The organism is Enterobacter sp. FB (assembly GCF_000805795.1).
GTDB lineage: Bacteria > Pseudomonadota > Gammaproteobacteria > Enterobacterales > Enterobacteriaceae > Enterobacter > Enterobacter roggenkampii.
The window spans coordinates 516300-573970 of record NZ_JSZC01000013.1 but is presented as its reverse complement, the minus strand read 5'-3'; the positions used below and the strand labels follow the sequence as shown (position 1 = coordinate 573970).

The following is a 57671-nucleotide window of genomic DNA, read 5'->3' as shown; positions in this document are numbered from 1 at the left end:
TACACCCGCAAATCCATCGAGATTGAGTACGTGGTAGACACCATGCTGGAGGAGAACGTCCACGATATTCTCTGCTCGGCGCTGGTGGACGACTGCATCGAGCGCGCGAAAAGCATCAAGCAGGGCGGCGCGAAGTATGACTGGGTGTCCGGCCTGCAGGTGGGCATCGCCAACCTCGGCAACAGCCTGGCGGCGGTGAAGAAGCTGGTGTTCGAACAGGGCGTCATCGGCCAGCAGCAGCTGGCGGCGGCGCTGGCCGATGATTTCGACGGACTGACCCACGAGCAGCTGCGCCAGCGCCTGATCAACGGCGCGCCGAAGTACGGCAACGACGACGACAGCGTGGATATGCTGCTGACCCGCGCCTATCAGACCTATATTGAGGAGCTGAAGCAGTACCATAACCCGCGCTACGGCCGCGGCCCGATTGGCGGTAACTATTACGCGGGCACCTCTTCCATCTCCGCGAACGTGCCGTTTGGCGCGGCGACGATGGCGACACCGGACGGACGTAAGGCGCATACCCCGCTGGCGGAAGGGGCCAGCCCGGCTTCGGGTACGGACCACCTCGGCCCGACGGCGGTAATTGGCTCGGTGGGCAAACTGCCGACGGAAGCGATTCTCGGCGGCGTGCTGCTGAACCAGAAGCTGAACCCGTCGACGCTGGAAAACGACAGCGATCGCCAGAAGCTGATGGTGCTGCTGCGCACCTTCTTCGAGGTGCATAAGGGCTGGCATATTCAGTACAACATCGTCTCGCGCGAAACGCTGCTGGAGGCGAAGAAACACCCGGACCAGTACCGCGACCTGGTAGTGCGCGTCGCGGGTTACTCGGCGTTCTTCACCGCCCTGTCGCCGGATGCGCAGGACGATATTATCGCCCGTACTGAGCATACGCTGTAAGAAAACGCTCGGTGGCGCTGCGCTTACCGGGCCTACAGAGTCTCCCCGTAGGCCGGGTAAGGCGAAGCCGCCACCCGGCTTTCTGACTTTCATTCGAAATTAAATTTGTGCTCCCCGTCACCTTGTTATTAGAATGTTTCAAAACGCAGTGACCCAGGAGCACAGTATGACCGTTAAAGTTATCGTCACCGATATGGACGGAACTTTCCTTGATGATGCCAAGCAGTACGATCGTGACCGCTTCCAGGCACAGTTTGAACAGCTTAAAGCCCGCGACATTGAATTTGTCGTCGCCAGCGGCAACCAGTATTACCAGCTCATCTCCTTCTTTCCGGAGCTTAAAGATCGGATCTCCTTCGTGGCGGAAAACGGCGCGCTGGTGTTCGATCGCGGCGAGCAGATTTTTCACGGCGAGCTGACCCGCCATGAATCGCAGATCGTGATTGGCGAACTGCTGAAAGACAAAGGGCTGAACTTCGTGGCCTGCGGGCTGGAGAGCGCCTACGTCAGCGATAAAGCGCCGGACGCGTTCGTGGCGCTAATGTCAAAGCACTACCACCGCTTAAAGCGCATCAGCGATTACCGCGACATTGACGACGTGCTGTTTAAGTTCTCCCTGAACCTGCCGGACAGCGATATTCCTAATCTGGTGGATAAGCTGCACGTCTCGCTGGACGGCATCATGAAGCCGGTCACCAGCGGCTTTGGCTTTGTCGATTTGATTATCCCCGGCCTGCACAAAGCGAACGGCATCAGCCGTCTGCTGAAGCGCTGGAAAATTTCTCCGCAAGAGTGCGTGGCGATTGGCGACAGCGGAAACGATGCCGAGATGCTGAAGCTGGTGAAATATTCCTTTGCGATGGGCAACGCGGCAGAGAGCATCAAAGAAATCAGCCGCTACAGCACCGATGACAACAACCATCACGGCGCGCTGAACGTCATTCAGGCCGTGCTCGACAACCATTCCCCGTTCGACGCCTGATCCTCTTCTCGCCGGAGCCCTGCTCCGGCACCCTCACTCATTTTCCCGTCCTGTGGCGCAGGTCAAGTTTTTAAACTTGCATTAACTTATTTTTAACTTAAAGTATCACTTGTAGACACTTTTACTTTCGAATGAAAGATGCGAGGCAGTTATGACCTTTACCAGTGAAACCTTGCCAGCGGATCACAAAGCGGCAATCCGTCAGTTGAAACGTGAGTTACGCGCGCAGATCGGCGACGTGCAGGCGGTGTTCAACAAGCTCAGCGACAGCATTGCCACCCGCGTGGCGGAAATTAACGCGCTTAAAAATAAAGGTGAATCCGTCTGGCCGGTGATTCCGTTTAACGATGTGAAAAACGGCACGATTACCGACGCACAGCGCGAGGCCGTTAAGCGCCGCGGCTGCGCGGTGATTAAAGGTCACTTCCCGCGCGAGCAGGCGCTGGCGTGGGATCAGTCGATGCTCGACTACCTCGATCTGAACAAGTTTGACGAGGTGTACAAAGGGCCAGGCGATAACTTCTTCGGCACCCTGAGCGCTTCCCGTCCGGAGATTTACCCGATCTACTGGTCGCAGGCGCAAATGCAGGCGCGTCAGAGTGAAGAGATGGCGCAGGTGCAGTCGTTCCTGAACCGCTTATGGACGTTCGAGAGCAACGGCAAGCAGTGGTTCGACCCGGACGTGAGCGTGATTTACCCGGATCGTATCCGCCGCCGTCCGCCGGGAACCACCTCGAAAGGACTCGGCGCGCATACCGACTCCGGCGCGCTGGAGCGCTGGCTGCTGCCGGCATACCAGCAGGTTTTCGCCCGCGTGTTTGACGGCAACGTCGACAAGTACGACCCGTGGAACGCCGCGCACCGTACCGAAGTGGAAGAGTATACCGTCGATAACACCACCAAATGCTCGGTGTTCCGCACCTTCCAGGGCTGGACGGCGCTGTCGGACATGATCCCCGGCCAGGGGCTGCTGCACGTGGTGCCGATCCCGGAAGCAATGGCGTATATTCTGCTGCGTCCGCTGCTGGACGACGTGCCGGAAGACGAGCTGTGCGGCGTGGCGCCGGGGCGCGTGCTGCCGGTTTCCGAGAAGTGGCACCCGCTGCTTATCGAGGCGCTGACCAGCATTCCTGCGCTGGAGGCGGGTGATTCGGTGTGGTGGCACTGCGATGTGATCCACTCCGTCGCGCCGGTGGAAGATCAGCAGGGCTGGGGCAACGTGATGTACATCCCCGCCGCACCGATGTGCGAGAAAAACCTCGCCTACGCGAAGAAGGTCAAGGAAGCGCTGGAAACCGGCGCGTCGCCGGGAGACTTCCCGCGCGAGGATTATGAAAAAACCTGGCAGGACCGCTTTACCGTGAACGATCTCAACATCCACGGCAAACGCGCGCTGGGCATGGTCTAGCTGTCGTACAGCCCTTCCCGCTCCACGGCGGTGCGTCGTTTCCCCTGACGTATCCGCCGTACCGATTCCCGCACGGCCAGCGTGCCGTTCAGCAGCAATGTGCCTACCGGCGCGTCCAGTCGCATGAGCCGCTGCTGGAGCATGTGTACCGCTTCCGTTCCCAGCTCATCGCGGGGAACATGCACGGCCGTTAATGGAACATCCTGAATCGCCGCCAGGTTAAAGCCGTCGATGCTCATCACCGAGACGTCCTGCGGCACGCGCAGGCCGTGGTTTTGTAAGGCGCTGATGGTGCCCGCCGCCATAAAGTCGCCGCCAACCAGGAACGCCGTCGGCAGGTCTTTTCCCTGCTGATGATTTAGCCAATCGCTCACCAGCTGCTCCGTCTCTCTGGCGCTGAAGCTCGGCACCACCAGCAGATCGCGCTTGTCGTTGAACGCCAGGTTGTGGGACTGCCACGCGTCGCGGATCCCCGACAGGCGCAGCTCCATCGTGTAGCGACGCAGGCACAGCACGTTCATCACCTCGCGGTGTCCCATCTCGAACAGGTACTCCGCCGCCCGCTCGCCGATGGCGCGGTGATCCGGCGCAACGGCAGGCAGACGCATGTGCCGGTCGCGGCAGTTAATCAGCATGCAGGGTTTGCCCACGTCTACCGCCAGATCGTGGATATGCGGATCGTCAATACCGAGAAGAATGGCCGCCTGGGTGTCCGGCTCGTTCATCCGCGTCAGAAACAGCTGGGCGTCGCTGTCGTTCTCCTCCAGCGCGCAGTAGCGCAACCGGACCTCGTGGGAGGCAAGGGCTTTGCTCACGCTCTGGATCACGCGGTAGTAAAAGATGTCTGACCGCTCGTCGAAGGCGCGCTGCGGGGCAAAAACCACCAGGCTGTTAAGCAGCAGACGCCCGGCCGCCATGCCGTCCATTACCCCCAACTCGCGCGCGCACGCCAGCACCTTTGCACGCGCTTTTTCGCTGGTATTCGCTTTCCCCGCCAGCACCCGCGACACGGTGCTGATGGAGAGCTGCGTGCGGGCCGCGATTTCGGTGATTTTTAGCCTTTTGTCCATTTTGTGATCTGGCTCCATTTGCGAAATGAAAAAATTTTCATAGCGTGTTTATCAGGCAATAACTGACATGAATGCCATCATGCCAGAGTGTTTTCGTCGGTTATGAGAAATTTTGCACAAAATCCACTTTTGCCCACTCATTTTCTTCCTTAAGGTGAACTTGTCACACAGCTTCCATACTAGTTGTATAGCAACTTAAGCATTATAAGCGGATAGAAATCAAAGGCATAACAATCTGTGTGACACCTGAACCTCCGTCCCCTTACCGTCCGTCTTGTGGAGAGTAAAATGAGTCAGGACATCAATAACACCATTGCGACAAGCAAAACCCGTCGCGTCATCAAGAACCTGCGCTGGTACGTGCTGGTGCTGTTCTTACTTGGCGTCACCGTTAACTACATCACCCGTAACTCGCTCGGGATCCTCGCCCCGGAACTGAAAGAGAGCCTGGGAATCACCACCGAGCAGTACTCCTGGATCGTCGGCGCGTTCCAGATCGCCTATACCATTTTCCAGCCCCTGTGCGGCTGGCTGATTGACGTCATTGGCCTGAAGATTGGCTTTATGGTCTGCGCCGGGATCTGGGCGCTGATGTGTATTTTCCACGCGGGCGCCGGAAGCTGGCTGCACCTGGCCATACTGCGCTTCTTTATGGGGGCTTCAGAGGCCGCCGCCACCCCGGCGAACGCCAAAACCATCGGCGAATGGTTCCCGAAATCAGAGCGTCCCGTTGCCGCTGGCTGGGCGGGCGTGGGCTTCTCCATCGGCGCGATGCTGGCTCCGCCTATCATCTACTTTGCTCACGCCTCGTTCGGCTGGCAGGGGGCGTTTATGTTTACCGGCGTGCTGGCGCTGCTGTGGGTGATCCTCTGGTGGGCGTTCTACCACAACCCGGAGCAGCACCCGAACCTGAGCAAGGACGAGCTGGCGTTTATCAAGCAGGATAACGAACCGGCGCCGGTCAAACTCCCTTTCCTGACCGCGCTGAAAACCGTTTCAAAAAACAAACGTTTCTACGGTATCGCCATTCCGGCCTTTATGGCAGAACCCGCCTGGGCGGTGCTGAGCTTCTGGGTGCCGCTGTACCTTGCCAAAGAGCACGGTATGGACCTGAAGCAGATTGCGATGTTTGCCTGGCTGCCGTTCCTCGCCGCCGACCTCGGCAGCGTGGCAAGCGGCTACCTGACGCGTCTGTACACCCGCCTGTTCGGCTGCTCCCGCGTGAACTCGGTCGTCGCCAGCTCCGTGACCGGCGCGTTCCTGATGATCTCGCTGGCCATCGTGGCCATTACCCGCGACCCGTATATCACCATTGTGCTGATCTCCATCGGCGGCTTCGGGCACCAGATCATCTCCTGCATGCTCAGCGCCCTGGTCGTGGAGTCGTTCGATAAAGGCCAGATGGCGACCGTCAACGGCATGCGCGGCTCGGCGGCGTGGATCGCCAGCTTCCTGTTCTCGCTGTTAATTGGTGTAACCGCCGACAAAATCGGCTTTAACCCGCTCTTTATCGCCATGGGCTTCTTTGACCTGATTGGCGCTCTCTTCCTGGTAGCATTTATTGCTGAACGTCGCGCGAAGCGCGCCTGATAGTGGATGTATTGCATATGAAAACCCTGAAAAACTGGACCCTTGATACGCAGTCGGCAAACCATCTGGAACTGCTGGTCGATAGCCGGCACCGCCTGTGCCTGTATGTGCTGGAAGAGAACCTGTTCCGCGTGCTGATCAAACGCAAGGGCGAGCTGGCGCTGGACCGCACCTGGAGCATCGCACCGGAAAAAGACGTGCCGTGGGAAGGTCGCCGTCGCGACGATATCAGCGGCTTCTCCTGCCCCGCCTGGACGCTGACGCAGCAGGACGACACGTTAACCGTGGCAACCGAACAGCTGCGCGTCACCGTGCACCAGCCGCTGTGGCTGGAGTGGCACTACCGCAATGACGCGGGCGAGTGGCAGCCGCTGGTCAACGACCGCCCCACCAGCGCCTACCTGCTGAACGCCCACGGCGACGGCGTGGCGCACTACCTGAGCCGCCGCAAGGACGAGCGTTTCTACGGCCTGGGTGAGAAAGCGGGCGATCTGCAGCGCAACGGTAAACGCTACGAGATGCGCAACCTCGACGCGATGGGATACAACGCCGCCAGCACCGATCCGCTGTACAAGCACATTCCGTTCACCCTCACCCGCCGCGACGACGTGAGCTACGGCCTGTTCTACGACAACCTGAGCAGCTGCTGGCTGGATCTGGGTAACGAGATCGACAACTACCACACCGCCTATCGCCGCTGGCAGGCGGAAGCGGGCGATATCGACTACTACCTCTTTACCGGCAGACGCGTGCTGGACGTCACTAAAGCCTTTGTTCGCCTGACCGGAAAAACGCTGTTCGGACCGAAATGGAGCCTGGGCTACAGCGGCTCAACCATGCACTACACCGACGCGCCGGACGCGCAGAATCAGCTGATGAACTTTATTCGCCTGTGCGAAGAGCACGCCATTCCGTGCGACTCGTTCCAGCTTTCGTCTGGCTATACCTCCATCAACGACAAGCGCTACGTTTTCAACTGGAACTATGACAAGGTGCCGCAGCCGAAGGTGATGAGCCAGGCCTTCCACGACGCGGGAATGAAGCTTGCGGCGAACATCAAGCCGTGCCTGCTGCAGGACCATCCGCGCTACAGCGAAGTGGCGGAACGCGGGCTGTTCATTCGCGATTCAGAAACCGATGCACCCGAACGCTCCAGCTTCTGGGATGACGAAGGCTCACACCTCGACTTTACCAACCCGCAAACGGTGCAGTGGTGGCAGAACGGCGTCACCACGCAGCTGCTGGAGATGGGCATCGACTCCACCTGGAACGACAATAACGAATATGAAGTGTGGGACGGGGAAGCCCGCTGCTTTGGCTTCGGCCAGGAGATTGCCATCAAGCATATTCGCCCGGTGATGCCGCTGCTGATGATGCGCGCCTCGCTGGAAGCGCAGCAGCGCTTTGCGCCGGAAAAACGCCCGTATCTGATCTCCCGCTCCGGCTGCGCCGGGATGCAGCGCTACGTCCAGACCTGGAGCGGCGACAACCGCACCAACTGGGACACCCTGCGCTATAACATCCGCATGGGGCTGGGCATGAGCCTGTCCGGGCTGTTCAACGTCGGCCATGACGTAGGCGGTTTCTCCGGCGACAAGCCGGACGCCGAGCTGTTCGTGCGCTGGGTGCAGAACGGCGTGATGCACCCGCGCTTTACCATTCACTCGTGGAACGATGACCACACGGTGAACGAGCCGTGGATGTATCCGGGCGTCACGCCTGCCATTCGCGGCGCGATTGAGCTGCGCTACCGCCTGCTGCCGTATCTCTACACCCTGCTCTGGCAGGCGCACGCCGACGACGAGCCGATGCTGCGCCCGACCTTCCTCGACCACGAGCACGACGCGCAAACCTTCAAAGAGTGCGACGACTTCCTGCTGGGCCGCGACCTGCTGGTCGCCAGCGTCGTCGAAGCCGGGCAGCGCGAGCGCCGCGTCTGGCTACCGGATAACGAAACGGGCTGGTACGATTTTTACACTCACGCGTGGTATGCGGGCGGGCAATCCATCGTCCTGGATGCGCCGCTGGAAAAACTGCCGCTGCTGGTGCGCGCCGGGGCCGGTCTGCCGCTCAGCGAGCGCATCACGCATGTGAGTGCCGAAAAAGATACGACCCGCGAGCTGAAGCTGTTCCCGGTGAAAGGCGTGGGCACAACCACGGGGCTGCTGTTTGAAGACGACGGTGAAAGCTGGGGCTACCTGAACGGCAATGCGCTGTGGGTGGAATGGGAGATGGTGTGCGACGGCGCAACCATAAACCTGAAGGTGAACGCGCGCGGCGACTATCGTCCGGCGTGGAAGGCGCTGAAGGTATCATTACCGGCGGGGGAAAAACGTACGCTACGGGTGAACGGGGTTGAAAGGAGTGAGTGGGTGCTCTGAACATTGCCGGGTGGCGGCTTCGCCTTACCCGGCCTACAAAGTCACCCGTAGGCCCGGTAAGCGAAGCGCCACCGGGCTTTTTTTTAGCCGTCGATACCTTTGCTGCGCAGGTAATCTTCGTAGTTACCGGTGAAGTCCACCACGCGCTCTGGCGTAATCTCGATCACGCGGGTTGCCAGCGAGCTGACGAACTCACGGTCGTGAGAGACGAAGATCAGGGTGCCCTGATACATCTCCAGCGCCATGTTCAGCGATTCGATCGATTCCATGTCCAGGTGGTTAGTCGGTTCGTCCATCACCAGAATGTTCGGTTTTTCCATCATCAGCTTGCCGAACAGCATGCGGCCTTTCTCGCCACCGGAGAGCACTTTAGCCGGCTTTTTGATGTCGTCCTGGCTGAACAGCAGACGGCCCAGGATGCTGCGCACCGCCTGCTCGTCGTCGCCTTCCTGCTTCCACTGGCTCATCCAGTCGAAGACGGTCAGGTCATTTTCGAATTCGTACTCATGATCCTGCGCGTAGTAGCCAATCTGCGCGTTCTCGGACCATTTCACGGTGCCGTTGTCCGGCTGCAGTTCGCCGACCAGGGTTTTCAGCATGGTGGATTTACCCACGCCGTTGGCGCCCAGAATGGCAATCTTCTCGCCCACTTCCAGCAGCAGGTTGAAGTTTTTAAACAGCGGGCCTTCATCGAAGCCTTTGGTAAGGGCTTCCACTTCCAGCGCGTTACGGAACAGCTTCTTGTCCTGCTCGAAGCGGATGAACGGGTTCTGACGGCTGGAGGCTTTAACCTCTTCGAGCTTGATTTTGTCGATCTGACGCGCACGCGAGGTCGCCTGACGCGACTTAGAGGCGTTAGCGCTGAAGCGGCTAACGAAGGACTGCAGGTCCGCAATCTGCGCTTTCTTCTTGGCGTTGTCCGCCAGCAGACGCTCGCGCGCCTGGGTGGCGGCGGTCATGTACTCGTCATAGTTGCCCGGATAGACGCGCAGCTCGCCGTAGTCCAGATCCGCCATGTGCGTACAGACCATGTTCAGGAAGTGACGGTCGTGCGAGATGATGATCATGGTGCTGTCGCGGTCGTTGAGCGTCTGCTCCAGCCAGCGGATGGTGTCGATGTCCAGGTTGTTCGTGGGTTCGTCGAGCAGCAGGATGTCCGGGTTAGAGAACAGCGCCTGAGCCAGCAGCACACGCAGCTTCCAGCCTGGCGCAACTTCGCTCATCGGGCCGTAATGCTGTTCAACCGGAATGCCGACGCCCAGCAGCAGCTCGCCCGCACGCGCTTCCGCAGAGTAACCGTCCATCTCGCCGTACTGCGTTTCCAGATCGGCCACCTTATAGCCATCTTCTTCGCTCATTTCGGCCAGCGCGTAGATGCGATCGCGCTCCTGCTTCACTTCCCACAGCTCCGCGTGCCCCATGATCACGGTGTCCAGCACGGTGAACTCTTCGAAGGCGAACTGATCCTGACGCAGCTTACCGATACGCTCGTTCGGATCGAGCGACACGTTGCCGAGGGTCGGCTCCAGATCGCCGCCGAGGATCTTCATGAAGGTGGATTTTCCGCTACCGTTGGCGCCAATCAGGCCGTAACGGTTGCCGCCGCCAAATTTGACGGAAATGTTTTCGAACAGCGGCTTACTGCCAAACTGCATAGTGACGTTGCTGGTAACTAACACGGGGAGATTCCTGCGAAAAGTGTGATAAACACGGCATTATGCCACAATTCCGAATTGAGATCCCGTGTTGCGGCAATCCACTAAACTTTAACAAAATCGAAAAAAATGTGATTTCGTACACATCTGAATTCCCTGTTAGCGGGAATGCACATATAATGCGCTCCCATCACAGATTCAGACTTATCAACTCATCGCCAGAATGGCTTAGATACCTCGCACAACATGAACATGAAATTAACAACGCTTTTTGCGGCGGCGTTAGCCGTAGTAGGTTTTTGTAAGACCGCGTCTGCGGTGACGTATCCCCTGCCGACCGACGGAAGCCGTCTGGTGGGTCAAAACCAGGTGGTGACGGTGCCTGAGGGTAACTCTCAGCCGCTGGAGTATTTCGCCGCGCAGTACCAGCTGGGCCTGTCTAACATGCTGGAAGCGAACCCGGGCGTTGACCCGTATCTGCCAAAAGCAGGTACCGTGCTGAATATTCCTCAGCAGCTGATCCTGCCGGATACCGTTCATGAAGGTATCGTGATCAACAGCGCCGAAATGCGTCTGTATTACTACCCGAAAGGCACCAACACCGTTATCGTGCTGCCAATCGGTATCGGCCAGCTGGGCAAAGACACCCCGCTGAACTGGACCACCAAAGTTGAACGTAAGAAAGCGGGCCCAACCTGGACCCCTACCGCCAAAATGCACGCGGAATACATCGCTGCGGGCGAACCGCTGCCAGCCGTTGTGCCAGCCGGCCCGGATAACCCGATGGGTCTGTATGCCCTGTACATTGGTCGTCTGTATGCGATTCACGGCACCAACGCCAACTTCGGTATCGGTCTGCGCGTAAGCCACGGCTGCGTGCGTCTGCGTAACGACGACATCAAGTTCCTGTTCGAAAACGTGCCGGTCGGTACGCGCGTGCAGTTCATCAACGAACCGGTGAAAGCGACGTCTGAGCCAGACGGCAGCCGCTACATCGAAGTGCACAACCCGCTGTCCACCAGCGAAGACCAGATCAACAACAACGAGATCGTGCCGATTACGCTGAACAGCGCGGTGCAGTCCGTGACCTCTCAGCCTGACGTGGAAACCACCATCGTCGACCAGGCGATTCAGAACCGTTCCGGTATGCCGGTGCGTCTGAATTAATCACGCGCATTAAAAAAGCGGGCTTCAAGGCCCGCTTTTTTTTATCCGTTATTCACGATAACAATCCCGCCGTGGTCGTACCGATAGTGGCAGTGGGCATACTCCAGCGCGGTGCCGTCCTCCAGATAAATCACCTGCTCCACCTCCAGCACCGGATCGGTTTCCTCACAGACCAGATGCTCTCTGTCCAGCGCGTTGGGCTTTAGCGCCCTCACCACCCGGTACGATCCCATAATTTTCAGCCCCAGGGTCTCCTGAACGTACTGGAACACCGAACCTTCAAGATGGCTTTTCGTCAGGCCCGGCACCAGATTCATCGGCATCACCGTGGAATCCAGCGACATGGGTTCACCGTTTAATAAGCGCAGACGAATAAAGTCATAGACGGGCGCATCGGCGTTAATCATCAGCGACGCCTGCTCTTTTTCGTTCGGGAAGCGCAGTTCAAAATGCACCACCTGGCTCGTGACCGTGCCCAGATGTTCCCAGGTTTTGGTGGCACCGAAATAGTCGCTGCCGGAGAGATCCCACTGCGAGAGCTGGAGGAAGTTTTTGCGGATGAACGTCCCTTGCCCCTGACGGGTGTAGACCAGCCCTTCGACGATCAGCTGACGCATCGCCTGCTGGATGGTCATCCGGCTGGTGCTGAACTCCGCCGCCAGCGCAAACTGGTCCGGGAGCGGTTCATTGGCGGCGTACTGCTGGCTGATAATGCGTTTCTTGATTTCCCGCGCTATGGTGATGTACTTCGCCGCCATCGTCCTTCCTTTCTGTTAGTTTTCTATCCCGCTGTTTTTCAACGCCACTCGCTCGGCAATCTTGAGGAAAGGCAGGTAGAAGAATACACCAAATATAATGATTGCCAACTGCACCACCACCGCCCGCCAGTCCCCTGCCGTCGCCAGCCAGGCGCTGAGAATCGGCGGCGTGGTCCACGGGATCATCACCACGCAGCGCGACATGAATCCCAGCGTGGTACAAAGCCAGGCGAAGTAAATGCCGATGGCGGGCAACAGCACAAACGGGATCATCAGCGGCAGGTTAAACACAATCGGCAGGCCGAAGATCACCGGCTCGTTGATGTTGAACAGGCCGGGCGCCAGCGACAGACGCGCCACCTGCTTCGCCGACTGCTGTCGGGAGAAGATAAAGATGGCGATCAGCAGCGAGATCGTGCTGCCGGTTCCGCCCACCATGCCAAACGTCGGCACGAAGATGTTGTTGATGATGTGCGGAATGGGCTGGCCGTTGGCGAAGGCCAGCATGTTCTCGTTGGTGTTGATCAGCAGAAACGGCTCCAGCACCACGCTGTTGACCACCGACTGATGGATACCGAGCGTGAACAGAAAGTTGCCGAAACTGTAGATGAAAATCGTCCCCGGCAGGCTGGTGTTGATCAGCCGCAGCGGCTGCTGGATAAAGGTGGTAATGAGATGGATCAGATCCGTGTGCAGCACGTTTGCCAGTATGGCCGCCAGCACCGCGAACAGGGAGAGCGTGAGGATCGTCGGGATCAGCGCGGTAAAGGATTTGCTGACCGCTGGGGGCACATTTTCCCCGAGCGATATGTGCAGCGCCTTCAGGCGCGAAATCGCGATAAACACTTCCGTTGAGAGCAGCCCAATCAGCACCCCGGCGAAAATCCCGGTGGAGCCGATATTGGCGAAGGTCAGCACCTGCGTGACGTTCACCGCAGCGTCGCTGCCAACGGGCGTAACCTGTAAGCGCATCGGCATCATGATGATAAAACTGCTGACGGCGATAACCACTGCCGAAACCGGGTTGTCGAAATCTTTGTTGCGCGCCAGTGACCAGGCGATCATCGGGGCCAGCAGCAGCGCGGCGATGTTAAGCGTGCCGTTGATAATCGCCTCGCCCCACACTTTGAAGTGTGCCAGCGTATCGCCGTGAAAAATCCACGGAAACACCACGTTGTTCACCAGCACCGCCAGGCCGGCAAGGATGAAAATCGGCATCACCGTGGCGAAGGCGTCGCGCAGGGAGCGCAGGTGCACCTGGTTTGCCAGGCGCGCCGAGAACTCAACAAACTTATCGACAAAGGACTGCATATGCGGTGTGATTTTTGTTTCAGACATAGCGGAGTGTTCCCATCAATCAGTCACAAAAACGGCCCGGCAGCGTACGGCTTACATCTCGCGTCCGTTGGTATGGATAACCTGTTTTAACCACGCGTAGCTCTTCTTCGGCACGCGCCTGAGGTCTTTCAGGTCGTGGTTTTCCCGGTTGACGTAGACCACGCCATAGCGCTTACGCATGTCGCCCTGGGAGCTGAGAATGTCGATTAACCCCCAGCCGAGGTAGCCCATGACCTCTGCCCCATCCTCGAATATCGCCGCTTTCATCGCCTCGATGTGCGCCCGGTGGTAGTCGATGCGGTAGGTATCCTCGATGGGGTTGACGCCATCCCAGGACTCAATTACGCCAATGCCGTTTTCAATCGGGAAGACCGGCATGCGCCAGTCGTTGGCGTAGCGGGTAATGATGGTGCGAAAACCGAGCGGGTCGATCTGCCAGTTCCACTCGGTGGCTTTCAGGTAGGGGTTATTTTTCTCGCCGTGCAGCAGGTAATAGTTGACCGGCGTGCCTTCCGGGATCGCATCGCTGTCCAGCGTTTTGCTGGCGTAGTAGCTGAAGGCCATATAGTCGTTTCTGGTGCGCGCCAGTAGCGCTAAATCTTCGGCACGGTAGATATCACCAAAGCCTTCCTGCTCCACCACCGCCATCACCGCCGGGCTGTAGCCCTGCCCGGCAAAGACGCGCAGCAGGTTCTGGTTGAGGAACTCGTCATACTGCTGGGCGCAGAAGATATCGCGCGGTTTGCAGGTGGCCGGGTAAACCAGCTGGTGCGCCAGCATGCCGCCCATCAGCTGGCCCGGTTTTGTCTGGTGCAGGTATTCGGTCAACGCCATGTGCGCCACCATGGTGTGATGCTGCAGCTCGTACAGCTCGCGCAGGGTTTGATCGCCTTTCATGTAGCCAGAAATGCGAAACGCTTCCGGCATATGGAAGATGTTCTGCTCGTTGAAGGTCAGCCAGTACTTCACGCGGTCGCCAAAGCAGTCGATCATCTTTTTACCGTAGCGGATAAAGGCGTCCATTACCCGGCGGTCATTGAAGCCGTTGTACTCCTGCGCCAGCGCCAGCGGCATATCGAAGTGGTAGAGGCAGATCATCGGCTCAATACCGCGGGCGATGAGATCGTCAATAAAGCGGTCGTAAAACGCGATGCCCTCGTCGTTGAACGCGCCGTCACCCTGCGGACAGACGCGGCTCCAGGAGATCTGGAAGCGGTAGCAGTTCATGCCCAGATCCTGCATCAGGTCGAAATCTTCCCGGTAGCGATGGTAGGAGTCGGTCGCCACTTTCCAGTCGGAGATGTTCTCCCCGGCCTCACGAATGTCGTACACCGACATCCCCTTCCCGCCCTCGTTCCAGGCCCCTTCCGTCTGCATGCTCGATACCGAGTTGCCCCATAAAAAGTTGGCCGGCAGCTGATTGCTCATGTTTCCTCCCTATATGACTAGTCATTTAAAATTTCATGACTAGTCATATAGGCGAAGATGGCATGTCGATCAAAGCGGAGGATCGTTTTTTGTGAGGTAGGTTGGAAAGAAGACGCCGGGCAGGAAAAATGATTCGCGCAAACCCTGTTATTGAGGCCGGTGCGTTAGCCTATGCAAAATCACATTTCCCGATCGTGCCGCTGGCTGGCCTCATAAAATCACTATTAACTTAATGAGCACGAACCACGGCCCAGGCCGAAAAATAAAAATCTCAACCCTATCAAATGGAAAATGACGCTCATGAAGATATTTACTAGCCGTATCGCATTCGCTCTCAGCTTAGCGTTGCCATGCTCAATGACTCACGCGGCAACGGTGTATACGGGTGATAAGGTGCAGGGAGTGCCGGTTATCTCGACTCTGGATGTATCAGACCTGACAGCAGGACAGCATCGCTTCATGTTCGAGGGGGTTGAGACAGGAACAGGACAGCGCTGGTATGTCCCCATCATGGTGGCAAAAGGCAAAACGGACGGGAAGAACGTTCTGCTGCAGGCGGGCGTCCACGGGGATGAGCTAAACGGCGTGCGCATCGTACAAAAAGTGATGGAACAACTGGACCCCGCAAAAATGAACGGCAGCGTTATTGGCATTATCGGTCCAAACCGTTCTGGACTTGAAAGGGTCTCCCGGACATGGTCCGTTTCAACCGATGGGGGTGAGACGATCGACTACAACCGCGTGCATCCAGGAAAAGAAACGGGTAACCCTGCCGAGCGTCAGGCATGGATGATGTGGAATAAGGTTTACAAAGGAAATGTCGACCTGGCGATTGACTATCACACCCAGTCTACCGGAACGGCTTATCCGCTGTTCATTTATGCCGACTACCGCAATGCGGATGCCCGGACGATTGCAGAACTTTTTCCGGCCGATCAAATTAAGAAAGATCCCGGCGAAGCCGGCTCAATGGAGACAACCTTTATTCAAAATGGTATCCCGGCGATAACGGCCGAGACGGGAGAGCCGAGGATTTACCAGCAGGATATGATTGCCCGGGGTGTAGAGGGTGCCCTCAATGTACTGATTCATTACAAGGTGATTGAAGGCAAAATCGGCGCAACCGCCATCAGCAATAAAACGTATATTGGTAATTCGATCAGTTCAATACGAGCGACCACGGGCGGGTTTGCGGAAGTTTTCGTTAAGCCCGGCGACACGGTCAAAGCAGGACAAGAGGTCGCCCTGCAGCGAAATGCATTCGGTGATGTTGTCGCGAAGTATTCAGCAGAGCGGGACGGCAAAGTACTGTCAGTTGGAACAGATGTCGTGAGAGAACCCCGGGCCCTGCTGGTAAGAATCCTTGAGCAAAACCCAGCGGCAACCTGCAAAGACGGTTGCTGATTCCCGCCACAGCCCATCGTTGAATCGGCAAAAGCGTGCTCAGTGAAATAAGCCGCTTTCGCCGATTTCTGTACCGATGGGCAAACAAATTTAAAAATTACCTGATGCGGAGAGTTACTGTTGCGCGAGCTGATTACGGCGATACTCTCCCTGCCGCGCGAGCATCCAGCCGGGATACTCGCGCGGCAGCGCGCTCACCGCATCCAGCTGTTTTAGCTCGTCTTCGCTTAAGCGGATCCCGGTGGCGGCAATGTTGTCGTCCAGCTGTTCAACGCGTTTCGCGCCAATGATGACGCTGGTGACGGCCTTCTGATGCAGCAGCCACGCCAGCGCGATTTGCGCGACGGAGACGCCCTTGCTTTCGGCAATCACGCGCATCACGTCCACGCAGTCAAAGGCGCGCTCTTTGTTCACCGGCGGGAAGTCAAACTCCAGACGACGACCACCGGCTTCGCTCTGCCCGTCGCGGCCATATTTTCCGCTCAGCAGGCCGCCCGCCAGCGGGCTCCAGACCATCAGCCCGACGCCTTCGCTCTGCATCATGGGGACCAGCTCGCGCTCAAGATCGCGTCCGGCGATGGTGTAATACGCCTGGAGGGATGCGAAGCGCGCCAGCCCGAGGCGCTCGGAAATACCCAGCGCTTTGGCAATCTGCCACGCCGCCCAGTTCGAGACGCCGATATAGCGCACGTGGCCGTGCTGCACCAGGTTATCCAGCGCATACAGCGTCTCTTCAATCGGCGTGGCCGGGTCGAAGCCGTGCAGCTGATAGAGATCGATATGATCCAGCTGCAGGCGGCGCAGGCTCTCCTTCACGCTGCTGATGATGTGATAGCGCGAGCTGCCGCGCGAGTTCACTCCTGCCGTTCCCGTTTCGCCAAATACTTTAGTGGCGACGACCACGTTCTCGCGCGGAATTTTCAGGTTTTTCAGCGCCTGGCCGACGATCGCCTCCGAACGCCCTTCCGAGTAAACGTCCGCGGTGTCGATAAAGTTGATCTCGGCATCCAGCGCGCGGCCCACCAGCTGTTCTGCTTCGCTTTGCTGGAGCTGACCAATCTTGCCCCACATGCCGCCTTCACCGCCGAAGGTCATGGTGCCGAGGCAGAGTTCAGAAACGAACAGTCCGGTATTGCCCAGTTTTTGATAACGCATAACGCTTTCCTCGCATGTCGATTGGGTGTCTGTTAGTTATACCCGCCCCTCAACCATCGCGAATGTGGCGTTCCTGTCCGTTTCTTGCCCAATCCTCTGAAAATTTATCCGCGCGGGGCGTCGCCAAAGACGCTGTAGTCCGGTAATTGCACCTGCTGATACGGCTCCCAGCCGCCGCCGAGCGCCTTGTAGAGCGCCACCAGATCGAGTGCGCTTTGCACCTGCGCCTGCGCGCGCTGCTGCTCGGCCTGCGCCAGCTGTCGCTGGGCGTCCAGCACGTCAATGAAGCTGGCGATCCCCTGGCGGTAGCTGTCGCTGGCTAAATCAAAGGCGTTTTGCAAAGCGTCGATCGTTTTTGCGAGACCCGCTTCACGCTGCTGGTCGGTGCGATAGCTCACCAGCGCATTCTCCACATCCCCAAGCGCGGTCAGTACCGTCTGGCGATAGTCCAGCACCGCCGCCCCCTGCTGCGCGCGCGCCACCTTCACGCTGGAAACCAGTCGTCCGCCCTGGAAGATGGGAATCGAAACCTGTGGACCAAAACTGTAGAAGTGGCTGCTCCAGTCGGTCAGCCAGTTGGTTTCGCTGTTGCGCAGGCCAAACTGCCCGGAGAGGGTAAAACTCGGGAACAGCTGGGCCACCGAGACGCCAATCTGCGCCGTGGCGGCATGAAGATTCGCCTCCGCTTCGCGCACGTCCGGACGGCGTCGCGCGAGCGTAGACGGAATGCCGGTTTGCACGATATCCGGCAATGCGGGCATCGGCTGCACGCTTTGTAACTCCGCATCGAGCGCACCTGGCGGCTTGCCAAGGAGGATCGCCAGGCCATTCATCGCCTGCCGCGCCTGCGCCTGGTACTGCGGCAGCTGCGCCTCCAGGTTACCCAGCTGTGCACGCGCATTTTCCACGTCCATCTGCGGCGACAGCCCGCCCCGCTGGCGGCTTTCGGTCAGATCCAGCGTCTGCTGCGCGCTTTTAATCTGGGTGTTCAGCGTGGCGATAATGCTCTGCGCCCCGCGCAGCTGGAGCCACGCGCGCGCCACTTCCGCCTCCAGCGACACCAGCGCGTCGTTACGCTGCTCGATAGCCGCTTTCTGCTGCGCTTCGGCGGCTTCCACCTGTCGGCGCACCTTGCCCCAGAGGTCAATTTCCCACTGGGCGTCGAAGCTGCCCTGGTAGAGGTTGATCGGCTGCGTCAGGGGGCCTAACGCGCCCCGCAGCTCAGGATCGACATTATCCAGCTGGTCATACACGCCGTGGGATTTCAGCTCCCCTTCCAGCCCGAGCTGCTGGCGCGTCGCCTGCAGATTGCCGTTCACCGACGGGTAAAACGCCCCGCCCGCCTGGTTAATCTGCTCGCGCGCGCCGGCGATGCGCAGCACCGTCTGCTGCAGCGTCAGGTTTCCGGCGATGGCGCGCTCAACCAGGCTGTCGAGCTGCGGCGAGCCGAAGGTCTTCCACCAGCGCGGATTGGTCGCGGCGGAGGTCGTCTGCGATTTTACCCCGCTGTCGCCCTTATCGTTCCAGTGCGTGGCGGCGGGCGGCGCGGGCTGCTGGTAGTCCGGCCCGACGGCGCAGCCTGCCAGCAGCATCATTATCATCAGGGGGTGTAAACGTCTGTGTATCATCAATGTGCTCCTGCACTCCCCTCGCTCTTAACCGGCGAGAGCAACAAACAAAACGGAATCAATAGCAAGGCCACCGCGCTCAGAAGGGTGAAGACGTCGATGTAGGCCAAAAAGCGCGACTGCTCAATCATCGTCTGGTACATACGCCCGGTGGCGATGCCGGTGGGATCGCCCACCTGGGTGGTGAAGTTCTGGATCGCCTGCGCGCTATCGCGTATCGCCTGCTGAAACTGCTCGTTAAACGGCGAGGCGTGGTACGCAAGGTGCGCGCTATGCGCCTGAGACCGTTCGGTGATGGCCGCCGTCGACAGCGAGATCCCGACCGAGCCCGCGACGTTACGGAACATAGTGAACAGCGCCGCCGCGTCGGCATTCAGCCGTCTTGGAATCGAAATAAAGGCAATGGTGGTCAGGGGCACAAACAGGAACCCCAGCCCCAGCGACTGGGCGCTGCGGAACAGCACCAGGGTTTCAAAGTCGATATCCGGGGTCAGCGTGCGCGACCAGAAGAACGACACCGCCAGGCAGGTAAAGCCAAAGGCGATAATCCAGCGCGTCTGCACCACCGGCATCAGCTTCAATACCAGCGGGATCGTTAATACAATCAGCACCGCCCCGGGCGACAGCACCAGCCCGGACCAGGTGGCGGTATAGCCTAAATCCTGCTGCGCCAGCTGGGGGATCACCACCGAGCTGCCGTACAAAATCATCGCCATCCCCGCCATCAGCAGGCTGGAAATCGCAAAGTTGCGGTCCTTCATGCAGTGCAGATCCACCACCGGTTTTTTGGCATACACCAGCCAGTAAATGGCACCGATAATGCCGATTAGCGTTAACACGGCGAAGGTACGGATAAAGTTCGAGTAGAACCAGTCCTCATCTTCTCCACGGTCAAGCATCACCTGCAGGCAGCCAAGCCCTAAAGCGATCAGGCCGATCCCCGTCCAGTCGATGGTCAGCTTCTCTTTAGACTTGCTCTCCCACGGCGGATCTTCCAGCAGCTGGTAGATCGCCAGCACCGTAACAATCCCCACCGGGATGTTGATAAAGAACACCCAGCGCCAGGAGTAGTTGTCGGTGATCCAGCCCCCCAGCGTCGGGCCGAGGACCGGTGCAACGATAATCGCGATGGAGGAAAGGCCGAACGCTTTGCCCCTGTCCTCCGGCTTGAAGTAGTCGAGCAGTACCGACTGCTGCGTGGGCTGTAGCCCGCCGCCAAAAAAGCCCTGCATCACGCGGAACAGGATGATCTGCCACAGCTCGGTGGCGATGCCGCAGAGGAACGAGCAGACGGTGAACATGACGATGCAGATCAGGAAGAACTGCTTGCGGCCGAAGACGCGGCTCAGAAACGCCGAGATGGGCAGCACGATGCCGTTCGCGACCAGGTAGCTGGTTAACACCCAGGTGGATTCGTCATAGCTGGACGAGAGTGAACCCGCCACGTGGGGCAGCGCCACGTTGACGATGGTGGTGTCGAGGATTTCCATAAACACCGCCAGGGTGACGACAATCGCCACCGCCCACGGATTGCTGGCGGGCTTCCAGCTGTCGTGGCTGTGATCCGTCATTCCACCGTCACCTTCGGCGCGACCGACAGCCCCAGCGGCAGCGGTTTGTTCGGATCGAGCCCCTTATCAATCACAATTTTCACCGGCACGCGCTGCACAATTTTGACAAAGTTACCGGTGGCATTTTCAGCCGGGAAGGCGGAGAAGCGCGAGCCGCTGCCCTGCTGGATACTGTCAACGTGGCCCTCAAGCGCCATATCCGGCCACGCGTCGACCGACACGGTGACTTTATCGCCGGGCTTCATGCGCTCAAGCTGGGACTCTTTGAAGTTCGCCACCACCCACACGTTCGGCGAAACCAGGGAGAACAGCGCCGTACCCGCCTGCACCAGCGTGCCGGGCTGCACGTTGCGTTTGGTGACAAACCCGTCGAACGGGGCGCGGACTTCGGTGTAAGAGAGGTTCAGATTGGCCGTTTCCAGCTGCGCTTTAGCCTGTTCGACCTGACGCTCGCGCGCTTCAACGTTGGTTTCCTGCTGGCGGATTTGCAGCTGGACCTGCTCTGCCACCTCCAGCTGCGCCTGGGCGCTGGCCAGACCTGCCTGGGCGCTGCGCAGCTGTGCGTTCGCGGAATCAATACTCTGCTGGGTGGTCGCCCGCGGATCGACGCCGCGCTGGCGGCGATACTCCGCCTGCGCGTTCGCCAGATCGGCCTGCGCTTTCAGCACCTGCGCTTTGGCTTCGTCACGCTGGGCGGGATACTGCACTTTGGAGAGTGCGAGCTGCGCCTGGGCCTGGTGCAGCTGCGCGATAGCCAGCCCAAGCTGGGCCTGAGCCTGATCGCGCTGCGCGGTGGTATCACGCGGATCGATGACCACCAGCAGATCGCCTTTTTTCACGCGCTGGTTATCGCGCACCCGCAGCTCGGTGACGTAGCCTGCCGTTTTCGGGGCAATCGTCACCACGTCGCCGTCGGTAAAGGCGTCGTCGGTCGTCTCTTCGTTACGGGTTAAAAACCACCAGACCAGCGCCACGACGACCATCACCACCACGACAATGCCGAGGATAATTAACGGTTTTTTGCCCGGGCGCTTACGCTCATTATTGTTTTTGTCCTGCTCGTCAGCAGGTGGAGTTTGATCTTCAGCCATAGTTCAGCAACGGTCCTGTCAGTGAGCGGCATCACACTATGCCGTTCACTAAAGCTAGGACGTTGCTATACGTTTGCCAGGAAAAACTGACAAATTGCGCACTATATGAGAAGGAATATTCCGAAACCGATCGCCGCGGCCCAAACCAGCATCGGGATTGACCAGAGATGGAAGCGCCACCAGATGCGGCGATCGTTGGCCATGCGCAGGGCAATCAGGTTGGCCAGCGAGCCGGGCAGCAGCCCAAACCCGCCGATATTCACCGCCCAGGCCAGCAGCGTGTCCGGCGGAACATAGTTGAGCAGCAGAATGGTGGAAGGCACGTTGCTGATAAACTGCGACAGGCCAATCGCCGTCAGCCACAGTCCCGGCTGAGACAGCGTGCTGACGCTGTGGAGCACGTTTTGCAGCACCGGAAGCTGGATAAGCAGATGCACATCAATAAACATCACCATAAAGACCAGCAGCAGCGTCCAGTCCACGCTGACCAGCACGCGTCGCGCGAGGACGACAAAGCCCGCGGCGACAAGCAACACGCCCGCCACCTCATACTTCAGCTCCAGCGCGAACAGAAAGACGATATATAACCCGAGGCAGCTCCAGACCAGACGCGGCTGCCACTGCGGGCCCGTGGTGCCGCTGTGGTACTGCAGTTTTTTATCCGGAAAGGCAAACCAGCAGACCGCCAGCAGCGACAGCATCATCACCAGCGCCAGCGGCGCCATCTGCCAGGTAAAAGCGGCGAACGACAGCCCGGAACGGCCCCAGAGGAGGATATTTTGCGGGTTACCGATGGGCGTTAACAGAGAACCGGCGTTAACAGCGAGCGCTTCGAAGATGATCAGCCGGCTTACCGGGATCTCGCAAAGCTTACGCAGCGTGAGGGTGAGGGGCACGATGATAAACAGCGCCACGTCGTTGGTCAGAAACGTCGACAGCACCGCGGCGGAGAACACCATAAACAGGGACAACCTGCGCTCGGTGGCAAAGCGGCGCACCATTTTACGGCCCAGAACGTCAAAATAGCCGCTCAGCTCAACCCCTTTGGTGAGCATCATCAGGCCGCTCAGGGTAATGATGGTGCGCCAGTCAATGGCAGCGGGCCAGGCCTGCGGCGCAAACGGCACAAAGAGGCTTAACCCTGCGCCAATGAGTAATAAGAGATGGAAGAAACGATCGCGTGCCAGGGCCTGCAGTCCAGGGATTTTCATTCAGCGGAGGGACCATATTTAAGGGTAAATTCGCGAAACTTCACCAGCGTCTCTTCGCTGACGTGGTGTTCCATGCCTTCCGCATCCCGGCGGGCAATCTCCGGGCTGACGCCCAGCACCAGTAAAAAATTCTCGACAAGCTGGTGGCGCTCGCGGCTCTCCTGCGCGAGTTTCTCCCCTTCCGGCGTCAGAAAGACCCCGCGCCAGGGGATCATTTCAATTAGGCCCACGGAGGCGAGACGTTTTAACATTTTTGCGACAGTTGGCTGCGATACCCCCAGCCTGGCGGCCATATCGACCTGACGCGCTTCCCCGACCTCACGAATCAGATCGGAAATGAGTTCAACATAATCATCAATCAGTTCACGCCGGTGCGCTTCACGGACCTGGCGAAAACCTTCGACATGCTCTTCAACATTCACCAGTTGCGTCGTTTTTTTAATGGTTGGCTTACCTGCGCGACGGTTCATTGTACTTCCTCAGTGGGGTGACGCTTCCAGCGCCCGGTATCGAGAGCGCACATTGTAAACCATCCCTCCACAAGCACAAAAAATTAACGAAATAGCCATAGCTATACAATATAGCCTGTGCTATATCTGTATGTAATGCAGTCACCCTTCACGGATCGAAGGGATCAAAAATCAGGAGGTCTTATGAACGAATTCAAGAGGTGCATGACCGTGTTTACCCACTCACCCTTTAAAGTGCGCTTAATGCTGCTGAACATGCTGTGCGACATGTTTAACGGCAAACCGCATCAGGATGACAAACCTTCCCACTAAGCGGCGTTGCGGTACGCCGCTTCATTTTCCCGTCACAATCTCGCTCTAAACTGGCTTCCAGCCGCCCTATTCCCGATCTTTTTTACGGATTTGCAATCCCCTTCGCAAAACATCTGTTTAGCAACTGTTGATATTATTTAGCGCTCGCACTATCTTCTTGCAGCCCTGCACAATTTGCGGCTCGCTGAAGCGGACCCTCATTCCCTCTCCACGCACTGTCAGGCAGGTTATGACCCTTGACGCCAGGGTGAGCACATGGCGTTTTCATCCATGATAGTGACCTATGAATGTAACCCTGATAGATACCGTTGTGACCCGCAGCCGGGCCTTAAGCCCGTGGACGGGTTTTTACTTTTTGCAGTCATTACTGATTAACTTTGCGCTGGGTTATCCCTTTAGTCTGCTCTACGCGGTGGCCTTCACCTGCATTCTGCATGTGCTATGGCGCGCCGCCCCGCGCGCGCAAAAAGCGTTAATCGGCATCTGTTCGCTGGTTGCGGCACTCTATTTCCCGTTTGGTCAGGCGTACGGCTCACCAAACTTTAATACCCTGCTGGCGCTGCACTCGACCAATATGGAAGAGTCGACGGAGATCCTGACGATCTTCCCGTGGTACAGCTACGTGGTCGGGCTCTTTATCTTCGCGTTGGGCGTTTTCGCCATCCGTCGTCAGCCGGGCGAGAAAAAATCCTGGGGTAAGATCGAAATACTCTGTGTGGTGTTCAGCGTTGCCGTGGCGTTTGTCGCCCCCATCCAGAACATTCCCTGGGACGGTAAGCTAAGGCTCACCAATATCGGCTACCCGGTTTTCCGCTTCGTGAAAGACGTCGTTGTTAACAATAAAGAGGTTCTCGACGAACAGGCCCGCATGGCTGAGCTTTCCAATATGAAAGATACCTGGAACGTGCTGGCCGTGAAGCCGAAATATCACACCTATGTAGTGGTGATTGGTGAAAGCGCGCGTCGCGATGCAATGGGCGCGTTTGGCGGCCACTGGGATAACACCCCGTTTGCGAGTTCGGTCAAAGGCACCCTGTTTACCGATTATGTCGCGGCCAGCGGCTCGACGCAGAAATCACTCGGTCTGACCCTTAACCGGGTGGTGGATGGCAAACCGCAGTATCAGGATAATTTCGTCACCCTGGCAAACCGCGCGGGTTTTCAGACGTGGTGGTTCTCTAATCAGGGGCAAATTGGCGAATACGATACGGCGATTGCCAGCATCGCCAAACGGGCTGACGAAGTGCAGTTCCTGAAAAATGGCGACTTTGAAGCTGACAAAAACACTAAAGACGAAGCGCTGCTGAAAATGACGGCGCAGGTCTTCGCCACCCCGCGCACCCAGCCGCAGCTGATCGTCCTGCACCTCATGGGGTCGCACCCACAGGCCTGCGATCGGACAGGCGGAAAGTACGCGGAGTTTGTGCAGTCCAAAGAGACCTCCTGCTATCTCTACACCATGACGCAAACCGACGACCTGCTGAGCAAGCTGTACGATCAGCTGCGCAATACGGGCGACAGCTTCTCCATGGTCTATTTCTCGGATCACGGGCTGGCGTTTAAAGAGCGCGGTAAAGAGGTGCAGTATCTGGCGCACGATGACAAGTTCCAGCAGAACTTCCAGGTGCCGTTTATGGTGCTGTCGAGTGACGATAAAACGCATCGCGTCATTAAAGCACGCCGTTCAGCAAATGATTTCCTGCAGTTTTTCTCGCAGTGGACGGGGATTACCGCCGGGCAGATAAAAAATGTTTATCCGTTTGTCTCTAACAAGAAAGCTCCCCCAGTGTACGTTACCAACTTCAAGTTACAGAAAGTTGACTACAACCATCTGGGTACGGATATTTTTGATATTAAGAATAAGTAATTGCCGTCTCGTGCGGACCGATGCCCTCACCCTGGCCCTCTCCCACGCGGAGAGGGAACCAACACTCAAAACGGCAACCTCAGGTTGCCGTTTTGCTTTTATCTTCGACAAAAAAAATCCGCCACAGTGGGCGGATTTTTTATTTAATCACCGAAGTGATTAGAAGCGGTAACCTACGCCCGCGATCCAGGTGCCAACGTCAACGTTGCGGATACGGCTCTGCTCATAGGAGAAGTCCAGAGCAACGTCCTGGATTGGGTTGAACTGCAGGCCTGCGCCATAGGAGAAGCCGTAGTCGCTGTTGCTTGCAGTGCGGTTCAGACCTTCGTTTTCGGTCTGCTGGAATTTACCGTAGCCAACACCTACAACACCGTAGATGCTTGCCCAGTCGTTCAGACGGTAAGCTGGACCAGCAGTGATACCGTAGTACTGGCCTTTGTTGTATGCGCCGTTTTCAGAACGATCTTTCTCGGTGTAGGTGAAAGAACCGATCACGCCCAGTGGGTTGTTATCCTGCTCGTAACGATACTTCAGGTTGAAACCGTTAGCTTTGTTCATCACGCCCTGATAGTCGCTCTGAGCGTAACCACCAGTAACAGTAGAAGTAGCAGCTACAGCGGTACCTGCGGAAACAGCCAGTACAGCGGCCAGTGCTGAAAGACATGCAATTTTTTTCATAACCACCTCAAATGTGATCCAAGTAAGTCCGTAAGTTTTAAATATATCAAAAAAATTTGCGAAACTCTTTGTGATTCGTGATGTCTAATGAAACCTTTCCTGTAACAGAACGTTTCCAGCGTAAGCTATCTCTTTCAAATCACATGCAATTTTCACTACTAAATGCGCATAGTGCGCGTCTGCGCCGTTACATTCATCCAGATTATTCCTAATCTGACAGGCGATAAATCCACCAGCGCTTATCCATTTTACGGATTTCACCTGCTTTTTTTTCAACAGCGCCTCAACCGTCGCCGCATATTTCCTTTACACTGCAACCTTTACCTCATTTGACATAAGCTGACAGGAGAAAGGATGCCTGGGTTATCCCGCACGTCGTCGGTCTGGTTGCCGGTTGCAGTCATACTCATTGCCATGTTGTCCATTCAAAGCGGCGCCTCGCTGGCAAAATCGCTTTTTCCACTGGTTGGCGCGCCCGGGGTGACCGCCCTGCGTATTGTTCTGGGCACGGCGATACTGGTGGTCATTTTCAAACCGTGGCGACTGCGCTTTAAAAAGGAGCAGCGTTTACCGCTGCTGTTTTATGGACTCTCCCTGGGGGCGATGAACTACCTGTTCTATCTCTCCATCCAGACGATACCGCTGGGTATTGCCGTCGCGCTGGAGTTTACCGGCCCGCTGGCGGTGGCGCTGTTCTCCTCCCGACGTCCGGTCGATTTTATCTGGGTCGTGTTGGCCGTACTGGGCTTATGGTTCCTGCTGCCGCTGGGCCAAAGCGTTTCTGAGATTGACCTGACGGGCGCAGCGCTGGCGCTGGGCGCAGGTGCCTGCTGGGCTGTCTATATCCTCACCGGGCAGCGCGCAGGGGAAGAGCACGGACCGGCAACGGTGGCGCTGGGTTCCCTGATTGCGGCCATCGTGTTTGTGCCCATCGGCATGGCGCAGGCGACAGAATCGATCTGGCAATGGTCCGTCATGCCCATCGGGCTGGCGGTTGCGATTCTCTCTACCGCACTCCCCTACTCTCTGGAGATGATTGCCCTTACGCGTCTGCCGACGCGCATATTTGGCACCCTGATGAGCATGGAGCCTGCGCTTGCAGCCATTTCCGGGATGGTGTTTCTCGGTGAAACCCTGACATTGACCCAGACGCTGGCGCTCTGCTCGATTATCGCGGCATCAATGGGATCGACGCTCACCATGCGCCCCGAACCTAAAGTTGAGAAAGTGGATATCAACTAAGGCCATATATTCTGCATGGCTTCCACGCCATGCAGAATAAAGGCCAAAAAGACAGTCGTTATAATTTCTTACACTCTGATTCCTGCCAGCTAAATATCCCTCTGCGCTGACTTCCTCATTCAGCAATTAAGATTGATCTGTATCAATTTAAAAATTATTCAATATTTTCAATACATTAATTTCTCAACCTCCTTCTCGCTATTAAACCGATAGGCACAGCCAAACCGCAGAGGAAAAATCCGGTGCTATACTTAGTTCCGTAATTACCTGGGACATAAACATCAAGAGGATATGAGATTATGAGTACCGCTAAACTGGTGAAAACGAAAGCGTCTAATCTGCTTTATACCCGTAACGATGTATCGGACAGCGACAAAAAAGCGACCATTGAGTTGCTGAATCGCCAGGTGATCCAGTTCATCGATCTTTCGCTGATCACCAAACAGGCCCACTGGAATATGCGCGGTGCAAACTTTATTGCCGTTCATGAAATGCTGGATGGCTTCCGCACAGCACTGGTTACCCACCTCGATACAATGGCTGAACGTGCCGTTCAGTTAGGCGGCGTGGCGCTGGGTACCACACAGGTGATCAACAGCAAAACCCCGCTGAAAAGCTATCCGCTGGATATCCATACCGTTCAGGATCACCTGAAAGAGCTGGCGGACCGCTACGCGATTGTGGCGAACGATGTGCGCAAAGCGATTAGCGAAGCGAAAGACGAAGATACCGCAGATATCTTCACCGCCGCGTCCCGCGATCTGGATCAGTTCCTGTGGTTCATCGAATCTAACATCGAATAATTCATACGAATTTTCTATCAAACCCTCGCCTTCCGGTGAGGGTTTTGCACATCTATGGTGCACGTTTTTTGCCTGAGAACGTGCAAAAGTGAAGAAATTGTAATAATCACCTCACACAACCGTTAACGGAAGATTGTTTTTTCGTCAGAATTTACGCTAAATATCTCCCCGTCAGTTGAGCCAAACGAGGCGCACCAAAACAGTGCTCCACTTTGGTGCAATAAAACCTCATTGCCCCATTTATTGTGCAATGCATGACATCATCCCCTTTGCAAAACAACAGCTTGTAAAGTTGGCACGATTTTTTCATTGTGCCACCTGTTCTCGCAGGGGATCGCCCCGTGGATATAAAAGGAAATGCTATGAAGTCTGTATTAAAAGTTTCACTGGCTGCACTTACCCTGGCTTTTGCGGTGTCCTCTCAGGCTGCCGACAAACTGGTTGTGGCGACCGACACGGCGTTCGTTCCGTTTGAATTCAAACAGGGTGATAAATACGTTGGTTTTGATGTGGATCTGTGGGCCGCAGTCGCAAAAGAACTCAAGCTGGATTATACCCTGAAGCCGATGGACTTCAGCGGCATCATCCCGGCACTGCAAACCAAGAACGTTGATCTGGCGCTGGCGGGTATCACCATTACCGACGAGCGTAAAAAAGCGATCGACTTCTCTGACGGCTACTACAAAAGCGGCCTGCTGGTGATGGTCAAAGCCGATAATAACGACGTAAAAAGCGTGAAAGATCTCGACGGCAAAGTGGTGGCAGTGAAGAGCGGCACCGGGTCAGTTGATTACGCGAAAGCGAATATCAAAACTAAAGACCTGCGCCAGTTCCCGAACATCGACAATGCGTACATGGAGCTGGGTACCGGCCGCGCTGACGCAGTGCTGCACGACACGCCAAACATCCTGTACTTCATCAAAACCGCGGGCAACGGCAAGTTCAAATCTGTGGGCGAATCTCTGGAAGCTCAGCAGTACGGTATCGCCTTCCCGAAAGGCAGCGACGACCTGCGCACGAAAGTTAACGGCGCGCTGAAAACGCTGAAAGAGAACGGCACCTATAACGAAATCTACAAAAAATGGTTCGGTACCGAGCCTAAATAATTTCACCTGAATTCAGGTTTGTAACGCCCGGTGGCGCTGCCGCTTACCGGGCCTACGTTTTTCGTTTTTCACCACGGTATACAGGAATACATCATGCAGTTTGACTGGAGCGCCATCTGGCCTGCCATTCCACTCTTGCTTGAAGGCGCTAAAATGACCCTGTGGATTTCGGTCCTGGGTCTGGTTGGCGGGTTGATTATCGGTCTTGTCGCCGGTTTCGCCCGCACCTACGGTGGCTGGATTGCAAACCACATCGCACTGGTTTTCATCGAAGTGATCCGCGGCACCCCCATTGTCGTGCAGGTCATGTTCATCTACTTCGCCCTGCCTATGGCATTCACCGACCTGCGCATCGACCCGTTCAGCGCCGCCGTCGTCACCATTATGATTAACTCGGGCGCCTACATTGCGGAAATTACCCGCGGTGCGGTGCTGTCGATTCATAAAGGGTTCAGTGAAGCCGGTCTGGCATTAGGCCTTTCACGTCGCGAAACGATCCGCCACGTTATTCTGCCGCTGGCGCTGCGTCGCATGCTGCCACCGCTGGGTAACCAGTGGATCATCAGCATTAAAGATACGTCGCTGTTTATTGTTATCGGCGTGGCCGAGCTGACCCGTCAGGGACAGGAGATCATTGCTGGCAACTTCCGCGCGCTGGAAATCTGGAGTGCGGTGGCCGTTGTCTACCTGATCATTACTCTGGTTCTGAGCTTCGTTCTGCGTCGTCTTGAAAGAAGGATGAAAATCCTGTGATTGAATTTAAAAACGTTTCCAAGCACTTTGGCCCAACCCAGGTGCTGCACAATATCGATCTGAACATCAAACAGGGTGAAGTGGTGGTGATTATCGGGCCATCCGGCTCCGGTAAGTCGACCCTGCTGCGCTGCATCAACAAGCTGGAAGAGATCACCAGCGGCGACCTGATTGTCGACGGTCTGAAGGTGAATGACCCGAAAGTGGATGACCGTCTGATTCGTCAGGAAGCGGGCATGGTGTTCCAGCAGTTCTACCTGTTCCCGCACCTGACGGCGCTGGAGAACGTGATGTTTGGCCCGCTGCGCGTGCGCGGTGCCAACAAAGCGGCGGCAGAAGCGCTGGCGAAAGATCTGCTGGCGAAAGTCGGCCTGGCTGAACGCGCCCATCACTATCCTTCCGAGCTGTCCGGTGGTCAACAGCAGCGCGTGGCGATTGCCCGCGCGCTGGCGGTCAAGCCGAAGCTGATGCTGTTTGATGAGCCTACGTCCGCACTCGACCCGGAGCTGCGTCACGAGGTGCTGAAGGTCATGCAGGATCTGGCGGAAGAAGGGATGACGATGGTTATCGTGACCCACGAAATCGGCTTCGCGGAGAAAGTGGCATCCCGCCTGATCTTTATTGATAAAGGCCGTATCGCGGAAGACGGTAACCCGCAGGAATTGATTGCGAACCCGCCGAGCCCGCGTTTGCAGGAGTTCCTGCAGCACGTCTCCTGATCCCTCGCTTTACGCTAAGCCGGGCCTGCCCGGCTTTTTTACGCCAGATTGTTCCCAAAAATCCCCCTCCGCGTCCCGACTTCTATACTTATCATTTTGTTCGACATTTTCACCGGAGGACGCCGTGCCGTGGATCCTGTTGCTGTTGATTAGCCTGTTTAGTGCGCCATCGTTCGCCGTCGCGATCCCCGGTGTGACCACCGGAACAACCGCCAGCCAGCAAAGTACGCCCCCTCCGGAACCGGATGTTGAACAGAAGAAAGCGGCTTACGGCGCGCTTGCCGACGTTCTTGAGAACGACACCTCCCGAAAGGAATTAATCGAGCAGTTGCGCAAAGCCGCCGCCACGCCGCCCCAGGAAACCGTTCCGACCCTCACCCCTCCGCAGGAGGAGGAGCAAAAAACGGTGCTGGAAAATGTCACTGACGTGAGCCGCCACTATGGGGAAGCGCTCTCCTCGCGCTTTGCCCAGCTCTACCGCAACCTGATTGGCTCACCGCATAAGCCGTTTAACCCACAAACGTTTACCGCCGCCGCCATGCAGTTCCTGATGCTGGCCGGTGCAGTCTTCCTTTTGTACTGGCTGGTGCGCCTGTGCGCGTGGCCGCTGTACCGCAAAATGGGGCAATGGGGACGCAGAAAGAATCAGCAGAAAAGCAGCTGGCTGCACCTGCCGCTGATGATCGCCTCAGCGTTTATCATCGATTTACTGCTGCTGGCGCTGACGCTGTTCTTAGGCCAGATGCTGGCCGACAGGCTGAACGCGGGCAACAAAACCATCGCCTTCCAGCAGTCGCTTTTCCTGAATGCCTTTGCCCTGATTGAGTTCTTCAAGGCGCTGCTGCGGTTACTCTTTTGCCCTCACGTGCCGGCGCTGCGTCCCTTCTCCATTCGGGACGAGAGCGCAACATACTGGGCGCTGCGCCTGAGCGTGCTCAGCGGGCTGATTGGCTACGGTCTGCTGGTTGCCGTGCCGATCATCTCCAACCAGGTGAACGTCCAGTTTGGCGCGCTGGCAAACGTCATTATCATGCTCTGCATTACCGTCTGGTCGCTGTACCTTATCTTCCACAATAAAAAGACCATCACTGAGAGCCTGCTGCATCTGGCCGATCGTTCCCTCTCGTTCTTCAGCCTGTTTATTCGCGCATTCGCCCTGGTGTGGCACTGGCTGGCAAGCGCCTACTTCATCGTATTGTGCTTCTTCTCGCTGTTCGACCCGGGAAACAGCCTGAAATTTATGATGGGGGCAACATTCAAAAGCCTGGCCATTATCGGCATCGCGGCATTTGTCTCGGGGCTGCTGTCGCGCTGGATCTCGAAAACCATCACCCTGTCGCCGCAGGTACAGCGTAATTACCCGGAACTGCAAAAACGGGTGAACGGCTGGATGTCGGTATCCCTCAAGGTGGCGCGCATTCTCACCGTCTGCGTGGCGATCATGCTGCTCCTTAACGCGTGGAGCCTGTTTGATTTCTGGAACTGGCTGCACAACGGCGCAGGTGAAAAAACGGTCGACATTCTGATTCGCATAGTGCTGATTTTGTTCTTCTCTGCCGTCGGCTGGACGCTGCTGGCGAGCCTCATCGAGAACCGTCTGGTGTCAGATATTCACGGCAGGCCCCTGCCCAGCGCGCGGGCCCGCACCTTGCTGACGCTGTTCCGCAACGCGCTGGCGGTCATCATCAGTACCATCACCATCATGATTGTGCTGTCAGAAATCGGGGTGAATATCGCCCCGCTGCTGGCCGGTGCAGGTGCCCTGGGGCTGGCGATCTCCTTCGGGTCGCAAACGCTGGTGAAGGATATTATTACCGGCATCTTTATCCAGTTTGAGAACGGGATGAACACGGGCGATCTGGTGACCATCGGGCCGCTGACCGGCACGGTGGAGCGGATGTCGATTCGCTCGGTGGGCGTGCGTCAGGATACCGGGGCGTACCACATCATCCCCTGGTCTTCGATCACCACCTTTGCCAACTTTGTGCGCGGCATTGGTTCCGTGGTGGCGAACTACGATGTGGACCGTCATGAGGATGCCGATAAAGCGAAGCAGGCGCTGCGCGATGCGGTAGAAGAGCTGATGCAGATGGAAGATATTCGCGGGCTGGTGATTGGCGAGCCGTCATTTGCCGGCATTGTCGGGCTGACGAACACGGCCTTTACCCTGCGCGTGTCGTTCACCACCCAGCCGCTGAAGCAGTGGACGGTGCGCTTTGCGCTCGACAGCATGGTGAAAAAGCACTTCGATCTGGCGAACGTGCGGATGCCGGTACAGACGTATCAGGTCCTGCCGCCGCCCGCAGCGCCGCTCCCTCCGCAGGAGCCGACGCTGTAGCCGGGTTGCCGGGTGGCGGCGTCGCCTGACCCGGCCTGCGACGCAGCGCTATTTGCGACGTTTGTTATCGTCCATAAATGACCAGGCGATAAAGCGGCTTTGCTTCTGGCCCTGCGCCATCTCTTTTTTCACTACTTTCACCGCGCCCGCTTCGGTGAGCGCGCGGTAAAGTGGCGGCAGGTTATCTCCGCGGGAAACCAGCGTCGTAAACCACTTCACCTGACGGCCAAACTGCTTGCTTTCCGCAATCATGCGCAGGATAAAGGCCACCTCGCCGCCTTCACACCACAGCTCCTGCTGCTGACCGCCGAAGTTCAGCGCGGCGTCTTCAGCCTGACCCAGGTTGCGGCGCTTGCGCTCGCTGCCCGCGCGGGCCGCTGCCGCCGAATCGTGGAACGGCGGGTTGCACATCGTGGCGTCATAGGTTTCATTTTTATGAATAATGCCGTTGAAGATTGAGGCGGCCTCTTTCTGACGACGCAGGCGAATGGCGCGGCTTAATCCCGGGTTCGCGTTGATAATCGCCTGGGCGCTGGCGAAGGCCTCGGCACCGATTTCGCTTCCGGTAAAGCGCCAGTGATACTCATGCGCGCCGATCAGCGGGTAAATCAGGTTCGCCCCGGTGCCGATATCCAGCACGGTCGCCTGCTGAGGAATAATGCCATCACGGTCTTCAGCCAGAAGATCGGCAAGGTGATGAAGGTAATCCGCGCGGCCCGGAACGGGTGGACAGAGAAAGCCTTCCGGAATATCCCAGTTCGCCACACCGTAGTAGTGTGCGAGCAGCGCTTTGTTCAACATTTTAACCGCCTGGGGGTCAGCAAAGTTGACCGAAGGTTCACCCGCGGGGGTCTGGACAATGTAGTCCTGCAGCGGCGGGCAGCTCAGGCATAACGCATTCATGTCGTAGCGGCTGCGGTGGCGGTTTCGTGGGTGCAATCCCGGCTTTTGGGAAGTCATGGCGTTCTCCTTTAAACAGCGGCGTAAGATACCCTTTGCAGGCCCAACGGTAAATCTTTCTCTGCGGCGCTTAAAAAGCCGCCATAAATCAAACACCTTTATGTCTATGATCTGTCAGCGCAATGTCAATTTTTATCGTTCAAAAAATAAGCAGATCATCATCAAATATTTGCGCTAAGTCACACTCGTCAGGCTTCTAAACTTAAGGGGAATCACCTGTTGTTTCCTCATGAGGATGTGATTATGAAAAAGTACCTGACCCTTGTTGTTATCGCCGCCGCCCTGACGACCGCGTCATTTTCTGCGATGGCCGTTCAGTCGCTGACCCAGAGTACCGACACCAGCCAGCTTCAACCTGCAGGCACCGTCTCCGTAAGCCGCGCCAGTAACCTGGACGATCTGCAGAATAAACTGGCGGAAAAAGCCCGCCAGGAAGGTGCAAAAGGCTTCGTGGTGAATTCCGCTGGCGGAGATAACCATATGTACGGCACAGCGACCATCTATAAATAATCTGCCCCACCCCATGACTGCATCTGCCTGCCAGATGCAGTTTGCTCTCTTCCTCGCCTTGATTGTTCATTTTTTAACCCCATATTAAAAGCAGGGCATAACACCATTTCAGGAGGATGCTATGGCTTCCGGTTGGGCGAATGATGATGCCGTAAACGAACAGATCAACAGTACGATTGAAGATGCGGTTGCGCGCGCTCGCGGTGAAATCCCGCGCGGCGAAAGCCTGGAGGAGTGCGAAGAGTGTGGAGAACCGATCCCGGAGGCGCGGCGAAAAGCCATGCCAGGCGTAAGGTTATGCATTACGTGTCAGCAGAATAAAGATTCAAAAAATGCTTCACATTCAGGTTATAATCGCAGAGGTTCGAAAGACAGCCAGTTACGTTGACTTTCCTTTACCTAAGTTAACCGCCGGGGCGCTTACCTTTACGCTCACGATTTTTAGCGAACCGCGTAGCAAAATGTGCCCTTCATTTTTGTTCTGTAAAGCGCATCCACAAGAAGTGTAAAGCGCCACTTTGAATTTATTAGTAATCAATAAGTTATTTGTCATTCAATTTTTTTGATTGACCACGTCAATTCTCTTCGATTTTATCTCTCAAGAAAAAACGTGATACTCATCACATCGACGGAACATCGTCCCCTTAACAGAAACACCTGCGAGAGATTACTTATGAAAACCATCAAATATGCTGTAGCTGCTGTTGCCCTGTCCGCTCTGTCTTTCGGCGCTTTCGCCGTTGAGCCAGTCTCTTCTGCTCAGGCACAGAACATGAACAAAGTCGGTGTGGTGAGTGCTGATGGCGCGACCACCCTGGACGGTCTGGAAGCCAAACTGGCTGAGAAAGCGGCTGCTGCCGGTGCAAGCGGATACACCATTACCTCCGCTAACGGCAATAACAAGCTGAGCGGTACCGCGGTTATCTACAAATAATCGCCTGAATGAATGCTGTCCCCTCGCCAAACCCTCTGGTGAGCTGCTCCAACCCTCATTGACCCTGTTGTTTGTTACCCTTGCTTGCCCGTCCGCCACTGGACGGGCTTTTTTTTGCCTAAAACGCCGCGTCCACGCGTTTGAGACCGGCCTCGACCGTATCAACTTCCCCGGTTGCCAGCAGGCAGCAGGCCATCTGCAGCTTAATGGACTGCGGCACAGGCACGTTTCCGGCGAGGCACTGTTCAATCCAGTGCGCGGTGGTGTGCGGGTCTTTCGCTTCAGGGAGAATGACGTCCGTATTCTCTTCCCCGCGCGCCAGAACAGCGCGCGTACCGGCAGAATCGATCAGCATCAGCTGAGGGCAGCGCAGTGGATTGGCATACACCTCACCTTCTGTACCGTGCATCAGCAGCGCCCTGCCGCCAATCTCCTCAAAAAATTTCCCGACACGCCCCACGTATTCCGGGTGCGATACGCTGGAAAGGCGCAATGCAGCATCTTCTGCAAACGGCGTCGCCAGCTTCGCCAGGGTGTGGGCGCTGTTGCGCACGCCCATCCGCCAGCGCATATCCAGCTGCTTTTCCAGCGGCGGGCACAGGGCTCCGACGGGGATGTAAACCGGCTGATGGCCATCCAGCTTCGCCTGCGCCTGTCCTGCATGACGCGTTGGCTCAATCCCCAACATGCCGAAAATGGTCTCCGTCAATACGCGGGTGGGATCTTCGCTGACCCCGTGAACCACCACCGGGAACCCCAGCTTATGCAATAAGATCGCCAGCAGCGGAGTGAGGTTTGCCTGCTTGCGCGCGCCGTTATAGCTCGGGATGACAATCGGCATCGGTTTTGCCACCGGCGGCGTCAGGCGCAGCGTTTGTGCCTGCATCGCCTCGTAAAAACCGCGCATCTCCGCTTCGCCTTCGCCTTTGATACGCAGCGCAATCAGGATGCCGCCCATCTCCAGGTCAGGTACCTCGCCATCGAGCATTCGGGTATACAGGGCGCGAGCAGTTTCATGGTCCAGATCGCGGGCGTGGTTTTTGCCCCTGCCTACCTCTTTGATAATCTTGCGATAATCCACGACATCTCTCCTGAAAATATCCTTCTGGTAACAATATAGCCCTGTTAAACGTTCGGACGTTAGTTTTTTTCTACATCATCAACGTTCTGTTTTTAAGGATAAAAATGAAACTCAAGCATTATTTCAATTATTTGTGATTCCAGCAGAAGATTCTTAATGCACCATTATTTGTTTAAATAACCAGCGGAAAGTCATTAAGGGTCAACGGTGAAAACGTCCAGGCAACGCTCTCACCAGAAACATATCAGGATTTGTTATGAACAAGGTTGCTTTAGGTTTAATCATCGCCGCAGCGGTGGGATGTTCTGCATCCACGTTTGCGGCAACAAACGGTGAAGGTCAGATCAATTTCACCGGTGAAATTATCGATTCTGCTTGTCAGGTCGTGAATGGATTAAGTAATCCATTAAATGTTCAGCTGGGAAAAGTGTCTAAAACGGTATTTACCGGTGCTGGCTCTACCAGCACATTAACGAAGTTTGATATTCAGTTAACGAATTGTCCCGACACGGTCACCTCCGCAGCCATTAATTTCGGCGGTACGCCAGATGCGAATAACAACGCTACGCTGGCCTTAACGCCAGATAGCGATGCGGCGACCGGTGTGGCAATTCAGCTGGTTGATGCCTCAGAGCAGCCTGTCAGCCTGTATACGCCATCGCAGCAGTATCAATTAACCTCCGGTACGGCGGTTAACGATCTGGAATTTGGTGCCCGTTATATCCAAACCGGCGCTGCGATCACCGCAGGCCCTGCTAACTCTGTATCGACCTTCACCGTTATTTATAACTGATCTTATCAATCCTGAGATATTAATGCTTTTGCGGGCATTAATATCTCATCTATTTATTGAGAAATCTGTATGCGCCACGGTTATTTACTGAGCACGCTTTTACTGGTAGCCGCCACTGCACATGCGGGCGTCATTATTAATGGCACCCGTCTGGTCTACCAGGGAGATAAAAAGGAATCATCTCTTGGTCTTTCAAATCCAGATGCGACGGATTATCTGGTGCAGTCCTGGGTTGATTCCGGCGGTAAAAACCTGGCCAAAGCCCCGTTCCTCATCACCCCGCCGCTTTTCCGTCTGGATGCGAAAGAAGATAACGTTCTGCGCGTGGTACGTACGGGCGGAAATTTGCCTGAAGACAGGGAATCCCTGTACTGGTTGAATATTAAAGCGATCCCTTCCTCAAAGCAGGTGGAAGGCGTGAATACGCTGCAAATTGCGATTAATACCCGTATTAAATTGCTGTATCGCCCCTCTGCGGTAAAAGGCAGACCAGAAGACGTGGCCGATAAGCTTGAATGGCGTCGCGAAGGTAACGAGCTGGTGGTGAATAACCCCACGCCGTTTTATATGAATTTCCAGGCGGTCACCCTGAATGGTCAGAAAGTGACGAAAGCGACCTGGGCCGCTCCAAAAACAGAAACGCATTTTGCCATACCGGGTAATGTCAGAGGCTCGAACGTGACGTATTCCATTATTACTGATTACGGCAGCATCAGCCATACCTGGTCGAAATCCGTTCATTAATACTTTTCCCCGGTAATAAAATAATCATGTACAGCCATAAAAAGCCGTTCACCTGCCGATTTTCGTCATTGCTGGTCATTCTTTTTGGCCTGGTAATGGCGATCTTTGCGCATCAGGTTATGGCTGATGATTATTTTAACCCTGCCCTGCTGGATATTGATAATCCCCAGCAGGGAAAAACCGATTTATCCGTCTATGAAAAAGGCCCAGGTCAGGCGCCGGGTAAATATCAGGTTACGGTGTTTATCAATAATAATAAAATTGATACCCGCGATGTCACCTTTACGCTGCAGAAAGACGATCACGGCAACAGCACGCTGCAACCTTGCTTTAACGTGGACGATTTAAAAAGCCTCGGGATCAAGACCCAAAAATATCCGCAGCTGAAAGCCAAAGGCCAGTGCGCCGATTTACACGCCATCCCTGCGGCATCCGCGACTTTCCGCGTTCGCAACCAGCAACTGCTGCTGAGCATTCCCCAGTCGGCGCTCGGTCAGGTGCCTCGCGGCTACATTGACCCAAAAGAGTTTGACGAAGGAATTAACGCGGGCCTGCTTAACTACAGTGCAAATGCCAGCCAAAGCCATGCGCGCCAGCCGGGTGAACAGGATAACAGCAGCCAGTACGTTAACCTGCGTCCGGGTTTGAACATTGGCGCATGGCGCATTCGCAACTATTCCACCTGGAATCGCAGCACCACGGGTAACGAGGAGGACCAAAAATTCACCTCCGTATATACCTACGCGCAACGCGATATGGTGGCGATGAAAAGCGACCTCACCGTCGGCCAGAGTTCCTCGCCTTCCGACGTTTTTGACAGCGTACCCTACACCGGCGTGGAGCTGAAATCCGATAACGACATGCTGCCGGACAGTGAAAAAGGCTACGCCCCCATTATTCGCGGCACCGCCCACAGTAACGCGCAGGTGGTGGTACGCCAGAACGGTTACATCATTTATCAGAATACGGTCGCCCCCGGCGCGTTCGAAATTAACGATCTCTACCCCACCGGCAGCAGCGGCGATCTCCAGGTCACCGTGAAAGAGACCGACGGCAGCGAAAGCCATTTCGTTGTGCCGTTTGCCTCCGTGCCGGTATTGCAGCGTGAAAAAAATCTGCGCTACAGCGTGACTGCCGGACGCTACCGTTCTTATGACAACGACGTCGAGAAGACCCCGTTTGCCCAGGGCAGCGCCATCTACGGTTTACCCTACGGTTTCACCGCCTACGGTGGCGTGCAGCAGAGCAGCCATTACCAGTCTCAGGCGGCTGGCGTCGGGAAAAACATGGGCGATTTAGGCGCCTTCTCCCTTGACGTGACCCGCGCGAAGGCTCTGTTGAAAAAACAGCAGGCCAGCAAAGGCCAGTCGTGGCGCGTGCGCTATAGCAAAGACATCGCCCGGTCAGGCACCAACTTCTCGCTGGCCGGCTATCGCTATAACAGCAAAGGGTTTTACACCCTTGAAGACACCATGGAGTCATATACCCGCTCCGACGACTGGTCTGCACCGCAGCAGCGCCGCGCCCGAACCGAAGCCACCATCGACCAGACGCTGCCGGAAGGCTGGGGATCCGTCACCCTGAGCATGGTGAAAGAGACGTACTGGAGTCAGAGTCAGAACATGACCTCGATGAGCGTCAGCTACAACAATAGCTGGCACGGGGTGAGCTACAGCCTCAGCTACAGCATGAACAAAAACACCCGGGACAGCGATGAAGACGGTAACGAGGTGACAAACGACAACCAGTTCTCGCTGAGCGTCTCGGTGCCGCTGGACCGCTGGATGCATAACACCTGGGCCACCTACAACCTGAACAACACCAAAGACGGCACGACGCAGAACATCGGCCTGAACGGCACGGCGCTGAAAGAGGACAACCTGAACTGGAACATCCAGGAAGGGCTGAGCAGCACCGGCAGCGGTAACTCCACCAGCATCAACGCCGATTATAAAGCGACCTATGGTGAAGTGAGCGCAGGCGTCAGTCAGGATAAATATCAGCAGACCGTGAACGTCGGTTTGCAGGGCGGCGTGGTTGCCCATGCGAACGGAATAACCCTGAGCCAGCCGCTCGGTGACACCATCGCGCTGGTGAAAGCGCCGGGCACGCACGGAACCCATATCACGAACCAGACGGGCGTCGAGACCGACTTCCGCGGCTACACCGTCGTGCCGTTTGTTACCGCGTATCGCCACAACACCATCGCGCTGGATACCGAAACGCTACCGGACAACGCCGACGTCACCCACGCGGCGCAGATCGTGACGCCAACCCGCGGGGCCGTGGTGCGCGCCAGCTTTAACACCCGCGTGGGTAACCGCGTCCTGATGACGCTTACGCAAAAGGGTAAACCGCTGCCCTTCGGCGCGACGGTGACTACTGAGGATAAGGACAGCGAATTTATCGTTGGCTCCGATGGCCAAACGTACCTCTCCGGTCTTCCCGCACGCGGAAAACTCTCCGTTGCGTGGGGTGACAATGCCAGCGAACAATGCATCGCGCAGTACGCGCTGGCTGAAGAGAGAGATAAATCCGGCATTATTACCGCTGCCGCACCATGTCAGTAATGCACTGGCTGAGACGAAAGATGATGCAAATCGTTAAACAGAGTTTTTTATTGTTAGTGCTGGGAATATCCGCATTTTTCATGCCGCACGCGAAAGCGTCATGCACGTCACCGGATATGCCAAAGATGATTGATGTGGCCTCCATCTCTGTTCCCACCTCGCTGGCCGTTGGCGCGACCATTCCGGGTTCAGAGCAGACGGTGCACGTTGCCGGGAATTGCTCCAGCACCTACAGCCCGGGGATGGAAATAGTGGCCTGCTATTATGGTTCCGGTTCAGAAATACCGGGCCTGCCGGGCGTGTACGACTCTGGTGTCGCCGGGATTGGTATCGCCCTGATGAACGATCAGGGGCAACGCATCCAGGGGGCCGGTGGCGTCCACTGTGATTCCCGCAATACGCCGGTGGGGTATCTCTCTTCAGATGGACAGCTCTCGTTCAATTTTGACGTGACTCTGGAGCTGGTGAAAACCAGCTCCACGGTGTCCTCAGGTTCGCTTTCTCAGGCTCAGACGGAGTTTGGGCTTGGCGTTTACAATCAGGAGGGCATAGGCAGTCCGAACACCATTTCCTATTCAGGTAACGTCACGTTCAACGAAGTCACCTGCTCCGTTTCGCCGAAAAGCCTTACCGTAACGCTGGGCGATTTCCCGGTCAGCGACTTCACCGGGACAGGAACCCTGACGTCGCCTCAGACGTTCGACGTTACCGTCAACTGCAACGACACCGTGCAGCCCGAAGTCATGGTTTCCAGCGCAAACGGTTATGAAACAGATTTTCCCGGCGTCATCAAACTCACTCAGGAGAGCGGCGTGGCAACCGGTGTAGGGGTACGCATGTTGTTCGATGGCGAAGTCGCCGACTTTGATACCTACAAAAATACGGCAGCCATCGCACAAGCGAACGTTCCGCTGGCGATTCCGTTTGAGGTCGCATATCAACAAACGGCAGCCAGCGTCACCCCCGGCACAGCAAACAGCATTGCCACGATTACGTTGGGATATAAATGAAAAAAATCACCTTACTGCTACTGGCAGGCCTTCTCACGCAGGCGCATGCCGATGAGATCGCGATCCAGATGAGAGGCAATATCATCGCCAATACCTGCTCGGTAGACAGCGCCAGTCAGAATTTGACCATCGATCTGGGACAAGCCGCCTCCAGCGATTTTAAGGATGTGGGGGATACCGGGGAGTGGAAGAATTTTGACCTTACGCTGTCAAAATGCCCGTCCACCACCACGCTCGCCACCGCGACCTTTAACGGCCAGGCAGACAGCGCACACCCGACGAAATTTGCCAGCACGGGCAGCTCCGGCGGGCTGGCGCTGGAGCTGGCAGACCGCCTGGATCGCATTACGATTGCCCCGCAGGCTAGCTTCAGCGCCCTGGTTAATCAAAGCGATCATACCGTCGATTTCCCACTCGCCGCACGCTACTACGCCACCTCCATGCCGGTGAGCACAGGGACGTTCAGCAGCGTGGTGCAGGTGACCTTCACTTACCAGTAGGACCGCGCCCCTTAGCACGGATGCTTTTCCTGCGCCCGGCGGTCAGTGTTGCCGGGCGTTTTTTTACCTCGGGGACCTCTGGCTGTTCAATCGGAAAGATCGGCAGCGCGTTTAACAACCGTTGGCCGTAATTTTTAGTGAGCAGACGCTTGTCATAAATCACCACCTCCCCCCAGCAGCCGTGGCTACGGATCAGACGCCCGACCTGCTGAATAAGGTTAAACGACGCGGCAGGTAAACTCTGCACCTCAAACGGATAGCGGTTGAGGCTCTTCAGCCACTCGCCCTCGGTGATAACGACCGGGCTGTCGATGGGCGGGAAGGCAATTTTATGAATATGCACCTGCGTCAGGTAATCGCCCTTCAAATCCAGACCTTCCGTGAAGGACTGCAATCCTACCAGCACGCTGCGCTCGCCGTTATCGATGCGCTTGCGATGGGTTTCCACCAGCCGGTAACGGGGCTGGTCGCCCTGGACCAGCAGAAGCAGGCGCAGGTCGGTCACATGTTCCAGAAAACGCTGCATCGCCCGTCCGCTGGCAAACAGCACCAGCATACCGGGGTACTTTCTGCTCTCAACCTGTTCGCGGAAGTAGGCCGCCATCTCCGCAATGTGCTGCTCTTCGTTGTCGATAAGCGGCTCATACTTCATGCGCGGGATCACCAGCTTACCCTGCTCGCAGTGGTTAAACGGCGAATCCAGCGCGACAAAACGATCGCCCGCTTTCTCTTTCAGGCCGCTCATCTCCTGCAGCCGCGAGAAGCTGTTCAGGGAGCGCAGCGTGGCGGAGGTCACGACCACGTGCGGCACGCTGCGCCAGATGAGCTTTTCCAGCTGATCGGCCACGCGGATGCCCACGCAGTGGAAAAACAGGTGGACCTGGCCGTCGCGCACTTCACGGGTGGCCCATTTGGTGACCGGCGCGCCCGACGCCTGCGCCATCGAGGCCAGCCGCCAGAGCTTGCTCTGGGCTTCGAACATGCCGAGCGCACGGTTCATTTGCAGCAGAATGCGGTGCAGGCGAACAACGTCATGGGTGCCGGTTTTCTCGCTGAGATCGTTTAAGAACATCTCCGCCAGCCCGCGCAGCTTTTCAAGATGCTTCGCCAGCTGCTGGCAAATCTCCATCACCTCCTCCGGCAGTTCGCCCATCGCAAAGCGGTGTTCCGCCTCCTGGGCTGCGGGAAGATAAAGATTCAGGATGTTGTTCAGAGACGAGATAAGGCTGTAAACCTCTTCGCAGTGGTCGCTCAGACGCTCCGGCACCGCCAGCGGCGGCGTGGTTTTCGGGCGAAACTGCTCCATGCAGGTGGCGACAAGCTTGCAGAAGAGATCCAGCTGCAGGCGGAACCAGGGCGCGGTAATTTCCGCGCTCATCTCCAGCGCGTCGCGCGCCACGTCGGGCAGATGGTGGCCTTCGTCGAGCACCAGCAGCAGGTTTTTCGGCTCCGGCAGCACCGCTTCGCTCTCCAGCGCCGCCATCACCAGCGCGTGGTTAGCCACCACCACTTCGGCTTCCTGAATTTCGCGCCGCGCGACGAAGAACGGGCATTCGCGGTAGTAGTGACAGTTGCGGTTCAGACAGCTGGCCTTGTCGGTGCTGAGCCTGCGCCACAGATCGTCGCTGATGGCTTTATCGGTGTGATCGCGCAGGCCGTCCCATTTATAGCCATCAAGATCGCCTTTCAGCGTTGCGCAGAGCTCCTGCTCGGCTTTGTTGTTGGGCGTGAGATCGTCGTCGAGGAACGCCAGCAGATCCTGTTGCGACGCCTCGCTGCTGGCAAGCCCTGCCAGGTTACGCGGGCAGACGTAGCGCCCGCGGCCAAAGGCGGCCGTAAACCGCAGGTCGGGGATGATTTTGCGCAGCAGGGGCAAATCTTTGCTGAAGATCTGGTCCTGCAAGGCCACGTTGGCGGTGCTGACCACCAGCGTTTTGTCCTCCTCCCGCGCGATGGCGATGCCGGGAATGAGATACGACAGGGTTTTCCCGACGCCGGTCGGGGCTTCAATCGCCAGATGTCGCCCGTCGTCCCCGGCGAGCGTTTTTGCCACGTCGGCAATCATCTGCCGCTGTGGCGCTCGGGGGATAAAATCGGGGATCTGCTGCTGTAGCGCCTTATACCAGGCGCCTATTTGCGCTTTCAGCGCCGCGGTTAAAGCCATTGGAAAACCTGAAATACTGTATAAACAGCCACTATTGTGGCACTTTCTCTTCGCTGCCGCAAAAACAAAAGCCCGGCTTTACGACCGGGCTTCCAGATTACTGCGGGTTAGCAGGCTTGCGCGGGCGGCGTCGGCGCTGCCCTTCGCCTGCCGGCTTGCCTTCGCCGCTGCGCCACGGATTGTCACCGGCCGGTTTGCTGTCGTTGCCACGACGCGGCGGTTTGCCCGCTGTCTTCGGCGCGCCACCTTCAGCACGGCGCGGCTGCTGGCCGCGACCACCGCCGCCCTGACCGCGACCGCCCTGACGACCGTTCTGAATCGGCTCGGCTTTGATCGACGGATCCACTTCATAACCTGGGGTTTCGATGCGCGGGATCTCTTTCTTCAGCAGGCGTTCGATGTCGCGCAGGAGCTTGTGTTCGTCCACGCACACCAGAGAGAGCGCTTCACCGGTGGCCGCCGCACGACCGGTACGGCCGATACGGTGCACGTAGTCTTCCGGCACGTTTGGCAGCTCGTAGTTCACCACGTGCGGCAGCTCTTCAATGTCGAGGCCACGGGCGGCGATGTCGGTCGCCACCAGCACGCGGATGTCGCCAGACTTGAAGTCCGCCAGCGCACGGGTACGCGCGCCCTGGCTCTTGTTGCCGTGGATCGCCGCACTGCGGATGCCGTCTTTGTTCAGCTGTTCCGCCAGGTGGTTCGCGCCGTGCTTGGTGCGGGTAAAGACCAGCACCTGCTGCCAGTTACCCTGGCCAATCATCTGGGAGAGCAGTTCGCGCTTGCGCTTTTTATCCACAAAGTGAACGTGCTGCGTCACCTGCTCAGAGGCGGTGTTGCGGCGCGCCACTTCCACTTCCAGCGGGTTATGCAGCAGCTTTTCCGCCAGCGCCTTGATCTCGTCGGAGAAGGTCGCGGAGAAGAGCAGGTTCTGACGACGCGGCGGCAGCTTGGCCAGCACGCGGCGAATGTCGTGAATAAAGCCCATGTCGAGCATGCGGTCGGCTTCGTCCAGTACCAGAATTTCGATGTTATCCAGCTTCACCGCGTTCTGGTGTTCCAGATCCAACAGACGGCCCGGCGTTGCCACCAGTACGTCCACGCCGCCGCGCAGCTTCATCATCTGCGGGTTGATGCTGACCCCGCCGAACACCACCAGCGAGCGAATGTTGAGATAGCGGCTGTAGTCACGCACGTTCTCACCAATCTGCGCGGCCAGCTCGCGGGTTGGGGTGAGGATCAGCGCACGAACCGGACGACGGCCTTTTGCGTGCGGCTGATTTTTTACCAGCAGTTCTAACAGCGGCAGCGTAAAGCCCGCGGTTTTACCGGTGCCGGTCTGGGCGCTGGCCATCAGGTCACGGCCCTGAAGAACGGCAGGAATAGCCTGTTGCTGGATTGGGGTTGGCTCAACGTAGCCCTGCTCTGCGATCGCGCGCAGAATTTCCGGGTTCAGGCCAAGGGAATCAAAAGACATAAAAACTCCGAACCGCCCCGACCATCACAGGTGTAGTTTTCAGGGAGATATAACAATTGAGAGGACAAAAACCACAATGTCGCGAAGGGGCGGAGTGTAGCAGCTTTTGTGACGTGGCGCATAAAATATCCCTCCGCGTTCCCTCGACGGGGATGCAAATCAAGCATAATCTTAATCAATCGATTGATTAATTTTTAATGCCGCCATGAATACAACACCCACAACAACCAAAGGTGAACAGGCCAAAAACCAGCTTATTGCCGCCGCGCTGGCGCAGTTTGGCGAGTACGGGCTGCACGCGACCACGCGCGATATCGCCGCGCTGGCCGGGCAAAACATTGCGGCGATTACCTACTATTTTGGCTCAAAAGAGGATTTATATCTCGCCTGCGCCGAGTGGATCGCCGATTTTATCGGCACGCAGTTTCACCCGCACGTTGAGGAGGCCACCGCGCTGCTCGGCCAGCCGTCGCCCGATCGCGAGGCCATCCGCCAGCTGATCCTGAGTGCCTGCCACAACATGATCCGCGTGCTGACGCACGACGATACGCTCAACCTGAGCAAGTTTATCTCCCGCGAGCAGCTCTCCCCCACTGCCGCCTACCAGCGGGTACACGATCGGGTGATTGCCCCGATGCATACCCACCTGACCCGGCTGATCGCCGCCTATACCGGGCGGGATGCCGGCGATACCGCGACAATTTTGCATACCCACGCCCTGCTGGGTGAAATCCTTGCCTTCCGTCTGGGCCGGGAAACCATCCTGTTACGCACCGGCTGGACACAATTTGATGAGGATAAAGCCGCGCAGATCGGTGAGGTGATCGCCTGTCATCTCGATCTGATCCTGCAAGGCTTAACGCAAAGGAGCCTGAAGTCATGAAAAAACCTGTCGCCATCATTCTGGTGGTCATTGTTTTGCTTGCCGCGGGCGTCGGTGGATGGCTGTGGTATCAGAGCCATCAGGATAAAGGCCTGACGCTGTACGGTAACGTGGATATTCGCACGGTGAACATGAGCTTCCGCGTGGGCGGACGTCTCGCCTCGCTGAGCGTTGACGAAGGCGATGCCATTAAAACCGGGCAGACGCTGGGGATGCTGGACAAAGCGCCCTATGAGAACGCGCTGCTGCAGGCCAAAGCGGGCGTCTCCGTTGCGCAGGCGCAGTATGACCTGATGCTGGCCGGCTATCGCGACGAAGAGATCGCCCAGGCCGCTGCCGCCGTCAAACAGGCGCAGGCGGCGTATGACTACGCGCAGAACTTCTACGCTCGCCAGCAGGGGCTCTGGAAAAGCCGCACCATTTCCGCGAATGACCTGGAAAATGCGCGCTCCTCCCGCGACCAGGCGCAGGCAACCCTGAAGTCCGCGCAGGATAAATTAAGCCAGTACCACACCGGTAACCGCCCGCAGGATATCGCCCAGGCGAAAGCCAGCCTTGAACAGGCGCAGGCCCAGCTGGCGCAGGCAGAGCTGGATCTGCACGACACCACGCTCATCGCACCGTCTGACGGCACGCTGATGACCCGCGCCGTCGAGCCGGGCAGCATGCTCAGCGCCGGAAGCACCGTTTTAACCCTGTCGCTCACCCGTCCGGTGTGGGTGCGCGCCTACATTGATGAGCCTAATCTCGGTCAGATGCAGCCGGGCCGCGAGCTGCTGCTCTATACCGACGGTCGCCCGGACAAGCCGTATCACGGCAAGGTGGGGTTTGTCTCCCCTACCGCCGAATTCACGCCGAAAACGGTAGAAACGCCGGACCTGCGCACCGACCTGGTGTATCGCCTGCGCATCATCGTGACCGATGCGGACGACGCCCTGCGCCAGGGCATGCCCGTCACCGTAAAAGTGAACAGCGGGGAACGACATGAATGACGCGGTTATTCAGCTCAACAGTCTGGTTAAACGCTTTAAGGGGATGGATAAGCCTGCGGTCGCGCCGCTGAACTGCACCATCCGGAAAGGCTATGTGACCGGGCTGGTTGGTCCGGACGGCGCGGGGAAAACCACGCTGATGCGGATGCTGGCGGGGTTGCTGAAGCCGGATGAAGGCTCGGCCCGCGTGCTGGGCCTGGATCCGATTAAGGACGACGGCCCGCTCCACGCCATGCTCGGCTATATGCCGCAGAAGTTTGGCCTGTATGAAGACCTGACGGTAATGGAAAACCTGAACCTGTACGCCGACCTGCGCAGCGTCACCGGCGAAGCCCGACAGAAGACCTTCGCCCGCCTGCTGGAATTTACCTCGCTCGGCCCGTTCACCGACCGGCTGGCGGGCAAGCTTTCCGGTGGGATGAAGCAGAAGCTGGGTCTGGCCTGCACGCTGGTGGGCGAGCCAAAAGTGCTGCTGCTGGACGAGCCCGGCGTGGGCGTCGACCCGATATCGCGCCGCGAGCTGTGGCAGATGGTGCACGAGCTGGCGGGCGACGGGATGCTGATCCTCTGGAGCACCTCCTACCTCGACGAAGCCGAGCAGTGCCGGGACGTGCTGCTGATGAACGAAGGCGAGCTGCTCTATCAGGGCGAGCCGACGACGCTGACGCAGAGCATGGCCGGGCGCAGCTTCCTGCTGCACAGCCCGCAGGCGTCCAACCGCTCGCTGCTGCAGCGGGTGCTCAGGCTGCCGCAGGTCAGCGACGGGATGATTCAGGGCCGCTCGGTGCGGGTCATCCTCAAAAAAGAGGCCACCGTCGACGATATTCGCCGGGCGCCTGGAATGCCGACGATTGAGATGGAAGAGACGGCGCCGCGTTTTGAAGATGCGTTCATCGACCTGCTGGGCGGCGCGGGGACCTCCGAGTCGCCGCTTGGGGCGATCCTGCACACGGTGGAAGGTACGCCAGGCGAAACGGTGATCGAAGCCAAATCCCTCACCAAAAAATTCGGGGATTTCGCCGCCACTGACAACGTCAATTTTGCCGTGAAGCGCGGCGAGATTTTTGGCCTGCTCGGACCAAACGGCGCGGGAAAATCGACCACCTTTAAGATGATGTGCGGCCTGCTGGTGCCGACGTCCGGCAAAGCGCTGGTGCTGGATATGGATCTCAAAGTCAGTTCCGGCAAGGCGCGCCAGCACCTGGGCTATATGGCGCAGAAGTTCTCGCTGTACGGCAACCTGACGGTCGAGCAGAATCTGCGCTTTTTCTCCGGCGTGTACGGCCTGCGCGGGCGTGCGCAGAACGAGAAAATTCGCCGCATGAGCGACGCCTTCGGGTTAACAACTATCGCTTCCCACGCCACCGACGAACTGCCGCTCGGCTTTAAGCAGCGGCTGGCGCTGGCCTGCTCGCTGATGCACGAGCCGGATATTCTGTTTCTGGATGAGCCGACCTCCGGCGTTGATCCCATTACCCGCCGCGAGTTCTGGCTGCATATCAACAGCATGGTGGAAAAAGGGGTAACCGTCATGGTGACCACCCACTTTATGGACGAGGCGGAGTACTGCGACCGCATCGGGCTGGTGTATCGCGGCAAGCTGATTGCCCACGGCACGCCGGACGACCTGAAAAACCAGGCCGCCGACGATGAGGTCCCGGACCCGACCATGGAGCAGGCGTTTATCACCCTCATCCACGACTGGGATAAGGAGAATGCCCATGCGCAGTAACGCCCTTTCCTGGCGCCGGGTGCGCGCGCTGTGCGTTAAAGAGACGCGGCAGATCGTGCGCGATCCCAGCAGCTGGCTGATTGCGGTGGTGATCCCCCTGCTGCTGCTGTTTATCTTTGGTTACGGCATTAACCTGGACTCCAGCAAGCTGCGGGTCGGGATTTTACTCGAACAGCAGAGCGAAGAGGCGCTGGACTTTACCCACGCCATGACCGGTTCGCCCTACATTGATGCCACCATCAGCGACAACCGCCAGGAGCTGATCCAGAAGATGCAGGCCGGGAAAATTCGCGGTCTGATCGTCATTCCGGTGGATTTTGCCGCCAACATGGCGCGGGCGAATACCGATGCGCCGATCCAGGTCATCACCGACGGCAGCGAGCCGAACACCGCGAACTTCGTGCAGGGCTACGCGGAGGGGATCTGGCAGCTCTGGCAGATGCAGCGCGCCGAAGACCGGGGTGAAGAATTTAAGCCGCTGATCGACGTACAGACGCGCTACTGGTTTAACCCCGCCGCCATCAGCCAGCACTTTATTATTCCGGGCGCGGTAACGATTATTATGACGGTGATCGGCGCGATTCTGACCTCGCTGGTCATCGCCCGCGAGTGGGAGCGCGGCACTATGGAGGCGCTGCTTTCCACCGAAGTGACGCGCGTCGAGCTGCTGCTGTGCAAGCTTATTCCCTACTACTTCCTAGGCATGCTGGCGATGCTGCTCTGCATGCTGGTGTCCGTCTTTATCCTCGGCGTGCCGTATCGCGGCTCGCTGATCGTGCTGTTCTTTATCACCAGCCTGTTTTTACTCAGCACGCTGGGGATGGGGCTGCTCATCTCCACCATCACCCGCAACCAGTTTAACGCCGCGCAGGTGGCGCTGAACGCCGCTTTCCTGCCGTCAATAATGCTCTCAGGGTTTATCTTCCAGATAGACAGCATGCCTGCCGTCATCCGCGCCGTGACCTACATTATCCCGGCGCGCTACTTCGTGAGCACGCTGCAAAGCCTGTTCCTGGCGGGGAATATTCCGGTAGTGCTGATTATCAACACGCTGTTTTTAATGGCGTCGGCGGTGATGTTTATCGGGTTGACGTGGATGAAAACCAAACGGCGGTTAGATTAAGGAGCGCGCATGTTTCACCGTTTATGGACGTTAATACGCAAAGAGCTGCAATCCCTGCTGCGCGAGCCGCAAACCCGCGCCATTCTGGTGTTGCCGGTGCTGATCCAGGTTTTACTGTTCCCGTTTGCCGCCACCCTTGAGGTGACCAACGCCACCATTGCCATTTACAACGAAGACAACGGCAAACATTCCGTGGAGCTAACGCAGCGCTTTGCGCGTGCGAAGGCCTTTACCCACATCCTGCTGCTGAAAAGCCCGCAGGACATTCAGCCCACCATCGACACGCAAAAAGCGCTGCTGCTGGTGCGGTTCCCGGCGGATTTCTCCCGCAATCTGGATACCTTCCAGACCGCGCCGATGCAGCTGATCCTCGACGGGCGCAACTCCAACAGCGCCCAGATTGCGGCCAACTACCTCCAGCAGGTGGTGAAGGATTACCAGCAGGAGCTGATGGACGGCAAACCGAAGCCCAACAACAGCGAACTGGTGGTGCGCAACTGGTATAACCCAAATCTGGACTACAAGTGGTTTGTGGTGCCGTCGCTGATCGCCATGATCACCACCATCGGGGTGATGATTGTGACCTCTCTCTCCGTCGCCCGCGAGCGCGAACAGGGCACGCTGGATCAGCTGCTGGTCTCCCCGCTCGCCACCTGGCAAATTTTCGTCGGCAAAGCGGTGCCGGCGCTGATTGTCGCGACCTTCCAGGCCACCATCGTGCTGGGCGTGGGAATATGGGCCTACCAGATCCCGTTCGCCGGATCGCTGGCGCTGTTTTACTTCACGATGGTGATTTACGGGCTGTCGCTGGTGGGGTTTGGGCTGCTGATTTCCGCACTCTGCTCGACGCAGCAGCAGGCGTTTATCGGGGTATTCGTCTTTATGATGCCCGCGATCCTGCTCTCCGGGTACGTCTCGCCGGTTGAGAATATGCCGGTGTGGCTCCAGGATCTGACGTGGATAAACCCGATACGCCACTTTACGGATATCACCAAGCAGATCTATCTGAAGGATGCGAGTCTGGATATTGTCTGGGGAAGTTTGTGGCCGCTACTGGTCATCGCGGCCACGACAGGCTCAGTGGCCTATGCGATGTTTAGACGCAACATCGCGTAGCTTTTTCTCTTTGGTCAGCAACGAGACCACCGCAGGCCCTGCGAGGATGGCCAGACCCGCCAGGGCCAGCAGCAGGTTGTTTTGCAGCACGCGTGACAGCAGCCACAGAACAATCATCGCCGCACCAAAGTACCAGGTGGTGGTGAGCTCTTCGAGCACGTCACCCACCTCGCGCCAGCGCGCGTCATGGTGGCGCTGTAAAAACAACATCGACAGCACGGTGACGCCGTAAAGGACGCATAGCCCCAGGCCAACACGTACCAGCGTGCCGCTCATCCAGCCCATCACCAGTACGGCCACGACCAGTAAATGCAACATTATCTGCCAGCAACTCAGGCCAGTTGCGACACGAACACGTTGTTGCCACTTCATGGCTTCTCTCCTGAAGGATTTTTCTCTGCTTAATCAGACTACCGCACTTTACGGAAAATTCCGTAACGCCGCATCTTTTTGTGACGACGACTACACTTTATTTTCATCGGGATAGTCACTCAGGAAGGAGCTTATGACGAAAAAAATGCAGCATTTCTCGCTTAAAGTGCTGACGATAAACATTCATAAGGGCTTCACAGCATTTAACCGCCGCTTCATTTTACCGGAGCTGCGCGACGCGGTGCGCACCGTCAGCGCGGATATTGTCTGCCTGCAGGAGGTGATGGGCGCGCACGAAGTACATCCGCTTCACTTTGAGAACTGGCCCGACACGCCGCACTATGAATTTCTGGCCGATACCATGTGGAGCGATTACGCCTACGGCCGCAACGCGGTCTATCCTGAAGGTCATCACGGCAACGCGGTGCTGTCGCGTTATCCCATTGAACATTATGAAAACCGCGACGTTTCCGTCGGGGAGAGCGAAAAACGCGGCCTGCTCTACTGCCGCATTACCCCGCCCGACCTTGAGCTGCCCATCCACGTCGGCTGCGTTCATCTGGGCCTGCGCGAAGCCCATCGTCAGGCGCAGCTGAAAATGCTGGCCGAATGGGCCAACGCGCTGCCTGACGGTGAACCTGTTGTCGTGGCAGGCGATTTCAACGACTGGCGCCAGCGGGCAAACCATCCGTTGAAGGTGGATGCCGGGCTGGAGGAGATCTTCACCCGGGCGAACGGCAGGCCTGCGCGCACGTTCCCGGTCCGTTTCCCGCTGCTGCGGCTTGACCGCATCTACGTTAAAAATGCCCACGCCAGCAGCCCGACCGCCCTGGCGCTTCTCAACTGGCGGCATCTTTCCGACCATGCCCCGCTCAGCGCGGAGATCCACTTATGAAATGTTCCTGGCAGGAAGGCAACCGGATCACGCTGCTGGTCAACGGGGACGAGTATTACCCGGCCGTGTTTAAGGCAATTGATAACGCCCAGCAGAAAGTGATCCTCGAAACCTTTATCTGGTTCGAAGACAACGTCGGCAAGCAGCTGCACAGCGTGCTCCTGCGCGCCGCACAGCGCGGCGTCAAAATTGAAGTACTGCTGGATGGCTACGGCTCGCCGGACCTCAGCGATGCGTTCGTCAATGAACTGACCGCCGCAGGCGTGGTATTCCGCTACTACGATCCCGGCCCTCGCCTGTTCGGCATGCGGACCAACCTTTTCCGCCGAATGCACCGCAAAATTGTGGTGGTGGATGAGACGGTAGCGTTTGTCGGCGGCATTAACTACTCGGCGGAACATATGTCCGACTACGGCCCGGAAGCGAAGCAGGATTACGCCATTCGCATTGAAGGCCCGGTGGTGCAGGACATCTTGCTGTTTGAGCTGGAGAACCTGCCGGGGAAAGAGGCCGTACGCCGCTGGTGGCGACGCCGCCATCGCCCGGAAGAGAACCGGAAGCCCGGCGAAGCGCAGGCGCTTTTCGTCTGGCGCGACAACGGCGAGCACCGGGACGACATTGAACGCCACTATCTTAAAATGCTGGCCAACGCCAAGCGCGAAGTGATCATCGCCAACGCCTACTTTTTCCCGGGCTATCGCCTGCTGCATGCCATGCGAAATGCTGCAAGACGCGGCGTGCGCGTGAAGCTGATTGTCCAGGGCGAGCCGGATATGCCGATCGTCAAAGTCGGGGCGCGGCTGCTGTATAACTATCTGGTGAAGGGCGGCGTACAGATCTACGAATACCGCCGCCGACCGCTGCACGGCAAAGTCGCGCTGATGGACGATCACTGGGCCACCGTGGGCTCCAGTAACCTCGATCCGCTGAGCCTGTCGCTGAATCTTGAAGCCAACCTGATCATACACGACCGCCAGTTTAACCAGACCCTGCGGGATAACCTGCAGGCGTTGATCGTTAACGACTGCGTGCGCGTGGATGAGTCTATGGTTCCCAAACGCACCTGGTGGAACCTGGGCATCAGCGTGGTGGTGTTCCACTTCCTGCGGCATTTCCCGGCGATGGTCGGCTGGCTGCCGGCGCATACGCCGAAGCTGGCGCAGGTGGACCCGCCGGTACAACCCGAAATGGAAACCCAGGACCGCATAGAAGCGGAAGACGGAGGCAAACCCTGATGTCAAAATCGCATCCACGCTGGCGTCTGGCAAAAAAGATCCTCACCTGGGTATTCTTTATTGCCGTCGCGGTGCTGCTGGTGGTCTACGCGCAGAAAGTGGACTGGGAAGAGGTGTGGAAGGTCATCCGCAACTATAACCGGATGGTGCTGCTGGGCGCGACGGGGCTGGTTATCGTGAGCTACCTGATGTACGGCTGCTATGATCTGCTGGGTCGGGCCTACTGCGGCCACAAGCTGGCCAAACGTCAGGTGATGCTGGTGTCGTTTATCTGCTACGCCTTTAACCTGACGCTGAGCACCTGGGTCGGGGGGATTGGCATGCGCTATCGCCTCTACTCGCGACTCGGCCTGCCGGGCGGGACCATCACGCGCATTTTTTCCCTGAGCATTACCACCAACTGGCTGGGCTATATTCTGCTCGGCGGGGTGATCTTCACCATCGGCGTCGTGCAGCTGCCCGCGCACTGGTATATCGACGAGGCCACGCTGCGCATTCTGGGCATCGTGCTGCTGCTGATTATCGCCGTTTATCTCTGGGCCTGCGCGTTTGCAAAGCGCCGCCATATGACCATCAAAGGGCAAAAGCTGGTCCTGCCCTCGTGGAAGTTTGCGGAGCTGCAGATGGCGGTCTCCAGCGCCAACTGGATGGCCATGGGGGCCATCATCTGGCTGCTGATTGGCGAGGACGTCAATTACTTCTTCGTGCTGGGCGTGCTGCTGGTGAGCAGCATTGCCGGGGTGATTGTGCACATTCCGGCGGGGATCGGCGTGCTGGAGGCGGTGTTTATTGCCCTGCTGGCCGGGGAGCATGTTTCTCAGGGAACGATTATCGCCGCCCTGCTGGCGTACAGGATGCTGTATTACTTCCTGCCGCTGGCGCTGGCAACGATCTGCTATCTGGTGCTGGAAAGTCGGGCGAAAAAGCTGCGGGCGAAGAATGAGAGGATGCTAGCGAAGTGAATAAGTCGGGTGGCGGCTTCGCCTTACCCGACCTACGGTTCGCGCTTCGCAGGACGGGCAAGGCGAAGCCGCCACCCGGCAAAGCAATCTTAACGACGGTTGCCTAAAATCCGCAGCAGCATCAGGAACAGGTTGATGAAGTCCAGATAGAGCGTCAGCGCGCCCAGAATCGCGTATTTGCGCAGGTTTGAACCGTCGCGCACGTCGATCTGCTCGCCGATGTTTTTCAGCTTCTGCGTATCATAAGCCGTCAACCCGACGAAGAGCACCACCCCGATATAGGTCACGGCCCACATCAGCGCTTCGCTCTTCAGCCACAGGTTCACCAGTGACGCCAGCACAATCCCAATCAGCCCCATAAACAGCATGCTGCCGAAGCCGCTCAGATCGCGCTTCGTGGTGTAACCGTACAGGCTCATCGCACCAAACATCCCGCCGGTGACCACGAAGGTGCTGGCGATGGATGAGTAGGTGTAAACGATAAAGATGCTGGAAAGCGTCAGCCCCGTTAGCGCCGAATAGAGCATAAACAGGGTCGTTGCCATGCCGGCACTCAGCTTGTGCACCAGACCCGAAAGCACAAACACCAGCGCCAGCTGCGCGATGATCAGCCCAAAGAAGGTGATTTTGCTGGAGAAGATAAACATCATCAGCTCCGGCGTATTCGCCGCATACCACGCGATAAACGCGGTAAGCAGCAGGCCAACCGTCATCCAGCCGTACACCTGAGCCATATACGTCTGCAGGCCGCTACGGGTCTGCTGTACTATTGAATCGGAACGCGGAAATCGGTCCATGATTCACTCCTGATTAAGATTAAGTAGACACACTCGTTAAGAGTAACACATCCACGTAAACCGACTACCAACGGCTGGCGGCCTGTTTATCGCTATCGCGAGATTCTACCCAGCGATCGCCTTCCGGCGTGGCTTCGCGCTTCCAGAACGGCGCTTTGGTTTTGAGGTAATCCATAATGAACTCCCCTGCCGCAAACGCGCTGCCGCGGTGGGCGCTGGTCACCCCGACAAAGACAATCTCCTCGCCAGGCCACATCTCGCCGATGCGGTGAATCACCGTGACGCGCCCGAGCGGCCAGCGGTCCCGCGCCTCGTCCACTATCTCCGCCAGCGATTTTTCCGTCATGCCGGGATAGTGCTCCAGCGTCAGCGCCTTCACGCTGTCACCGAGGTTATGGTTACGCACCTTGCCGGTAAAGGTCACGACCGCGCCGTCTTCATCGCGTTCCGCCAGCCAGCTGTATTCGGTCCCCACGTTAAAACGCTCGGGGCTCACCAGAATGCGGGTTTCACTCATATTAGCCCCCTGTCACCGGCGGGAAGAAGGCCACTTCATCCCCGGCCTTCAGCGGATGGGTAAGCTCCACCAGCGTCTGGTTAACGGCGGCCAGCAGCTTCCCTTCATCGAGCGCCAGCGCCCAGCGGTCGCTCTGTGCCGCCAGATGCGCGCGCAGGGCCGCAACGTTTTCAAAAGAGGCATCCAGCGTCAGGCTGTCGGTATTCACCAGCTCGCGCACCTGCGCAAAAAAGAGCACCTTAATCATGGCTGTCCACCTTAAAATCGCCGGATTTGCCGCCGCTTTTTGCCAGCAGGCGAACCGGGCCAATCACCATATCTTTCTGCACCGCTTTGCACATGTCGTAGATGGTCAGCGCGGCCACGGACGCTGCCGTCAGCGCCTCCATCTCCACGCCGGTTTTACCGGTTAAGCGGCACAGCGATTCAATCCGCACGCGATTGTGCTCCGGCTGGGCCTGCAGGTTCACCTCCACCTTGCTCAGCATCAGCGGATGGCACAGCGGGATGAGATCCCAGGTGCGCTTGGCGGCCTGAATACCCGCGATGCGCGCGGTCGCAAAGACATCACCCTTGTGATGGCTGCCGTCGATAATCATCGCCAGCGTTTCCGGCAGCATGGTGACGAACGCTTCGGCGCGCGCCTCGCGCACCGTTTCCGCTTTGGCGGAGACGTCCACCATATGCGCTTCGCCCGCGGCGTTAATGTGGGTCAGTTGTGACATAGCTTATTTCTTTAAATGGGGATGGAAATTACACGGACGGGTACGGGCATCCAGCTGCGGAGCGATGATGTTTTCCCACGCGGTGCGGCAGGCTTTGGTCGAGCCCGGCATGGCGAAAATCAGGGTGTTGTTCGCCACCCCGGCAACGGCGCGCGACTGCAGCGTGGAGGTGCCAATCTCTTCAAAGGAGAGCATGCGGAACACCTCGCCGAAGCCTTCCACCTCGCGGTCGAACAGCGGGATCAGCGCTTCAGGCGCCTGATCGCCCGCGGTAAAGCCGGTGCCGCCGGTGATCAGCACCACCTGCACCTCATCGCTGGCGATCCACTGAGAGACCTGCGCGCGAATGGCGTAGCGGTTCTCCTTCACGATCGCTTTATCGACGATGTGATGCCCCGCGTCATGGGCCGCCTCGCGCAGCCAGTGGCCGGAGGTATCATCCTCTTCGCCACGGCGGTCGGAAACGGTAAGGATAGCAATGCGTGTCGGGATAAATTCTGCGCTTACCTGACTCATCTTCTGATTCCTTCTTAAGCCTGATTACCCGCCGA

At 57.4% G+C, this 57671-nt stretch carries 54 protein-coding genes (2 of these 54 cut by a window edge); 31 read left to right on the top strand and 23 right to left on the bottom strand.

Annotated features, from left to right (window positions below; genetic code table 11):
* The 3 genes from PI91_RS09585 to PI91_RS09575 form a co-directional block, all read left to right on the top strand.
* On the top strand, positions 1–903 hold the 3' portion of the coding sequence (locus PI91_RS09585; protein ID WP_039266032.1) for a formate C-acetyltransferase/glycerol dehydratase family glycyl radical enzyme. 1530 nt of this gene lie to the left of the window's left edge; only the last 903 of its 2433 coding nucleotides appear in the window; its start codon lies beyond the left edge, outside the window; its stop codon occupies positions 901–903.
* Between the two features lie 166 nt (positions 904–1069).
* The gene (locus tag PI91_RS09580) at positions 1070–1885 is read left to right on the top strand and encodes a Cof-type HAD-IIB family hydrolase (RefSeq protein ID WP_008501192.1); all 816 of its coding nucleotides are present in this window, start codon (positions 1070–1072) and stop codon (positions 1883–1885) included.
* Between the two features lie 151 nt (positions 1886–2036).
* Positions 2037–3293: a DUF1479 domain-containing protein gene (locus PI91_RS09575; protein ID WP_025912884.1), complete on the top strand. Its 1257-nt coding sequence runs from the start codon at positions 2037–2039 to the stop codon at positions 3291–3293.
* Here the strand turns inward: PI91_RS09575 and PI91_RS09570 are convergent.
* Positions 3290–4363, bottom strand: coding sequence for a LacI family DNA-binding transcriptional regulator (locus tag PI91_RS09570; protein WP_039266030.1), 1074 nt, complete (start codon positions 4361–4363; stop codon positions 3290–3292). The two genes, PI91_RS09575 and PI91_RS09570, sit on opposite strands and share 4 nt — an antisense overlap.
* A 288-nt stretch (positions 4364–4651) precedes the next feature.
* On the opposite strand from PI91_RS09570, the gene PI91_RS09565 reads away from it, so the two are divergent.
* Positions 4652–5953 (top strand): MFS transporter, encoded by a 1302-nt coding sequence (locus tag PI91_RS09565; protein ID WP_008501189.1) that lies wholly within the window; start codon positions 4652–4654, stop codon positions 5951–5953.
* Between the two features lie 17 nt (positions 5954–5970).
* A complete protein-coding gene (locus PI91_RS09560) occupies positions 5971–8334 on the top strand; it encodes a TIM-barrel domain-containing protein (RefSeq protein WP_039266029.1) in 2364 nt (787 codons plus the stop codon).
* 83 nt (positions 8335–8417) lie between these two features.
* Here the strand turns inward: PI91_RS09560 and PI91_RS09555 are convergent, their stop codons facing one another.
* Positions 8418–10013, bottom strand: a complete 1596-nt coding sequence (locus PI91_RS09555) for an ABC-F family ATPase (protein WP_008501187.1) — start codon at positions 10011–10013, stop codon at positions 8418–8420.
* A gap of 222 nt (positions 10014–10235) precedes the next feature.
* On the opposite strand from PI91_RS09555, the gene ldtB reads away from it, so the two are divergent.
* Positions 10236–11156: a L,D-transpeptidase gene (gene ldtB / locus PI91_RS09550; RefSeq protein ID WP_008501186.1), complete on the top strand. Its 921-nt coding sequence runs from the start codon at positions 10236–10238 to the stop codon at positions 11154–11156.
* Between the two features lie 41 nt (positions 11157–11197).
* Here ldtB and PI91_RS09545 read toward each other — a convergent pair whose 3' ends face one another.
* From PI91_RS09545 to PI91_RS09535, 3 genes are read right to left on the bottom strand one after another with little or no spacing between them, the layout of a single operon-like run.
* Positions 11198–11914, bottom strand: a complete 717-nt coding sequence (locus tag PI91_RS09545; protein WP_008501185.1) for a GntR family transcriptional regulator — start codon at positions 11912–11914, stop codon at positions 11198–11200.
* Between the two features lie 15 nt (positions 11915–11929).
* Positions 11930–13252 carry a PTS sugar transporter subunit IIC gene (locus PI91_RS09540; protein ID WP_039266027.1) on the bottom strand — a complete coding sequence of 441 codons (1323 nt, stop codon included), beginning with the start codon at positions 13250–13252 and terminating at the stop codon, positions 11930–11932.
* 51 nt (positions 13253–13303) lie between these two features.
* The gene (locus PI91_RS09535; RefSeq protein WP_008501183.1) at positions 13304–14680 is read right to left on the bottom strand and encodes a glycoside hydrolase family 1 protein; all 1377 of its coding nucleotides are present in this window, start codon (positions 14678–14680) and stop codon (positions 13304–13306) included.
* A 300-nt stretch (positions 14681–14980) separates the two neighbouring features.
* On the opposite strand from PI91_RS09535, the gene PI91_RS09530 reads away from it, so the two are divergent.
* Entirely contained in the window at positions 14981–16084 is a 1104-nt protein-coding gene (locus tag PI91_RS09530) for a succinylglutamate desuccinylase/aspartoacylase family protein (protein WP_052232741.1), read from the top strand.
* A 114-nt stretch (positions 16085–16198) separates the two neighbouring features.
* On the opposite strand, the gene PI91_RS09525 is transcribed toward PI91_RS09530, so the two are convergent.
* The 6 genes from PI91_RS09525 to mntR form a co-directional block, all read right to left on the bottom strand.
* Positions 16199–17239, bottom strand: coding sequence for an aldo/keto reductase (locus PI91_RS09525; protein ID WP_039266025.1), 1041 nt, complete (start codon positions 17237–17239; stop codon positions 16199–16201).
* Positions 17240–17343: 104 nt separating this feature from the next.
* Entirely contained in the window at positions 17344–18867 is a 1524-nt protein-coding gene (locus PI91_RS09520) for an efflux transporter outer membrane subunit (RefSeq protein ID WP_039266024.1), read from the bottom strand.
* Positions 18867–20438: a DHA2 family efflux MFS transporter permease subunit gene (locus PI91_RS09515; protein ID WP_039266022.1), complete on the bottom strand. Its 1572-nt coding sequence runs from the start codon at positions 20436–20438 to the stop codon at positions 18867–18869. The genes PI91_RS09520 and PI91_RS09515 overlap by 1 nt, the downstream gene beginning before the upstream one ends.
* The gene (locus PI91_RS09510) at positions 20435–21529 is read right to left on the bottom strand and encodes an HlyD family secretion protein (protein WP_008501178.1); all 1095 of its coding nucleotides are present in this window, start codon (positions 21527–21529) and stop codon (positions 20435–20437) included. The genes PI91_RS09515 and PI91_RS09510 overlap by 4 nt, the downstream gene beginning before the upstream one ends.
* 101 nt (positions 21530–21630) lie before the next feature.
* The gene (locus tag PI91_RS09505; RefSeq protein ID WP_021240969.1) at positions 21631–22740 is read right to left on the bottom strand and encodes an anion transporter; all 1110 of its coding nucleotides are present in this window, start codon (positions 22738–22740) and stop codon (positions 21631–21633) included.
* Entirely contained in the window at positions 22737–23210 is a 474-nt protein-coding gene (gene mntR / locus PI91_RS09500) for a manganese-binding transcriptional regulator MntR (RefSeq protein WP_008501176.1), read from the bottom strand. Before mntR ends, PI91_RS09505 begins: the two co-directional genes overlap by 4 nt.
* Before the next feature lie 183 nt (positions 23211–23393).
* Between mntR and mntS the strand changes: the two genes are divergently transcribed.
* Together mntS and PI91_RS09490 are read left to right on the top strand one after the other, a co-directional pair.
* A complete protein-coding gene (mntS, locus tag PI91_RS09495) occupies positions 23394–23522 on the top strand; it encodes a manganase accumulation protein MntS (protein WP_008501175.1) in 129 nt (42 codons plus the stop codon).
* Positions 23523–23805: 283 nt separating this feature from the next.
* Positions 23806–25389: a phosphoethanolamine transferase gene (locus tag PI91_RS09490; protein ID WP_039266021.1), complete on the top strand. Its 1584-nt coding sequence runs from the start codon at positions 23806–23808 to the stop codon at positions 25387–25389.
* 159 nt (positions 25390–25548) lie between these two features.
* Here the strand turns inward: PI91_RS09490 and ompX are convergent, their stop codons facing one another.
* Positions 25549–26067 (bottom strand): outer membrane protein OmpX, encoded by a 519-nt coding sequence (gene ompX, locus PI91_RS09485; protein WP_008501173.1) that lies wholly within the window; start codon positions 26065–26067, stop codon positions 25549–25551.
* A gap of 354 nt (positions 26068–26421) precedes the next feature.
* Here ompX and rhtA point away from each other — a divergent pair, with 354 nt between their 5' ends.
* From rhtA to ybiO, 6 genes are all read left to right on the top strand, one after another.
* Positions 26422–27309, top strand: a complete 888-nt coding sequence (gene rhtA, locus PI91_RS09480; protein WP_008501172.1) for a threonine/homoserine exporter RhtA — start codon at positions 26422–26424, stop codon at positions 27307–27309.
* 299 nt (positions 27310–27608) lie between these two features.
* The gene (dps, locus tag PI91_RS09475; RefSeq protein WP_008501171.1) at positions 27609–28112 is read left to right on the top strand and encodes a DNA starvation/stationary phase protection protein Dps; all 504 of its coding nucleotides are present in this window, start codon (positions 27609–27611) and stop codon (positions 28110–28112) included.
* Positions 28113–28474: 362 nt separating this feature from the next.
* Positions 28475–29218, top strand: coding sequence for a glutamine ABC transporter substrate-binding protein GlnH (gene glnH, locus PI91_RS09470; protein ID WP_008501170.1), 744 nt, complete (start codon positions 28475–28477; stop codon positions 29216–29218).
* Positions 29219–29311: 93 nt separating this feature from the next.
* Positions 29312–29971: a glutamine ABC transporter permease GlnP gene (gene glnP / locus PI91_RS09465; protein ID WP_003858462.1), complete on the top strand. Its 660-nt coding sequence runs from the start codon at positions 29312–29314 to the stop codon at positions 29969–29971.
* Entirely contained in the window at positions 29968–30690 is a 723-nt protein-coding gene (gene glnQ / locus PI91_RS09460; RefSeq protein ID WP_008501169.1) for a glutamine ABC transporter ATP-binding protein GlnQ, read from the top strand. The genes glnP and glnQ overlap by 4 nt, the downstream gene beginning before the upstream one ends.
* A 124-nt stretch (positions 30691–30814) precedes the next feature.
* Positions 30815–33028, top strand: coding sequence for a mechanosensitive channel protein (gene ybiO / locus PI91_RS09455; RefSeq protein WP_039266020.1), 2214 nt, complete (start codon positions 30815–30817; stop codon positions 33026–33028).
* Between the two features lie 48 nt (positions 33029–33076).
* Here the strand turns inward: ybiO and rlmF are convergent, their stop codons facing one another.
* Entirely contained in the window at positions 33077–33988 is a 912-nt protein-coding gene (gene rlmF / locus PI91_RS09450; protein ID WP_032674421.1) for a 23S rRNA (adenine(1618)-N(6))-methyltransferase RlmF, read from the bottom strand.
* 243 nt (positions 33989–34231) lie between these two features.
* Here rlmF and mcbA point away from each other — a divergent pair, with 243 nt between their 5' ends.
* From mcbA to ybiJ, 3 genes are all read left to right on the top strand, one after another.
* The gene (gene mcbA, locus PI91_RS09440; protein ID WP_021240977.1) at positions 34232–34498 is read left to right on the top strand and encodes a DUF1471 family periplasmic protein McbA; all 267 of its coding nucleotides are present in this window, start codon (positions 34232–34234) and stop codon (positions 34496–34498) included.
* A 121-nt stretch (positions 34499–34619) separates the two neighbouring features.
* Positions 34620–34886, top strand: a complete 267-nt coding sequence (locus tag PI91_RS09435) for a DksA/TraR family C4-type zinc finger protein (protein WP_021240978.1) — start codon at positions 34620–34622, stop codon at positions 34884–34886.
* Between the two features lie 285 nt (positions 34887–35171).
* The gene (ybiJ, locus tag PI91_RS09430; protein ID WP_013097471.1) at positions 35172–35432 is read left to right on the top strand and encodes a DUF1471 family protein YbiJ; all 261 of its coding nucleotides are present in this window, start codon (positions 35172–35174) and stop codon (positions 35430–35432) included.
* Between the two features lie 118 nt (positions 35433–35550).
* On the opposite strand, the gene ybiB is transcribed toward ybiJ, so the two are convergent.
* Entirely contained in the window at positions 35551–36513 is a 963-nt protein-coding gene (gene ybiB / locus PI91_RS09425; RefSeq protein ID WP_008501163.1) for a DNA-binding protein YbiB, read from the bottom strand.
* A gap of 256 nt (positions 36514–36769) precedes the next feature.
* Between ybiB and PI91_RS09420 the strand changes: the two genes are divergently transcribed.
* From PI91_RS09420 to PI91_RS09400, 5 genes are all read left to right on the top strand, one after another.
* Positions 36770–37306, top strand: a complete 537-nt coding sequence (locus PI91_RS09420) for a fimbrial protein (protein ID WP_021240980.1) — start codon at positions 36770–36772, stop codon at positions 37304–37306.
* A gap of 69 nt (positions 37307–37375) precedes the next feature.
* The gene (locus PI91_RS09415) at positions 37376–38050 is read left to right on the top strand and encodes a molecular chaperone (RefSeq protein ID WP_039266018.1); all 675 of its coding nucleotides are present in this window, start codon (positions 37376–37378) and stop codon (positions 38048–38050) included.
* 26 nt (positions 38051–38076) lie between these two features.
* A complete protein-coding gene (locus tag PI91_RS09410) occupies positions 38077–40620 on the top strand; it encodes a fimbria/pilus outer membrane usher protein (RefSeq protein WP_157841585.1) in 2544 nt (847 codons plus the stop codon).
* A gap of 23 nt (positions 40621–40643) precedes the next feature.
* Positions 40644–41630 (top strand): fimbrial protein, encoded by a 987-nt coding sequence (locus tag PI91_RS09405; RefSeq protein WP_032656491.1) that lies wholly within the window; start codon positions 40644–40646, stop codon positions 41628–41630.
* A complete protein-coding gene (locus tag PI91_RS09400) occupies positions 41627–42130 on the top strand; it encodes a fimbrial protein (protein ID WP_032656331.1) in 504 nt (167 codons plus the stop codon). Before PI91_RS09405 ends, PI91_RS09400 begins: the two co-directional genes overlap by 4 nt.
* Here the strand turns inward: PI91_RS09400 and dinG are convergent.
* The gene (gene dinG, locus PI91_RS09395) at positions 42117–44294 is read right to left on the bottom strand and encodes an ATP-dependent DNA helicase DinG (protein ID WP_039266017.1); all 2178 of its coding nucleotides are present in this window, start codon (positions 44292–44294) and stop codon (positions 42117–42119) included. The two genes, PI91_RS09400 and dinG, sit on opposite strands and share 14 nt — an antisense overlap.
* 97 nt (positions 44295–44391) lie before the next feature.
* Positions 44392–45771 (bottom strand): ATP-dependent RNA helicase RhlE, encoded by a 1380-nt coding sequence (rhlE, locus tag PI91_RS09390; RefSeq protein ID WP_008501155.1) that lies wholly within the window; start codon positions 45769–45771, stop codon positions 44392–44394.
* A gap of 205 nt (positions 45772–45976) precedes the next feature.
* On the opposite strand from rhlE, the gene cecR reads away from it, so the two are divergent.
* Genes cecR through PI91_RS09365 form a run of 5 tightly spaced genes read left to right on the top strand, consistent with a single transcriptional unit; the run spans position 45977 to position 51617 of the window.
* Positions 45977–46654, top strand: a complete 678-nt coding sequence (gene cecR, locus PI91_RS09385) for a transcriptional regulator CecR (RefSeq protein ID WP_023343624.1) — start codon at positions 45977–45979, stop codon at positions 46652–46654.
* Positions 46651–47646, top strand: coding sequence for a secretion protein HlyD (gene hlyD, locus PI91_RS09380; RefSeq protein WP_039266015.1), 996 nt, complete (start codon positions 46651–46653; stop codon positions 47644–47646). Before cecR ends, hlyD begins: the two co-directional genes overlap by 4 nt.
* The gene (locus PI91_RS09375; RefSeq protein ID WP_039266013.1) at positions 47639–49378 is read left to right on the top strand and encodes an ATP-binding cassette domain-containing protein; all 1740 of its coding nucleotides are present in this window, start codon (positions 47639–47641) and stop codon (positions 49376–49378) included. The genes hlyD and PI91_RS09375 overlap by 8 nt, the downstream gene beginning before the upstream one ends.
* Entirely contained in the window at positions 49368–50501 is a 1134-nt protein-coding gene (locus PI91_RS09370) for an ABC transporter permease (RefSeq protein ID WP_039266012.1), read from the top strand. Before PI91_RS09375 ends, PI91_RS09370 begins: the two co-directional genes overlap by 11 nt.
* A gap of 9 nt (positions 50502–50510) precedes the next feature.
* Positions 50511–51617, top strand: coding sequence for an ABC transporter permease (locus PI91_RS09365; RefSeq protein WP_008501150.1), 1107 nt, complete (start codon positions 50511–50513; stop codon positions 51615–51617).
* Here PI91_RS09365 and PI91_RS09360 read toward each other — a convergent pair.
* Complete coding sequence (locus tag PI91_RS09360; protein WP_008501149.1) at positions 51579–51989, bottom strand: YbhQ family protein; 411 nt, start codon at positions 51987–51989, stop codon at positions 51579–51581. The two genes, PI91_RS09365 and PI91_RS09360, sit on opposite strands and share 39 nt — an antisense overlap.
* A gap of 133 nt (positions 51990–52122) precedes the next feature.
* Between PI91_RS09360 and PI91_RS09355 the strand changes: the two genes are divergently transcribed.
* Genes PI91_RS09355 through PI91_RS09345 form a run of 3 tightly spaced genes read left to right on the top strand, consistent with a single transcriptional unit; the run spans position 52123 to position 55081 of the window.
* Positions 52123–52884 carry an endonuclease/exonuclease/phosphatase family protein gene (locus PI91_RS09355; protein WP_008501148.1) on the top strand — a complete coding sequence of 254 codons (762 nt, stop codon included), beginning with the start codon at positions 52123–52125 and terminating at the stop codon, positions 52882–52884.
* Positions 52881–54119, top strand: a complete 1239-nt coding sequence (clsB, locus tag PI91_RS09350; RefSeq protein WP_023343620.1) for a cardiolipin synthase ClsB — start codon at positions 52881–52883, stop codon at positions 54117–54119. Before PI91_RS09355 ends, clsB begins: the two co-directional genes overlap by 4 nt.
* Entirely contained in the window at positions 54119–55081 is a 963-nt protein-coding gene (locus PI91_RS09345; RefSeq protein WP_039266010.1) for a YbhN family protein, read from the top strand. The genes clsB and PI91_RS09345 overlap by 1 nt, the downstream gene beginning before the upstream one ends.
* Before the next feature lie 89 nt (positions 55082–55170).
* On the opposite strand, the gene PI91_RS09340 is transcribed toward PI91_RS09345, so the two are convergent.
* From PI91_RS09340 to moaA, 6 genes are all read right to left on the bottom strand, one after another.
* Positions 55171–55878, bottom strand: coding sequence for a Bax inhibitor-1/YccA family protein (locus PI91_RS09340; protein WP_039266009.1), 708 nt, complete (start codon positions 55876–55878; stop codon positions 55171–55173).
* Between the two features lie 64 nt (positions 55879–55942).
* Entirely contained in the window at positions 55943–56395 is a 453-nt protein-coding gene (moaE, locus tag PI91_RS09335; RefSeq protein ID WP_039266008.1) for a molybdopterin synthase catalytic subunit MoaE, read from the bottom strand.
* A gap of 1 nt (position 56396) precedes the next feature.
* Entirely contained in the window at positions 56397–56642 is a 246-nt protein-coding gene (gene moaD, locus PI91_RS09330; RefSeq protein ID WP_008501143.1) for a molybdopterin synthase sulfur carrier subunit, read from the bottom strand.
* On the bottom strand, positions 56635–57120 hold the full coding sequence (gene moaC, locus PI91_RS09325) for a cyclic pyranopterin monophosphate synthase MoaC (protein ID WP_008501142.1): 486 nt from the start codon (positions 57118–57120) through the stop codon (positions 56635–56637). Before moaC ends, moaD begins: the two co-directional genes overlap by 8 nt.
* A gap of 3 nt (positions 57121–57123) precedes the next feature.
* On the bottom strand, positions 57124–57636 hold the full coding sequence (moaB, locus tag PI91_RS09320; protein WP_023292963.1) for a molybdenum cofactor biosynthesis protein B: 513 nt from the start codon (positions 57634–57636) through the stop codon (positions 57124–57126).
* Positions 57637–57660: 24 nt separating this feature from the next.
* On the bottom strand, positions 57661–57671 hold the final stretch of the coding sequence (gene moaA / locus PI91_RS09315) for a GTP 3',8-cyclase MoaA (RefSeq protein ID WP_008501140.1). It continues 979 nt past the right edge of the window; the window shows 11 of its 990 coding nt (coding positions 980–990); its start codon lies off the right edge, out of view; its stop codon occupies positions 57661–57663.

Excerpts from the sequence above, each read along its gene's own strand:
- PI91_RS09580 (WP_008501192.1), top strand. The coding sequence starts at position 1,070 with ATGACCGTTAAAGTTATCGTCACCGATATGGACGGAACTTTCCTTGAT.
- PI91_RS09575 (WP_025912884.1), top strand. The coding sequence starts at position 2,037 with ATGACCTTTACCAGTGAAACCTTGCCAGCGGATCACAAAGCGGCAATC.
- PI91_RS09570 (WP_039266030.1), bottom strand. The coding sequence starts at position 4,363 with ATGGACAAAAGGCTAAAAATCACCGAAATCGCGGCCCGCACGCAGCTC.
- PI91_RS09565 (WP_008501189.1), top strand. The coding sequence starts at position 4,652 with ATGAGTCAGGACATCAATAACACCATTGCGACAAGCAAAACCCGTCGC.
- PI91_RS09560 (WP_039266029.1), top strand. The coding sequence starts at position 5,971 with ATGAAAACCCTGAAAAACTGGACCCTTGATACGCAGTCGGCAAACCAT.
- ldtB (WP_008501186.1), top strand. The coding sequence starts at position 10,236 with ATGAACATGAAATTAACAACGCTTTTTGCGGCGGCGTTAGCCGTAGTA.
- PI91_RS09545 (WP_008501185.1), bottom strand. The coding sequence starts at position 11,914 with ATGGCGGCGAAGTACATCACCATAGCGCGGGAAATCAAGAAACGCATT.
- PI91_RS09540 (WP_039266027.1), bottom strand. The coding sequence starts at position 13,252 with ATGTCTGAAACAAAAATCACACCGCATATGCAGTCCTTTGTCGATAAG.
- PI91_RS09535 (WP_008501183.1), bottom strand. The coding sequence starts at position 14,680 with ATGAGCAATCAGCTGCCGGCCAACTTTTTATGGGGCAACTCGGTATCG.
- PI91_RS09530 (WP_052232741.1), top strand. The coding sequence starts at position 14,981 with ATGAAGATATTTACTAGCCGTATCGCATTCGCTCTCAGCTTAGCGTTG.
- PI91_RS09525 (WP_039266025.1), bottom strand. The coding sequence starts at position 17,239 with ATGCGTTATCAAAAACTGGGCAATACCGGACTGTTCGTTTCTGAACTC.
- PI91_RS09520 (WP_039266024.1), bottom strand. The coding sequence starts at position 18,867 with ATGATACACAGACGTTTACACCCCCTGATGATAATGATGCTGCTGGCA.
- PI91_RS09515 (WP_039266022.1), bottom strand. The coding sequence starts at position 20,438 with ATGACGGATCACAGCCACGACAGCTGGAAGCCCGCCAGCAATCCGTGG.
- PI91_RS09510 (WP_008501178.1), bottom strand. The coding sequence starts at position 21,529 with ATGGCTGAAGATCAAACTCCACCTGCTGACGAGCAGGACAAAAACAAT.
- PI91_RS09505 (WP_021240969.1), bottom strand. The coding sequence starts at position 22,740 with ATGAAAATCCCTGGACTGCAGGCCCTGGCACGCGATCGTTTCTTCCAT.
- mntR (WP_008501176.1), bottom strand. The coding sequence starts at position 23,210 with ATGAACCGTCGCGCAGGTAAGCCAACCATTAAAAAAACGACGCAACTG.
- mntS (WP_008501175.1), top strand. The coding sequence starts at position 23,394 with ATGAACGAATTCAAGAGGTGCATGACCGTGTTTACCCACTCACCCTTT.
- PI91_RS09490 (WP_039266021.1), top strand. The coding sequence starts at position 23,806 with ATGAATGTAACCCTGATAGATACCGTTGTGACCCGCAGCCGGGCCTTA.
- ompX (WP_008501173.1), bottom strand. The coding sequence starts at position 26,067 with ATGAAAAAAATTGCATGTCTTTCAGCACTGGCCGCTGTACTGGCTGTT.
- rhtA (WP_008501172.1), top strand. The coding sequence starts at position 26,422 with ATGCCTGGGTTATCCCGCACGTCGTCGGTCTGGTTGCCGGTTGCAGTC.
- dps (WP_008501171.1), top strand. The coding sequence starts at position 27,609 with ATGAGTACCGCTAAACTGGTGAAAACGAAAGCGTCTAATCTGCTTTAT.
- glnH (WP_008501170.1), top strand. The coding sequence starts at position 28,475 with ATGAAGTCTGTATTAAAAGTTTCACTGGCTGCACTTACCCTGGCTTTT.
- glnP (WP_003858462.1), top strand. The coding sequence starts at position 29,312 with ATGCAGTTTGACTGGAGCGCCATCTGGCCTGCCATTCCACTCTTGCTT.
- rlmF (WP_032674421.1), bottom strand. The coding sequence starts at position 33,988 with ATGACTTCCCAAAAGCCGGGATTGCACCCACGAAACCGCCACCGCAGC.
- mcbA (WP_021240977.1), top strand. The coding sequence starts at position 34,232 with ATGAAAAAGTACCTGACCCTTGTTGTTATCGCCGCCGCCCTGACGACC.
- PI91_RS09435 (WP_021240978.1), top strand. The coding sequence starts at position 34,620 with ATGGCTTCCGGTTGGGCGAATGATGATGCCGTAAACGAACAGATCAAC.
- ybiJ (WP_013097471.1), top strand. The coding sequence starts at position 35,172 with ATGAAAACCATCAAATATGCTGTAGCTGCTGTTGCCCTGTCCGCTCTG.
- PI91_RS09420 (WP_021240980.1), top strand. The coding sequence starts at position 36,770 with ATGAACAAGGTTGCTTTAGGTTTAATCATCGCCGCAGCGGTGGGATGT.
- PI91_RS09415 (WP_039266018.1), top strand. The coding sequence starts at position 37,376 with ATGCGCCACGGTTATTTACTGAGCACGCTTTTACTGGTAGCCGCCACT.
- PI91_RS09410 (WP_157841585.1), top strand. The coding sequence starts at position 38,077 with ATGTACAGCCATAAAAAGCCGTTCACCTGCCGATTTTCGTCATTGCTG.
- PI91_RS09405 (WP_032656491.1), top strand. The coding sequence starts at position 40,644 with ATGCAAATCGTTAAACAGAGTTTTTTATTGTTAGTGCTGGGAATATCC.
- PI91_RS09400 (WP_032656331.1), top strand. The coding sequence starts at position 41,627 with ATGAAAAAAATCACCTTACTGCTACTGGCAGGCCTTCTCACGCAGGCG.
- dinG (WP_039266017.1), bottom strand. The coding sequence starts at position 44,294 with ATGGCTTTAACCGCGGCGCTGAAAGCGCAAATAGGCGCCTGGTATAAG.
- rhlE (WP_008501155.1), bottom strand. The coding sequence starts at position 45,771 with ATGTCTTTTGATTCCCTTGGCCTGAACCCGGAAATTCTGCGCGCGATC.
- cecR (WP_023343624.1), top strand. The coding sequence starts at position 45,977 with ATGAATACAACACCCACAACAACCAAAGGTGAACAGGCCAAAAACCAG.
- hlyD (WP_039266015.1), top strand. The coding sequence starts at position 46,651 with ATGAAAAAACCTGTCGCCATCATTCTGGTGGTCATTGTTTTGCTTGCC.
- PI91_RS09375 (WP_039266013.1), top strand. The coding sequence starts at position 47,639 with ATGAATGACGCGGTTATTCAGCTCAACAGTCTGGTTAAACGCTTTAAG.
- PI91_RS09370 (WP_039266012.1), top strand. The coding sequence starts at position 49,368 with ATGCGCAGTAACGCCCTTTCCTGGCGCCGGGTGCGCGCGCTGTGCGTT.
- PI91_RS09365 (WP_008501150.1), top strand. The coding sequence starts at position 50,511 with ATGTTTCACCGTTTATGGACGTTAATACGCAAAGAGCTGCAATCCCTG.
- PI91_RS09360 (WP_008501149.1), bottom strand. The coding sequence starts at position 51,989 with ATGAAGTGGCAACAACGTGTTCGTGTCGCAACTGGCCTGAGTTGCTGG.
- PI91_RS09355 (WP_008501148.1), top strand. The coding sequence starts at position 52,123 with ATGACGAAAAAAATGCAGCATTTCTCGCTTAAAGTGCTGACGATAAAC.
- clsB (WP_023343620.1), top strand. The coding sequence starts at position 52,881 with ATGAAATGTTCCTGGCAGGAAGGCAACCGGATCACGCTGCTGGTCAAC.
- PI91_RS09345 (WP_039266010.1), top strand. The coding sequence starts at position 54,119 with ATGTCAAAATCGCATCCACGCTGGCGTCTGGCAAAAAAGATCCTCACC.
- PI91_RS09340 (WP_039266009.1), bottom strand. The coding sequence starts at position 55,878 with ATGGACCGATTTCCGCGTTCCGATTCAATAGTACAGCAGACCCGTAGC.
- moaE (WP_039266008.1), bottom strand. The coding sequence starts at position 56,395 with ATGAGTGAAACCCGCATTCTGGTGAGCCCCGAGCGTTTTAACGTGGGG.
- moaD (WP_008501143.1), bottom strand. The coding sequence starts at position 56,642 with ATGATTAAGGTGCTCTTTTTTGCGCAGGTGCGCGAGCTGGTGAATACC.
- moaC (WP_008501142.1), bottom strand. The coding sequence starts at position 57,120 with ATGTCACAACTGACCCACATTAACGCCGCGGGCGAAGCGCATATGGTG.
- moaB (WP_023292963.1), bottom strand. The coding sequence starts at position 57,636 with ATGAGTCAGGTAAGCGCAGAATTTATCCCGACACGCATTGCTATCCTT.